This is a genomic window from Pseudooceanicola aestuarii (assembly GCF_010614805.1).
Lineage (GTDB): Bacteria > Pseudomonadota > Alphaproteobacteria > Rhodobacterales > Rhodobacteraceae > Pseudooceanicola > Pseudooceanicola aestuarii.
In genome coordinates this window covers 169,807-227,477 of sequence record NZ_JAAFZC010000002.1, presented here as the reverse complement: position 1 = coordinate 227,477, position 57,671 = coordinate 169,807, and the positions used below count along the sequence as shown (strand labels likewise).

The 57,671-nt window shown below is 67.8% G+C and carries 41 protein-coding genes (1 of these 41 running past the window's edge); 20 read left to right on the top strand and 21 right to left on the bottom strand.

Annotation, left to right across the window (positions count from 1 at the left end):
• The 3 genes from G5A46_RS14055 to G5A46_RS14045 form a co-directional block, all read right to left on the bottom strand.
• Positions 1–456, bottom strand: the 5' portion of a protein-coding gene (locus G5A46_RS14055) for a retropepsin-like aspartic protease family protein (RefSeq protein ID WP_163850333.1). It extends 126 nt beyond the left edge of the window; 456 of the gene's 582 nt are visible here — the first part of the coding sequence; its start codon is at positions 454–456; the stop codon falls past the left edge of the window.
• Between the two features lie 31 nt (positions 457–487).
• Positions 488–1,108, bottom strand: a complete 621-nt coding sequence (locus G5A46_RS14050; RefSeq protein WP_163850331.1) for a MarC family protein — start codon at positions 1,106–1,108, stop codon at positions 488–490.
• 244 nt (positions 1,109–1,352) lie between these two features.
• On the bottom strand, positions 1,353–3,215 hold the full coding sequence (locus G5A46_RS14045; RefSeq protein WP_163850329.1) for an ABC-F family ATP-binding cassette domain-containing protein: 1,863 nt from the start codon (positions 3,213–3,215) through the stop codon (positions 1,353–1,355).
• A gap of 198 nt (positions 3,216–3,413) precedes the next feature.
• Here G5A46_RS14045 and ndk point away from each other — a divergent pair, with 198 nt between their 5' ends.
• Together ndk and G5A46_RS14035 are read left to right on the top strand one after the other, a co-directional pair.
• The gene (gene ndk / locus G5A46_RS14040; RefSeq protein WP_163850327.1) at positions 3,414–3,836 is read left to right on the top strand and encodes a nucleoside-diphosphate kinase; all 423 of its coding nucleotides are present in this window, start codon (positions 3,414–3,416) and stop codon (positions 3,834–3,836) included.
• A gap of 86 nt (positions 3,837–3,922) precedes the next feature.
• Positions 3,923–4,438 carry a GNAT family N-acetyltransferase gene (locus G5A46_RS14035; RefSeq protein ID WP_163850325.1) on the top strand — a complete coding sequence of 172 codons (516 nt, stop codon included), beginning with the start codon at positions 3,923–3,925 and terminating at the stop codon, positions 4,436–4,438.
• Positions 4,439–4,495: 57 nt separating this feature from the next.
• Here the strand turns inward: G5A46_RS14035 and G5A46_RS19765 are convergent, their stop codons facing one another.
• The 4 genes from G5A46_RS19765 to G5A46_RS14015 form a co-directional block, all read right to left on the bottom strand.
• Complete coding sequence (locus G5A46_RS19765; protein ID WP_163850323.1) at positions 4,496–4,957, bottom strand: DUF4112 domain-containing protein; 462 nt, start codon at positions 4,955–4,957, stop codon at positions 4,496–4,498.
• A gap of 579 nt (positions 4,958–5,536) precedes the next feature.
• Positions 5,537–6,835: a glycosyltransferase gene (locus G5A46_RS14025; RefSeq protein ID WP_163850322.1), complete on the bottom strand. Its 1,299-nt coding sequence runs from the start codon at positions 6,833–6,835 to the stop codon at positions 5,537–5,539.
• Positions 6,832–7,881, bottom strand: a complete 1,050-nt coding sequence (locus G5A46_RS14020; protein ID WP_163850320.1) for a glycosyltransferase family 2 protein — start codon at positions 7,879–7,881, stop codon at positions 6,832–6,834. Before G5A46_RS14020 ends, G5A46_RS14025 begins: the two co-directional genes overlap by 4 nt.
• 9 nt (positions 7,882–7,890) lie before the next feature.
• Complete coding sequence (locus G5A46_RS14015) at positions 7,891–8,604, bottom strand: sugar transferase (protein WP_163850318.1); 714 nt, start codon at positions 8,602–8,604, stop codon at positions 7,891–7,893.
• 325 nt (positions 8,605–8,929) lie between these two features.
• Between G5A46_RS14015 and G5A46_RS14010 the strand changes: the two genes are divergently transcribed.
• The 4 genes from G5A46_RS14010 (at position 8,930) to G5A46_RS13995 (ending at position 25,016) form a co-directional block, all read left to right on the top strand.
• The gene (locus G5A46_RS14010; RefSeq protein ID WP_163850316.1) at positions 8,930–10,465 is read left to right on the top strand and encodes an oligosaccharide flippase family protein; all 1,536 of its coding nucleotides are present in this window, start codon (positions 8,930–8,932) and stop codon (positions 10,463–10,465) included.
• Entirely contained in the window at positions 10,462–11,244 is a 783-nt protein-coding gene (locus G5A46_RS14005; RefSeq protein WP_204318760.1) for a methyltransferase, TIGR04325 family, read from the top strand. Before G5A46_RS14010 ends, G5A46_RS14005 begins: the two co-directional genes overlap by 4 nt.
• Before the next feature lie 396 nt (positions 11,245–11,640).
• Positions 11,641–22,095: a non-ribosomal peptide synthetase/type I polyketide synthase gene (locus G5A46_RS14000; protein ID WP_163850314.1), complete on the top strand. Its 10,455-nt coding sequence runs from the start codon at positions 11,641–11,643 to the stop codon at positions 22,093–22,095.
• Positions 22,092–25,016, top strand: coding sequence for a condensation domain-containing protein (locus G5A46_RS13995; RefSeq protein ID WP_163850312.1), 2,925 nt, complete (start codon positions 22,092–22,094; stop codon positions 25,014–25,016). The genes G5A46_RS14000 and G5A46_RS13995 overlap by 4 nt, the downstream gene beginning before the upstream one ends.
• Here G5A46_RS13995 and G5A46_RS13990 read toward each other — a convergent pair.
• Positions 24,983–25,714 (bottom strand): 4'-phosphopantetheinyl transferase family protein, encoded by a 732-nt coding sequence (locus tag G5A46_RS13990; RefSeq protein WP_163850310.1) that lies wholly within the window; start codon positions 25,712–25,714, stop codon positions 24,983–24,985. The genes G5A46_RS13995 and G5A46_RS13990 overlap by 34 nt on opposite strands.
• Before the next feature lie 68 nt (positions 25,715–25,782).
• Here G5A46_RS13990 and G5A46_RS13985 point away from each other — a divergent pair, with 68 nt between their 5' ends.
• The 9 genes from G5A46_RS13985 (at position 25,783) to uvrA (ending at position 40,136) form a co-directional block, all read left to right on the top strand.
• A complete protein-coding gene (locus G5A46_RS13985; protein WP_163850308.1) occupies positions 25,783–27,576 on the top strand; it encodes a CocE/NonD family hydrolase in 1,794 nt (597 codons plus the stop codon).
• Between the two features lie 190 nt (positions 27,577–27,766).
• On the top strand, positions 27,767–28,849 hold the full coding sequence (locus G5A46_RS13980) for a LacI family DNA-binding transcriptional regulator (RefSeq protein ID WP_163850306.1): 1,083 nt from the start codon (positions 27,767–27,769) through the stop codon (positions 28,847–28,849).
• Positions 28,846–29,904 (top strand): sugar phosphate isomerase/epimerase family protein, encoded by a 1,059-nt coding sequence (locus G5A46_RS13975; RefSeq protein WP_163850304.1) that lies wholly within the window; start codon positions 28,846–28,848, stop codon positions 29,902–29,904. The genes G5A46_RS13980 and G5A46_RS13975 overlap by 4 nt, the downstream gene beginning before the upstream one ends.
• Positions 29,901–31,043, top strand: coding sequence for a Gfo/Idh/MocA family protein (locus tag G5A46_RS13970; RefSeq protein ID WP_163850302.1), 1,143 nt, complete (start codon positions 29,901–29,903; stop codon positions 31,041–31,043). The genes G5A46_RS13975 and G5A46_RS13970 overlap by 4 nt, the downstream gene beginning before the upstream one ends.
• On the top strand, positions 31,040–32,551 hold the full coding sequence (locus G5A46_RS13965) for a sugar ABC transporter ATP-binding protein (RefSeq protein WP_163850300.1): 1,512 nt from the start codon (positions 31,040–31,042) through the stop codon (positions 32,549–32,551). Before G5A46_RS13970 ends, G5A46_RS13965 begins: the two co-directional genes overlap by 4 nt.
• Positions 32,551–33,552 carry an ABC transporter permease gene (locus tag G5A46_RS13960; protein WP_163850298.1) on the top strand — a complete coding sequence of 334 codons (1,002 nt, stop codon included), beginning with the start codon at positions 32,551–32,553 and terminating at the stop codon, positions 33,550–33,552. Before G5A46_RS13965 ends, G5A46_RS13960 begins: the two co-directional genes overlap by 1 nt.
• Before the next feature lie 39 nt (positions 33,553–33,591).
• Entirely contained in the window at positions 33,592–34,533 is a 942-nt protein-coding gene (locus G5A46_RS13955; protein ID WP_163851146.1) for an ABC transporter substrate-binding protein, read from the top strand.
• 364 nt (positions 34,534–34,897) lie between these two features.
• Positions 34,898–37,108 (top strand): DEAD/DEAH box helicase, encoded by a 2,211-nt coding sequence (locus tag G5A46_RS13950; RefSeq protein ID WP_163850296.1) that lies wholly within the window; start codon positions 34,898–34,900, stop codon positions 37,106–37,108.
• A gap of 166 nt (positions 37,109–37,274) precedes the next feature.
• Positions 37,275–40,136 (top strand): excinuclease ABC subunit UvrA, encoded by a 2,862-nt coding sequence (gene uvrA, locus G5A46_RS13945; protein WP_163850294.1) that lies wholly within the window; start codon positions 37,275–37,277, stop codon positions 40,134–40,136.
• Positions 40,137–40,211: 75 nt separating this feature from the next.
• Here the strand turns inward: uvrA and G5A46_RS13940 are convergent, their stop codons facing one another.
• The 6 genes from G5A46_RS13940 to G5A46_RS13915 all read right to left on the bottom strand — a co-directional run bounded on the left by G5A46_RS13940 (position 40,212) and on the right by G5A46_RS13915 (position 46,202).
• Complete coding sequence (locus G5A46_RS13940; RefSeq protein ID WP_163850293.1) at positions 40,212–40,733, bottom strand: hypothetical protein; 522 nt, start codon at positions 40,731–40,733, stop codon at positions 40,212–40,214.
• Positions 40,734–40,798: 65 nt separating this feature from the next.
• The gene (locus G5A46_RS13935; protein ID WP_163850291.1) at positions 40,799–41,458 is read right to left on the bottom strand and encodes a cyclic nucleotide-binding domain-containing protein; all 660 of its coding nucleotides are present in this window, start codon (positions 41,456–41,458) and stop codon (positions 40,799–40,801) included.
• Between the two features lie 129 nt (positions 41,459–41,587).
• Entirely contained in the window at positions 41,588–42,466 is an 879-nt protein-coding gene (gene mmsB, locus G5A46_RS13930; protein ID WP_163850289.1) for a 3-hydroxyisobutyrate dehydrogenase, read from the bottom strand.
• Positions 42,463–43,506 carry an enoyl-CoA hydratase/isomerase family protein gene (locus tag G5A46_RS13925; protein ID WP_163850287.1) on the bottom strand — a complete coding sequence of 348 codons (1,044 nt, stop codon included), beginning with the start codon at positions 43,504–43,506 and terminating at the stop codon, positions 42,463–42,465. Before G5A46_RS13925 ends, mmsB begins: the two co-directional genes overlap by 4 nt.
• Positions 43,503–44,642: an acyl-CoA dehydrogenase family protein gene (locus G5A46_RS13920; RefSeq protein ID WP_163850284.1), complete on the bottom strand. Its 1,140-nt coding sequence runs from the start codon at positions 44,640–44,642 to the stop codon at positions 43,503–43,505. The genes G5A46_RS13925 and G5A46_RS13920 overlap by 4 nt, the downstream gene beginning before the upstream one ends.
• Positions 44,643–44,702: 60 nt before the next feature.
• Complete coding sequence (locus G5A46_RS13915) at positions 44,703–46,202, bottom strand: CoA-acylating methylmalonate-semialdehyde dehydrogenase (protein WP_163850282.1); 1,500 nt, start codon at positions 46,200–46,202, stop codon at positions 44,703–44,705.
• 91 nt (positions 46,203–46,293) lie between these two features.
• Here G5A46_RS13915 and G5A46_RS13910 point away from each other — a divergent pair, with 91 nt between their 5' ends.
• The 3 genes from G5A46_RS13910 (at position 46,294) to coaD (ending at position 48,366) form a co-directional block, all read left to right on the top strand.
• Positions 46,294–47,193 carry a LysR family transcriptional regulator gene (locus G5A46_RS13910; RefSeq protein WP_163850280.1) on the top strand — a complete coding sequence of 300 codons (900 nt, stop codon included), beginning with the start codon at positions 46,294–46,296 and terminating at the stop codon, positions 47,191–47,193.
• A 64-nt stretch (positions 47,194–47,257) separates the two neighbouring features.
• Positions 47,258–47,692 (top strand): CBS domain-containing protein, encoded by a 435-nt coding sequence (locus tag G5A46_RS13905; protein ID WP_163850277.1) that lies wholly within the window; start codon positions 47,258–47,260, stop codon positions 47,690–47,692.
• Positions 47,693–47,874: 182 nt separating this feature from the next.
• On the top strand, positions 47,875–48,366 hold the full coding sequence (coaD, locus tag G5A46_RS13900; protein ID WP_163850275.1) for a pantetheine-phosphate adenylyltransferase: 492 nt from the start codon (positions 47,875–47,877) through the stop codon (positions 48,364–48,366).
• Here coaD and G5A46_RS13895 read toward each other — a convergent pair.
• Complete coding sequence (locus G5A46_RS13895) at positions 48,335–49,321, bottom strand: alpha/beta fold hydrolase (protein ID WP_163850273.1); 987 nt, start codon at positions 49,319–49,321, stop codon at positions 48,335–48,337. The two genes, coaD and G5A46_RS13895, sit on opposite strands and share 32 nt — an antisense overlap.
• 75 nt (positions 49,322–49,396) lie before the next feature.
• A complete protein-coding gene (locus tag G5A46_RS19655; protein ID WP_204318759.1) occupies positions 49,397–49,540 on the bottom strand; it encodes a hypothetical protein in 144 nt (47 codons plus the stop codon).
• A 124-nt stretch (positions 49,541–49,664) separates the two neighbouring features.
• On the opposite strand from G5A46_RS19655, the gene G5A46_RS13890 reads away from it, so the two are divergent.
• Together G5A46_RS13890 and G5A46_RS13885 are read left to right on the top strand one after the other, a co-directional pair.
• Positions 49,665–50,108, top strand: a complete 444-nt coding sequence (locus tag G5A46_RS13890) for an RrF2 family transcriptional regulator (protein ID WP_163850271.1) — start codon at positions 49,665–49,667, stop codon at positions 50,106–50,108.
• Positions 50,109–50,132: 24 nt separating this feature from the next.
• Positions 50,133–51,023, top strand: coding sequence for an NAD(P)/FAD-dependent oxidoreductase (locus G5A46_RS13885; protein ID WP_163850269.1), 891 nt, complete (start codon positions 50,133–50,135; stop codon positions 51,021–51,023).
• Here G5A46_RS13885 and rsmA read toward each other — a convergent pair.
• Genes rsmA through lptF form a run of 5 tightly spaced genes read right to left on the bottom strand, consistent with a single transcriptional unit; the run spans position 51,020 to position 57,562 of the window.
• Entirely contained in the window at positions 51,020–51,874 is an 855-nt protein-coding gene (rsmA, locus tag G5A46_RS13880) for a 16S rRNA (adenine(1518)-N(6)/adenine(1519)-N(6))-dimethyltransferase RsmA (protein WP_163850267.1), read from the bottom strand. The two genes, G5A46_RS13885 and rsmA, sit on opposite strands and share 4 nt — an antisense overlap.
• Positions 51,875–51,877: 3 nt before the next feature.
• Positions 51,878–53,122 carry a peptidylprolyl isomerase gene (locus tag G5A46_RS13875; protein WP_163850265.1) on the bottom strand — a complete coding sequence of 415 codons (1,245 nt, stop codon included), beginning with the start codon at positions 53,120–53,122 and terminating at the stop codon, positions 51,878–51,880.
• A gap of 11 nt (positions 53,123–53,133) precedes the next feature.
• Positions 53,134–55,287, bottom strand: coding sequence for an LPS-assembly protein LptD (locus tag G5A46_RS13870; protein WP_163850263.1), 2,154 nt, complete (start codon positions 55,285–55,287; stop codon positions 53,134–53,136).
• Positions 55,287–56,387 carry an LPS export ABC transporter permease LptG gene (lptG, locus tag G5A46_RS13865; RefSeq protein WP_163850260.1) on the bottom strand — a complete coding sequence of 367 codons (1,101 nt, stop codon included), beginning with the start codon at positions 56,385–56,387 and terminating at the stop codon, positions 55,287–55,289. The genes G5A46_RS13870 and lptG overlap by 1 nt, the downstream gene beginning before the upstream one ends.
• Positions 56,384–57,562 carry an LPS export ABC transporter permease LptF gene (lptF, locus tag G5A46_RS13860; protein ID WP_163850258.1) on the bottom strand — a complete coding sequence of 393 codons (1,179 nt, stop codon included), beginning with the start codon at positions 57,560–57,562 and terminating at the stop codon, positions 56,384–56,386. Before lptF ends, lptG begins: the two co-directional genes overlap by 4 nt.
• Between the last annotated feature and the right edge of the window lie 109 nt (positions 57,563–57,671).

Here is a 57,671-nt window from a genome sequence, read left to right as displayed (position 1 = left end):
AACCGGGCCAAGGGACACATTGTCGAGCGTCACCGCCGCCGTGCGCACCGATCCGTTGGCCGTGGCCGCCGTGCCGGAAAACACCAGCCGGTCGGTATCGATCCCGGCGGCGCGGGCGGCGTCGCCGGTCAGCACCACGTCGGAGGCACCGGTATCCACCATGAAGGTGATGTCGGTGCCGTTCACGTTCAGCCGGGCGTAGTAATGGCCATCCGCCTGCCGGGGCAGTTCGATCACCGCGCCGCCCTGGATCACGCTTTGCTGCGGCATCAGGGTCTGGCGGATGTTGCCCCACATGCCCACCGCCGCCACCATGCCGACAAAGATCAGCGCCCACAGCACCGCGTGACGGGCCAGGCTGCCCAGTTGGCGCCGGTTCGAAACCAGAAAATAGGTCCCGACCACCACCAACAGCAGCACGAGATAGGCCAGCTGTCCGAAATCATTCCCGCTCATGATGAAGATATAGGCGCTGCCCGCCCCCCTGTCAGCCGCCCAGCCCGAAATTCCGCAGCCCGTCCAGCACGAATTGCACCGAAAGCGCCGCCAGCAACATGCCCAGGATCCGGGTGACCACGTTGATCCCGGTCTTGCCCAGGCCACGCTCCAGCCAGCCGGCGGTCAGGAACAGGGCAAAGACCAGCAACAGCACCGCCGCCGTGACGCCCAGCACCGCCAGCAAACCCGGCAGGCCGGATTGCTGTCCGGCCAACAGGATCACCGTCGCGATGGCACCCGGCCCGGCGATCAGCGGGATCGCCAGCGGGAAGGCCGAGGGGTCGGGCAGGGCCTCGGGGTCTTCGGACTTGTCCTCCCGCCGCTTGGCGCGGCGTTCGAACAGCATGTCCAGCGCGATCAGGAACAGCAGGATGCCACCCGCGATGCGGAAGGCGGGCATGGAAATTCCGATCAGGTTCAGCACCTGTTCGCCGAACAATGTGAACAGCGCCAGAACGCCAAAACCCAGACCGCAGGCCCGGATCGCCACACCGCGCCGGTGCCGCGCATCCGCACCCTGTGTCAGCGCGGCAAAAAGCGGGGTCAGCCCGATCGGGTCGATGATCACGAACAACGTGACGAAGGCGGGCAGTAGAAACGCGGTATCCATGCGGCATTAGGAACATGTCCCGCCCGCCGGGGAAAGCGTTTTCGCGTCCAAGCCGGGGCATGGGGGCAGCGGTCCTGTGGGGCCGCGCGGGACCGGGCAGGGGCGGGCAGCGGCGCCCGCGCCCGCCGGAGGGGACGGTGCGCGCGCTGGCCGGACGGGCCGCGCAAACCGCGCCCTTGTCCCGGACAGATTTGCAGGTGAGGCGCCGCCGGACGGGGCCGCGGCGACGGGCTGCCGGGGCCGGTCAGGCCTCGGCCGTCTCCAGCTTTTCCAACGCGGTCATCCACAGGGCTTCGGCCTTCTCCATGGCCTCGCGCAATTCGGCGTATTTGCGGTTCCAGACCTGCAATTCCCCCACCCGCGCATCTTCGTAAAGCGCCGGATCTGCCAGCTTGGACGACAGTCGGTCGCCCATTTCGGACAGTTTCTTGACCCGGTCCTCGCATTTTCGAACCTCCGAGCGCAGGGCAAGGATCTCGTCCCGTGAGGGGCGGCGGCGCGGCTTCTCGGCCTCTGCCCGGGCCTTCTGGTCCTTCTTTTCGGCGCGCGCCGGGGCCAGCAGGTGCTGGCGGTATTCCTCCAGGTCGCCCTCGAACGGCGCGACGCGCCCGTCCTTGACCAGCCACAGCCGGTCGGCGACGAGGCTCAGCAGGTGCATGTCGTGGCTGACAAGGATCACCGCGCCGGTATAATCGGTCAGCGCCTCCACCAGCGCCTCGCGGCTTTCGATGTCCAGGTGGTTGGTCGGTTCGTCCAGGATCAGCAGGTGCGGCGCGTCCAGAGTGGCCAGCATCAGCGACAGCCGCGCCTTCTGCCCGCCGGACAGCTGACCCACCAGCGTATCGGCCTGTTCCGCCCCGATGCCGAAGCCCCCCAGCCGGGCGCGCAGCCTGGCCGGGGCCTCCTCCGGGCGCAGGCGGCGCAGGTGGTCCAGGGGTGTTTCGTCGGTATGCAGCTCGTCCACCTGGTGCTGGGCGAAATACCCCACCCTCAGCCGCGATGACCGGGTGACCTTGCCCGAAAGTGGCGCCAGCCGGTCGGCCAGCAGCTTGGACAGGGTGGATTTTCCCTCGCCGTTGCGGCCCAGCAGGGCGATCCGGTCGTCCTGATCGATGCGCAGGTCCAGCCGGGTCAGCACCGGCTGCCCGTCATATCCGACCTGCCCGCCCTCGATCCGCAGGATGGGCGGGGACAGTTCTTCGGGTTCCGGGAAGGTAAAGCGGCGCAGCGCCGCCTCCTGCGGGCGGGTGATCGGTTTCAGCCGGGCGATTGCCTTCAGTCGCGATTGCGCCTGCCGGGCCTTGTCCGCCTTGTAGCGGAAGCGATCCACGTAGCTTTGCAGATGCGCACGCCGGGCGTCCTGCTTGCGCGCCTCCGCCTCCGCCACGGCCAGCCGGGCGGCGCGGGTTTCGGCGAAGGTGTCGTAATTGCCCTGGTACAGCGTCAGCTTGCGGTCCTCCAGGTGCAGGATCGCGCCCACCGCCCGGTTCAGCAGCCCCCGGTCGTGGGAGATCACCAGAACCGTGTGGGGATAGGAGGTCAGGTAGCTTTCCAGCCACAGCGCGCCCTCCAGGTCCAGATAGTTCGTAGGCTCGTCCAGCAGCAGCAGGTCGGGTGCGGCGAACAGGACAGCGGCCAGCGCCACGCGCATCCGCCACCCGCCGGAGAAGGCCGAACAGGGCATCCGCTGTTGTTCGTCGTCAAATCCCAGCCCCTTCAGGATGGTGCTGGCGCGGCCCTCCGCGGACCAGGCATCGATATCGGCCAGGCGGGTCTGCACCTCGGCGATGCGGGTGGGATCTTCTGTCGTCTCCGCCTCGGCCAGCAGCTCGGCACGTTCGGTATCGGCGGCCAGCACGGTATCGATCAAGGAGACCTCGTTACCCGGCACCTCCTGCGCGACACCGCCGATGCGGGCGCGCGACGGCAGGGAGATGGCGCCGCCTTCCAGCGCCAGCTCCCCCCGGATCAGGCGGAACAACGTGGTCTTGCCGGTGCCGTTGCGGCCGACGATGCCGACCTTGTGGCCGGTGGGAATGGTGGCGGAGGCCTGTTCCAGCAGGGGGCGGCCGGCCACGGAATAGGAGATGTCTTCGATCCTGAGCATATGCGCCACCTAACAGAGCCTTCACCGGGGCGGAAGTAGTCATCGCGCCGGTGTCGCGCGGGCGGCCGGCCAATGTCGCGCGCGCGTCCCCACAGGGCCAAGCAGGCTTTTCAAACCCGGCGTCCCATGCTAGGCGGGCGCCGATTTCATTGGCCCCGGAGACGGTTCCGGGCGCCGCCGCAAAAGAAAGTTGGACCCATGGCCACCGAACGCACGCTCTCCATCATCAAACCCGACGCGACCAAGCGGAACCTGACCGGCAAGATCAACGCCAAGTTCGAGGACGCCGGCCTGCGCATCATCGCGCAAAAGCGCATCCAGCTGACCCCGGAACAAGCCGGCGTCTTCTACGAAGTGCACAAGGAGCGCCCCTTCTTCGGTGAACTGCGTGACTTCATGGCATCCGGCCCGGTCGTCGTTCAGGTCCTCGAAGGCGAAGGCGCCATCGCGAAGAACCGCGAAGTCATGGGCGCGACCAACCCCGCCGATGCGGATGCCGGTACGATCCGTGCCGAATTCGCCGAGAGCGTGGGCGAAAACTCCGTCCACGGCTCCGACGCACCGGAAACCGCGGCTGTGGAGATCGCGTATTTCTTCTCCGGTCTGGAACTGGTCGGCTAAGCCATCCGGTTCGCGAAAGTGGAAAGGGCCGTCCTGTAGGGGCGGCCCTTTTGCGTTGCGGCGGCGCACCCGGCACGGAGGGGCACATGCATTTACCTGCGATCACCACGCCACGTCTGAACATGCGCGACTGGGCGCCGGTGCTGGCCGATCCCGCCCGCCGCGCCTGGCTGGTGGCGGCGCTGACACCCCTCCTGACACCGCAGGTGCTGGCGCCGCTGCCACCGTCGCTGGCATTGCAGGGGGTGGATGTCTCCGGCTGGATCGCCGCGCGGGCGGAGGAATGCCGGGTGATGCTGGTACTGTGCCGGGACTCGGCGCGGGACGATGCTCTGGCCGGGCTGGTTCTGTTGGCCGGGGACCGGGCAAGGGGGCTGCACCTGGGCTATCTGCTGGGGCAGCGCCATTGGGGGCAGGGCCTGGCCACGGAGCTGGTCAGCGGGTTGGTGAGCGGCCTTTCGGAGGCGGGGCCGGTGACGCTGCGCGCCGGTGTCGGGCGGGACAATCCCGCCTCTGCCCGGGTGCTGCAAAAGGCCGGATTCCAGCGCGTGGCCGAGCGGTCCGACATCTGGACCGATCATTTCATCCGGCGGATCGGTTAGGCCCCGGTTCCGTCGCGGGCCGTTCACCGGCCCGCACCGGCGCTGAACGGCGCAGCCTCATTCGGCGGGATGGGTGAAATGGGCGCGGACCAAGGCGGCGTTGCGGCGATTGGCCTTGAACCCGACGTCGAACAGATCGCCGATCAGCGGGATGGAACCCACGGCCCAATCCAGCCCGACATTGGCCGCTATCCGCAGCAGGCTGCGGCGCGGCAGGCCCAGACGATGCGCTTCAAGCAGGATCCAGCCGGCGGGCGCCAGGGTCAACGTGTCGCCGATGCCGGGCACCAGGCCCAGCACGGAATCCCAGCCAAAACGGATGCGGGTCAGCGGCAGCCGAAACGCCCCGTCCATACGCCGTGCGATGCGGTCCAGCCGATCCAGTCGCTGGCCGATCCGGGCCGCGTCGGCACGGGCATCGGGGCTGATCGCGGGGCTGGCGGAGGTTGACCTGACGCGGCGTCCTGTCAGGGCGGGGCGTCCGGTATGGGGGGCAGGGGGCGAGGCGATGTCTGTCATGCAGATGCAACGCCGCTGTGGCCCGCTGGTTCCCGCAGGTGCCGGATCGCTATACACGGCGGCGGCGCAGGTGGTCAGATTGAGGCGAAGTCGCTGTAGCTGACAGGTTTGCGCGGTGTGTCCCGCATCAGGGGCGGCTTGTGCTTCTCGCAGGGGGTCATGTAACGCGGCTTCGGTCGATTGCCCGGGGGGTGGTGCGGATGGGCCTGATTGCAGGGCGCATCGGGGCGCTCGGAGGCGGATGGGCGGGATTGACACTGCTGGTTCTGTTGGGTCATTGGCGTGGCCTTTTCGTTCGCGTTCACTCTCTGTTGCAGCACCAACAGGGTGGCGCCGGGGGATGTTCCGGTGATGGCGCGATCCGGGCTTTTACAGGGTTTTACGGTGCCGGAAAGATCCAATTTGGTGCCAGTTGACCACGGTTGGCGGAAATTCGCGCCGGTCCGGAACCGCGTTCCGCAGGCAAGGGCAGGCCGGTCACGCAGCGTGTCGCGGGCATTTCGAGCGCCGCCTGGATACATGCCCCGAGGGCGCGCCCGCGCGGGCGCTCCCACGCCCGTAGATCGGCGCACGTCCGGCTCAGGCGGGGACGGCGGCGCCCTGCATCAGCAATGTCCGGCGGTAGTGGTTCAACATGGCGTCGATCCACGCGCCTTCGGGCTGGGCCAGGGGGGCGCTCCGGTCATATCCGCGCAGGCTTATCGCCCGGACCTGGGCGGCGGGCATCCGGACCATCCGGCGCAGGCTGCGCGCGAGCGCGTCGGGATCGGTGGCATCGGCCCGCAGGCCCAGGCCCGCGCTCTCGACCTCGCCGGCCAGCATGGCGGTGTCCGAGACGATGACCGGCAGTCCCGACAGTGAAGCCTCCGCCGCGACCAGCCCGAAGGGTTCGGTGAACCGCGATGGCATCACCAGGGCGCGGACGTCCTGAAGGTGATCGCCGATATTGTCAGGCTCCACCCAGCCGGTGAATCGGACCTCGGGGTAGGCGCGGACCAGTTCGGGCCGGGCGCCGGGATCGCCGATGACCTTCAACGGCACACCGGCGCGGCGGGCCGCCTCGCACAGCATGGCGACCCCCTTGCCGGGGATGTTCTGGCCGATATAGCAGCAGGTGCCATTGTCTTCGGCCCGGATGCGCAGGTCGGTATAGGGGGCGGCGGGGTTGCGCGCCTCTCGCAGCAATTCGGCGGGGATGCCGGCACGGGTCAGCCCCTCTGCCATCGCGGGATGCACCATCATCACCCCGGCCCAGTCGGGGCCGTCCGCCGCCGCCGGGGCAAACGCGCGGCGCAGGCTGGCCTGCCGCAACAGCCGCCAGCCTTTCTGCGCCATGTTCCGCTTGTCGCAGCGGGCTGCCATGCAGGCGCCGGACAGCGGTGTGCGGGTGCAGACCTTGTTCCGGCCATAATCGAAATAGACCCCATTCGGGCAGGCGAGAAAGAAATCATGCGCATGCAGAAAGCTGCGCCGCGCCACCGGCCGCAACGCATCGAAAACCGAGGGCGACAGGATCCGCGACCAGCCATGCAGATGATACAACGTGCGCGGCGTGTCGTTCATCGCGATAAAGGCCCGCAGCCGCCGCGCGGCGGCGTGGTTGTACAGCCCGTTCCGCATCGCGCGCATCCGGTTGTCGTCCAGCAGCAGCGCCCCCCCCAGCGACAGGGTGGCCACGCCATGCGCTGTCAGGTCGGGATCGCATTGGCTGTCGCCGCTGATGAAGGTCACGTCATGTCCGCGCGCCCGCATCAGCCGGGCTTGCCGCAAGGCCAACCCGGTGGCGCCGCCGCGCGCGGTGCCGCTGTCGTTCAGGATCACGATCTTCAGCCGCACGGCGGGTTCGGCATCTTCAAAGGTACGGGGAACAAGGGTCACAGTGTCAGGATCCGATCCGGGGAAAGTCGCCCGCGCAGCAGGTCGCGCAGGGCCATGGAATTGCCCGCCACCCGTCCGCGCCGATCCACCAGCGGATCGCGCAGCGGCAGGTGCAGCAGGTTGCCCATGCAATTGCGCAGCAGCATCCGTAGCGCCCGGCGCCGCGTCAACGTGCCCTTGCGCAGCAGGTAGATCGGATTGGCAACCTGCGAATAGCCCAGCAGGTCGCCGCGCGAGCGCCCGGACTTGGTCCCCAGGTGCACGCCCCGCATCTCGGGATTGCGCATGATCCGGCCATGGCCGGCCAGGCGCCGAGAGAAATCCACATCCTCCAGCCAGCCGTAGCGCGGCAGCGCCTCGTCAAAGCGGATTCCGGCGCGGCGGGCAGTGATGGCGCGCAGCGCCATGTTGCAGCCGTAGCCATTGTAGACCTCGCTCAGCGGGTCCAGCACCGGGTCGGCATTGGCCAGCAGGCGTGCGCCGGTGTCATGGTCGAACCCGGGGCCCAGAATGCCGTCGGCGACCACATGGCCAGTGACCAGCGCGATGTCGGAATGCCGGGCGAACAGCCGGCGCAGCGCCGGGATATAGGTGTCGCCGATGAGGAAATCATCGTCGAGAAACAGAAGCAGGGCGTCCTCGGGCGCCACGTCCAGCAGCGCGTTGCGCTGACTGCACGATCCCTTGGCGGTGATCCGCAGGTCCAGCGGAAAGGGCCAGCCCTCCGTGGGGATGCCGGCCAGGTCAGCGGCGCTGGCCACCGCGGTCAGGACAAGGTCGGGCAGATTGGGCCGCGCGGCCAGGTGATCCAGCGTGCGCCGCAACACCGGCGCCCGCCCGGTGGAGGCGATGGCGATCACCACCGGCGCGGCCGGCAGACGTTCCAGCACGGCGGCGGACAGGGGGCGCGGGTCGCCGATCATGGCACGGGGGTGGTTCGCAGACCCGGCCCGACCATCTGCGCCATCGGCGACGCGGCCATGCTCCGGCGCGCGGGGGGCCGCCGCCGCATCCGCGCCCAGCGGGGAGAGGGGGTGATGCAACATCGCGCCCGCCTACCGTGCACCGATCATGCCGGCCACGGCCCGCACGGTGCGCAGGATGATCACCAGATCGCCCATAAAGGTATAGCCGCGCACGTATTTCACATCCATCGCCACCCGCGCCGCATAGCTGGTATCGCTGCGCCCTCCGATCTGCCACGCCCCCGTCAGCCCCGGACGAACCGAGGTGTAATCGGTGACGTAGAGCCCGTAATAGGCCAGTTCCGAGCGGGTGATCGGGCGCGGCCCGACCATCGCCATGTCACCGCGCAGCACGTTCCAGAACTGCGGCAGCTCGTCCAGGCTGGTGCGCCGCAGCAGGGCACCGACGGCGTTCAGGCGGGGGTCGTTGGTCAACTTGCGCCGGGCTTCCCATTCGGCGCGCATCTCGGGGCTGGAGGCCAGGGCCTCCTCCAGCCGGGCATCGGCATCGACGACCATGGTCCGGAATTTCCAGCAGACAAAAGACGTGCCATCCCGCCCGATGCGCCGGTGCCCATAGACCAGCGGCCGGCCATCGGTGACCAGCAGCACCGCCGCCACCGCCGCCATGATCGGCAGTGCCAGGATCAGTGCCACGGCGGCAAAGGCCCGATCGAACAGCGCCTTGGCCCAGGGGCCATGCGCCCGGTCGCGAGATGCGCGTTCCGCCGGGGTGGAGAAGTCTGCAAGACGCAACCCGCCGGAGAATTGACCCGCCAGGTTGGTCGTCGATATTTGTGTCATACACTGCCAGAGCCGCAAAGGCTCCGTCCCTGGTCAGTGCCGAATCATGCCTGTCCTCTTTGTAACGGCTTCGCGGCACTTCCGTGGGTCAGGCTGTGGAACACAGCGTTCGCGATCCGGAAACGGCGGACTGGCATCGCCAGGCGGGGCAGGGGCGTGGGAGGGTGGCCGGAAACACAGTGTTTCGAATTGCGAAACATGACCGGAATTATGGCCCCATATTGCCGGAATTGCGCCATCTTCAGGTCGCCAAACCGACCGATTGCCGCAATAGAGGCCCTGCCCAACGTCAGGAAGATCCCGCCCATGATCCGCCCGCAGTCCAATGGCTGACCTCCCTTCTCCCGTCTCCCCCCCAGATCCGGGACTCGCCGCGCCGCCAGCGGTTGGCACGACGCGCAAGACGCTGGGCGACGGCGCGGTGACGATGGCGGAACGGATCGGCGCGCAGGTCAGTCAGTTCACCATTTTCGTTGTCGCCGCGCGCCTGCTGGGGCCAGAGGAGTTCGGCATCTTCGCCCTGGTCTCCGCCTGTGCGATCCTGCTGCTGCGTGCCGCCGAAGTCGGCTGGGCGCCCTATATCATGTCGTGGAACGGCGATGCCCTCGTGCCGCGCCAGGTGGTCTTTGTCGCCATCCTGTCCGGGCTGATCTTCGCGTTGGCCGGGCTGGCGGGGGCGCAGCTCGCCGGGCTGTTCGGCCTGACCGGCGACACGGTTTTGCTGATGTCGTTGTTCGCTTTGTGGGTCTGGCTTGCCACGGTCTGTGCCGCGCAGAAGGGGGTGATGACCTGGCTCGACCGGCTCAAATCCTCCGCCCTGTGCGAGATCGGAGCCGAGGCGGCGGGCCTGGTCGTCGCCCTTGGAACCCTGTTGCAGGGGCACGGGGTGTTCTCGCTGGTTTACGGGCGGCTGGCGGCGCAGGTGGTGCAACTGGTCCTCAGCTTCCGGGTGACGCGAATGGCGCCGATGCCGGGCATGGCGCTGGCGCAGTTCAAAGACCTGTGGGCGTTCTCCATCCGCATCTTCGCCAGTCGGATGCTGATATTCACCCGCCTTTATGCGGCGGTGTTCATCGTGGGCGCCTTCCTTGGACCGGCGGCGGTGGGCTATTTCCGCGCCGCCGAACGGCTGGTCAGCGCGGTGGCCGAGGTCATCATGGTGCCCGGTCAGCTGCTCGCCTGGACCCGCCTGCGCCAGGCCCGCGACGGCGCCGGCGCTCAGGTCGCCACACCCGAGGAGGGGCAGGCGCGCATGACCGGAGCGCTGGCCCGCTACATGCAAATGCTGTTTGCGGTGGCGGGGCCGATGCTGGTCTGGCTGATCGTGGCCGCCGAGGACCTGGTGGGCGGGCTGCTCAGCGCCGAATGGTTGCCGGCGGCGCCGCTGGTCGCGATCCTGGCGATCGCGCGGATCCTGACCGTGCCCGGCCTGGTGACCGAACCGCTGATGTCGCTGTCGGGCAAGGCCGGACAGCTGGCGCGCTTCACCGCCGTGGTCTTCGTGATTTCCACCGGGCTGACGCTGGTGTCGGCGCAATTCGGGCTGCGGGCGGTGGCCTGGGGGCAGGTGGCGATTTCGGCGGCGATCCTGGCGGCGACGATCCGGTTGCACATGCGCCACGCCGGGGCGGATTGGCCGGCGATCTGGCGCGCCGCGCGGCGGCCGCTGGGGCCGCTGGTGATCGCAGCGGGGATCTACCCGGCACTGCACTGGATCTGTGCGCCGTTGGAGCTGCCGCCCTTGCTGCGGGCCTTCGGCTTCGGGATCGTGGCGTTGTCAGGGTATCTGGGGCTGCTGGTGCTGCTGGACCGCCGGTTCCTGCGCGGGCTTCTCGCCAGTTGGAGGGCGGAGACACCATGAGCTTTCCGCGTTCGCCGCTGCGCCTGGCCCGGATGCTGGCCGGGGTCGGGCTGGTCCACCTGCGGGCTGCCGCCGGGCGTCACTCCCGGTTTCGCGGCGCCTGGCCGGACCGTGCCGCCGCCCTGGCCGCGCTGCCGGCGGATCACCGCGCGGGCTATGACAGCGCCGGCATCGCCGATGTCTCCTTTGCGGAGATGTGCCAGCGCGCGCCCTGGGATTACCCGGTACTGTTCTGGCTGGACCGGCTGCTGCCGCGCGATGGCAGGCTGATCGACGCAGGCGGGCACCTGGGGACCAAGTACATTGCCTTTGCCGACCTGCTGGATCTGGGCGGCGTGCGCTGGACGGTGCAGGATCTGCCCGCCATCGTCGCCCATGCCCGGCGGATGCAGGCGGCGGGCGCGCTTCCTGCGGCGCTGGAATTCTGCACCGATCCGGCGCAGGCAGGGAGAGCGGATGTGCTGTTGGCCTCCGGGCTGCTGCAATATCTCGACCGGCCCCTGCCGGAGCTGCTGGGCCAGCTGACGGCGCCACCGCGTCACCTGATCCTGAACAAGGTCGCCCTGCGCGACGGGCCCACGCTGGTCACGCTGGAGCGGATCGGGACACAGCGCGTGCCCTACCGGATTCGCGGCGCCCGCGACTGGCAGGCGGAGCTGGCGGCGACCGGCTACCGGCTGGCCGATCAATGGGATATCCCCGAGCTGGGGCACGTCATCCCCACCCATCCCTGGACCGGGCGCAGCTACAGCCGGGGCTATCTGCTGCACCGCGACTGAAAGCCCGCGCGAATCACGCGCGATCCCCATCCGGCCCGGCAGCCGTTTCGAACACCCGCTTGGCGTGTGGCACGATCCAATCCCGGAAAACCGGGCGGGCTGTTCGTGAATGCGCGACAATCGCGGCCCGTTCCGGTGGCTGTGTCCTCTCGAAGATTTCCATAAAGTTTTGGTTGGTCAGATGGTTAGGTGGATCTCGCCCGCCTCGCCCTGCCGCGGGCTTTGACCCTGCCTGCGGTTTACAGACATGTCTTCACCGGGGGCGCGATCGCAGCGTCGGCAACCAGAGGATCAGGGGTGGTCCGGTTGCGGGGACCGATGTCCCATCCGCAGGACCGGCCGCAGGCGGCCCGCATCTGCGATTCGACGGCGCGCAGTTCAGGGAGGGCACCGGCCATGCAGGCACGGGCGCAAAAGGACGCAGCAGCGATGCCGGAGGGCGTGTTCGCCCGGCTGGCCACGCATGTCGCGGCCGCGCCTCGGGCACCTGCGTTGCTGTGCGCGGCGCAGGTGATCGACTACGCCAGCCTCGCCACCCGCGCCGAAGCCGAGGCCTTCGCCTTGCACCGCGCCGGGATCGGGCGCGGCGCGCGTGTGGCGATCCTGGCCGGGCGCGGGGTCGAAGCGATCGTCGCCATGCTGGCCTGCTTGCGGCTGGGTGCGGCCTATGTCCCGCTGGACCCCGGTTTCGCACCCGAGCATCTGCATGACATCACCGACGACGTCAACCCCGCCGCCCTTCTGGCCACACCGGAGCTGGCGCCGCAGGCGGGCGTCCTGACCGGCTGGCAAGAGCCGGCGCAGGGGCCGGTACAGGTGCTGGGACAGGCGGCGCCAGCCCCCGATGGCGCCTATTGGCCGCATGTACAGGCGGGCGATGCCGCCTGTATCCTCTATACCTCCGGCACGTCGGGACGGCCCAAGGGGGTGGTGCTGCCGCAGCGCGCCCTGACCGCCATGGCCGGGCAGCCGCAGATCGCGATGACGCCCGGGGATGTGGCGCTTCATGCGGCGACGATCGCCTGTGACGGGTCGCTCTATGACATCATGGTGCCGCTGCTGTCCGGCGCTGCGGTGGCGGTGGTACCGCAGGCCCTGCCTGGTCTGGACGACGTGGCGCGTGTCATGACCGGGCACCGGGTGACGGTGGCCAGCTGGTATGCCGGGTTGCACCACCTGATGATCGACCACCAGATCGACGCCTTTGCCAGCCTGCGCCTGTCGCTGGCGGGGGGGGATGTGATGTCGGTACCCCATGCCCGCAGGCTGCTGGCCCGATACCCGGATCTGCGATTGCTGAACGTCTACGGCCCCACGGAAACCTGCGCGCAAAGCCTTTGGCACCAGGTCACCCCCGACGATCTGGCCACCGGGGACATTCCCATCGGCCAGCCCCTGCCGGGGGAAGAGGCGGTGCTGCTGGGCGACGACCTGGCCCCCGTGCCGGATGGGCAGGGCGGGCAGATCGCCATCGGCGGCAGCGGCCTTGCGCAGGGTTATTTCGGCCGTGACGACCTGACGGCGGCGGCCTTCATCGCCGATCCCCGGCCGGGCCGGACGGGGGAGGGGGCGCGGCGGCTGTACCTGACCGGAGATCTTGCCGTGCCGGGGCCGGACGGTGCGCTTCTGTTCCGGGGGCGGTCGGATCGGCAGGTGAAACTTGCAGGTCGGCGGGTGGAGCTGGACGGGGTGGAGGCGACCTTGCGCAATCTGCCCGGCATCGCCGATGCGGCGGTAGAGGTCGAGGGAGCCGGCACGGCCCGGCGCCTTGCCGCCTTTGTCGTGGTGCACACCGCCGCCGAAGACATGCCGGCGGAGGCCCGCATCGCCGATCTGCGCGCCGCCGCCGCCGGGCGGATCTCGGAGGCTGTGATGCCGCGCCGGATCGAACTGTTGCCCAGCCTTCCGCTGACCCGCGCGGGCAAGGTCGACCGCAAGGCCCTGCGCGCCCGGCTGGCGCAGGGCGCGACAATGGCGGATGGCACAGCCGGACCGGACAGCTCCGATGCCGAGGTGCCCGGCAGGGCAGGCCGCGCCGTTGCGCGCGCCGCTGCGGGGAGTGCCGAACCCCGGAGCCCAGGTGACGCGGGTACCGAAACCCGGATTGGCCAGACAGAAACTGCCGCGACAGAGAGCATCCTGGCAGAGAGCATCGCCCCTGAGCCTGCCCGCGCCGAACACGCGGCGACCCGGACAGAGACCGCCCGCGACCTGATCCCCACCATCGCCGCGATCTGGCAGAGCGTGCTGGGCGGCGCACCGCCCGCGCCGGGGCAGACGTTCTTTGACCTTGGCGGTACCTCGCTGCAATTGATTGAGGTCCACGCCCTGATGGAGCGTGACCTGGCTCGGCGCTTCGACATCGCCACCCTGTTCGACACGCCGCGCCTCGGCGATCTGGCCGGCGTGCTGGCGCGCCTTCCGACCGCGGCCGCCGCCCCCCCCGCAGAGGCGCCAGTGCCCGCCGTCACCAGCGCCGACCGGTCCCATCCCCCTGCCAGCGGCGCCATTGCCATTGTCGGCATGGCCGCGCGACTGCCCGGGGTGGCGGACCTGACCCAGCTTTGGGATGTCTTGCAGGAGGGGCGCAGCGTGATCACCCGCTTTGACCCGGCCGAGGCCGAGGACAGCGCCGATCCCGCCACCCGTGCCCGGCCCGATTACGTGCCGGCCCGGTCGATCCTGCCCGATGTCGATCAGTTCGACGCGCCGTTCTTTGGGATGCGCCCGCGTGAGGCGGCACAGACGGATCCCCAGGGCCGGATCTTCCTGGAGATCGCGCAGCATGCACTGGACGATGCCGGGCTGGACCCACAGCGTTTCGCCGGCGCGGTGGGGGTCTATGCCGGGGCCTCCATGTCGACTTACCTGCTGGAGAACCTGCTGCCCGACCGGGCGGCCCTGCGCGCCTTCACCAGCGGTTTCCAGCTGGATTACACGCTGCTTTCCGGCAATGACAGCGACGGTATCGCCACCCGCACCGCCTATCGTCTGGGGCTGACCGGGGCGGCGGTGTCGGTGAATACGGCCTGCTCGACCTCGCTTGTGGCGATTGCACAGGCGGTGATGGCGCTGCGGGCAGGTGCGGTGGACGCCGCGCTGGCCGGGGGCGTGTCGATCACCTTTCCGCAAAAGCGCGGTTATCTTCACCAGGCGGGGGGCATGGCTTCGCCCGATGGGCTGTGCCGACCGTTCGACGCGCAGGCCGGCGGCACGGTCTTTGGTCACGGCGCCGGGATCGTGGTGTTGAAACGGCTGGAGGACGCGCAGGCGGCGGGTGACCGCATCCACGCGGTGATCCGGGGCGCCGGGCTGAACAACGACGGCGCGGACAAGATGTCCTATACCGCGCCCTCCGGTGCCGGGCAGGCGGCGGCGATCCGCCGCGCGCTGGCCGATGCCGGGGTGGCGCCGTCGCAGATCGGCCATGTCGAATGCCACGGCACCGCCACCCCGCTGGGAGACCCGGTGGAGATCGCGGGGCTGCGTGCGGCCTTTGACGGCGCCACCACCCCCTGCGCCCTGGGATCGGTCAAGGGCAACCTGGGTCATCTGGATGCCGCCGCCGGTGTGGTCGGCGTGATCAAGACGGCGCTGGTCTTGCAGCGCGGCATCGTGCCGCCGGTGCCGCATTTCACCGCGCTGAACCCCCGGATCACGCTGGAGGGCACCGGGTTCCGTGTGCCGCAGGCACCTGAGGGCTGGCCGCAGACGGGGCTGCGGCGGGCGGGCGTGTCCTCTTTCGGGGTGGGCGGCACCAATGCGCATCTGGTGATGGAGCAGGCGGGCCCCGCTCCGGAATTGGGCCCCGTCGTGCAGGAGGGCCGCGCCGCGATGGTGGAGCCGCAGGGGGACGCACCGCAGATCCTGCCCCTGTCCGCCGCCACTCCCGAGGCGCTACACGCGATGGCGCAGCGCCTGGCTGATCAGCTGGACGATCCGCCGCGACCGGGGCCGGAGGTTTCACCGCCAGTGCCGGATGCCAGGCAGCCTGATCCCAAGCCCATGCCCAAGCCCGAGCCCATGCCCCTGCCGATGTCCGACCCCGCGCCGCTGGTCGATGTCGCGCGCACCCTGCAACGGGGGCGGCGCCAGTTCGGCTGGCGCGCCGCCGTGGTCGCCCGCACCCGGGCGGAGGCCGCCGCCGCCCTGCGCGCCCAGACGGCCCCCCCGCGCAGGACGACGGACGCGCCTGAGGTGATCTTTCTCTTTCCCGGCCAGGGCGCGCAATATCCCGGCATGGGCGCCGGGCTATATGACAGCGCGCCGGAATACCGCCACTGGATCGACAAGGGCGCCGCCCTGCTGGAACCGACATTGGGCGAGGATCTGCGCCCGCTGCTGCTGGGCCGGGGCCTGGGTGATGCCGATGCGGCGCGCGCCCTGACCCGGACGCGGCTGACGCAACCGGCCTTGTTCCTGACCGAATATGCCCTGGCCCGGCTGTGGGAGGCGCGCGGGGTGCGCCCCGATGTCATGATCGGCCATTCGGTGGGCGAATTCACCGCCGCCGCGCTGGCCAATGTCCTGCGCTTCGAGGATGCGCTGACCCTGATCGCCGCGCGCGGGCAGCTGATGATGGATCAGCCCGCCGGAGCGATGCTTTCGGTTCGCGCCAGCGAAGACACCCTGGCCCCGCATCTGGACGGGCTGGAGATCGCCGCGCGAAACGCGCCTGAATTACAGGTCGTCGCCGGCCCCGAGGGGCCGATCGCGGCACTGGCCGCGCGGCTGGCGGGGGCGGGGATCGCGACGCAGCCGTTGCAGACCTCGCATGCGTTCCATTCCGCGATGATGGATCCGGTGATCGATCCGCTGCGCGCGTTGGCGGCGGGGATGACGCTGCGCGCCCCCGACCGGCGGATCATCTCTACCGTCACGGGCGCCGTTCTGACGGCGGAACAGGCGCAATCCCCCGATTATTGGGCGCGGCAGGCAAGGGCCTGTGTGAATTTCCGGGCTGCCTTGACGGCGGCCTGTCCGAACTCCCCCGATGGCGCCGAGCGCGCCGAGGGAAGCGAAACAAGATCGCCGGTGCTGGTGGAGGCGGGTCCGGGACGGATCCTGACCACCCTGGCCGGGCAGATCTTGCGCCGTGGCAGTCATCGAGGACTTTTTCATTCGTTGCCGGATCATGCCCGATCGGTTTCCGATGACATCTCGATGGCTGTCGCGGCATCTGACCTCTGGTCTGCGGGTCTGCCGCTGGACTGGGACCAATGGGGCGCCGCGCAGGGGCGGGTGACGACGCTGCCGGCCTATCCGTTCCAGCGGCGGCGGCACTGGGTCGATCCACCCGAGGGCGGGGCCGCCCCGCCCGCCGATATCGCACCGCCGCCCGCCATCCCGACACAGGAGCGCCCCGCCATGATCAACCCGGCCGAGACCTCGCAAGGCTCCGCGCAGGCTGTTTCGCAGACCGCCCCGCCAGCAGCGACAGACCTGCCGCGCAAGGATCGCCTGATCCCGGTGCTGGCCACCTGCCTTGCCGATCTGTCGGGAGAGGAGATTTCCGCGCAAGAGGCCGATGTGCCGTTCCTGGAACTGGGGTTCGACAGCCTGTTCATGGGGCAGGTCAGCCAAGCCCTGGCGCGCGATTTCGGCGTGACGATCGGGTTCCGGCGGCTGTTGTCGGACCTGTCCAGCCTGCGCACGCTGGCCGCGCATCTCGATGCGGAAATGCCAGCGGAGCCGGAGGCCAGTCCGGCCGCGCCGGCGACCCCGACCGCCGCGCCAACCGCCATGCCGCCCGCCGCTCCGGCCGTGGCGGCACAGCCCGCCGCGCCGGCGCCCGTTTCGCCACAGACGCCTGCGGGCCAATCCACACCCATGGCCATGGCGGAGGCTACGGCAATGGCCGGGTTGCCCGGTGCCGCTGGCGTGATGCAGGCGCAATTGCAGACCATGCAGGCGGTGTTTGCCCAGCAATTGCAGGCGTTGGGCCAACCCCGGTCCGGTGCCGGCGCGATCGCGTCAGCAACCTTGCCGGACGCCCCGGCTGGGACTGTGCCGCAGCCATCCGCCCCGGCAGAGGCCGCCACAGACGCCCCCGCCGCCGGCCCTGCGCCCCTGGCAGAAGCGCCCGCGTCCGAGGCGCCCGTGGCCGAACCCACCGCCTTTCGCACCGGTCGCGGCCCCTCGGTCACCGGCGGAACCCTGACTGCGGCGCAGCGCGCATTCGCCCGCGACCTGGCGGCACGCTACAGCGCGAAGCACCCGGCCTCCAAGGCCGCGACCGCGCGGCACCGCGCCACCCTGGCCGATCCGCGCACCGCCGCCGGGTTCCGCGCGGACTGGAAGGAGCTGACCTTTCCCATCGTCGCCGAACGCGCTCATGGTGCCTGGCTGCACGATCCTGACGGCAATGATTTCGTCGATCTGGTAAACGGCTTTGGCCAGACGGCTTTTGGCCATTCGCCGGATTTCGTGACCGAAGCGGTGACCCGCCAGATGGCGCGCGGCTTTCCCATCGGCCCGCAATCGGATCTGGCCGGGCCGGTGGCCGAGAAATTCGCCCGCGCCACGGGCCACCAGCGCGTCACCTTCTGCAACACCGGCTCGGAGGCGGTGATGGCCGCCATGCGCCTGGCCCGCACCGTGACCGGCCGGGAGAAGATCGTGGTGTTCGACCGGGATTATCACGGCCAGTTTGACGAAGTTCTGGTCAAGGGGCGCGCCCGTGGCGACGCCCCCGATGCGCTGCCCATCGCGCCGGGGATCCCGCGTTCGGGGCTGACCAACATGGTGGTGCTGCGCTACGGCAGTGACGACGCGCTGGCGTGGATGCGCGCCCATGCGGCGGAGGTCGCAGGCGTCATCGTCGAACCGGTCCAAAGCCGCCATCCCGCCCACCGGCCAGAGGAATTCGTGCGGACCCTGCGCCAGATCACCCGCGAGGCCGGCGCCGCCCTGATCATGGACGAAGTCGTCACCGGGTTTCGCACCGGTCCGCGTGGCATGCAGGGGATCTGGGATATCCAGGGCGACATGGCCACCTATGGCAAGGTCGTGGGCGGCGGCATGCCCATCGGCGTACTGGCCGGCGATGCGCGCTGGATGGATGCGCTGGACGGGGGCGACTGGTCCTTTGGTGATGACAGCCGGCCAGAGGCGGTGCCGACCTTCTTTGCCGGCACATTCGTGCGCCATCCCCTGGTTCTGGCCGCCGTGGACGCAACGCTGGATCATATGGAGGCCCATGGCGACGCGCTGTGGCAGGGGGCGGCGGCGCGCTGTGCTTCGCTGGCGGCGCGGCTGGGCGGGATCATGACCACACGCGGCCTGCCGGACCTGATCGAGAGCTATTCCAGCTGGTTCGTCATCAATGTCACCGATCACGACCCCCGCGCCTCCCTGCTGTTTCCGTTGATGCGGATGCAGGGGGTACATGTGATGGACGGGTTCTGCGCCTTTCTGACCACGCGGCACGGGACCGCCGAATGCGACCGCGTGGCTGCGGCCTTCGAGACGGCGCTGGACCAGTTGCTGTCGGTGGGGATCCTGAACGATCTGCGTCTGAACGACCCCGAAACAGGCACCGCGAACGAGGTCACGCGCGGGTCCGCCTCTGCCTTCACCGACCCAATCCCCCTGACGCCCGGCCAGCGCGAGATCTGGATGGCGCATCAGATGGGCGGGCTGTCGGCGGCGGCCTTCAACGAAAGCGGTACGCTGTGGCTGGACGGGTCTCTGGACACCGCCGCGCTGACAACGGCGCTGCATGGGCTGGTGGCGCGGCACGAGGCGCTGCGCCTGCGATTTGCCCGCAGCGGCGAATATTTCACCGTGGAAGAGCCGGATTGCCCGCTGAACCGGCTGGACCTGTCCGACGCGGAAGACCCCGCCGCCGCGCTGGCGGCGTTGATCGCACAGGACGGTGCCGTGCCCTTCGACCTGACGGCGGCGCCGCCGCTGCGGTTGCAGCTGGTCGCGCTGGCGCCCGAACGGCATGCGCTGGTTCTGACCGCGCATCACATCGCGGTGGATGGCTGGTCCTTCGGGGTGCTGCTGGACGATCTTGCCGCGCTTTATGCGGCGGCGGTGGCGGGGCAGGCGGTGGATCTGCTGCCGGCACCCTCCTTTGCCGCCCATGCCCGGAGCCTTGCGCCGACGCAGGCGGCAGGAACCGGAGGGCAGGCGGCGCAGGCGCTGGACCATTGGGTCGCGCTGCACCGCGACCCCGCGCCGCTGCCCGATCTGCCGACCGACCGGCCGCGCCCCGATCCGCGCCGGTTCGAGGGCGGCACCGTCTTTCACGAGATCCCGGCCGAGCTGTCGCGCGCGGTCAAACGTGCGGGCGGCGCGCAGGGCTGTACCCTGTTCGCCACGACCTTTGCCGCGATGCAGATGCTGGTGCACCGCCTGACCGGCGCGCGGGACATCGTGCTGGGCGTGCCCACGGCAGCCCAGCAGCAGATGGAGCGCCCCGATCTGGTCGGTCATTGCGTGAATTTCCTGCCGATCCGCGCGCCGCTGGCGGCCAAGGCCCGCGTCGCCAGCCACCTGGCCACGGCGCGCGAGGCGCTGATGCAGGCCTTCGATCACCAGGACACGACCTTTGGCACCATCGTGGAGGCCTTGCGCCTGCCGCGCCGGATGGATCGCCTGCCGCTGACGGAAATCGAGTTCAACCTTGAGAAGGACGGCGCCGTCACCGGCATGCCGGGCGTGCAGGCCGAATTCCGGCCCAATGCGAAACAGGCGGTGAATTTCGACCTGTTCTTCAATCTGTGTGAAACCGCGCAGGGTCTGCGGATCGACGCGCATTACAATGCCGCGCTGCTGGATGGCGCAACGGTCGAGGGCTGGTGCCGGGCCTATGAGACCATCCTGGCAGAGATCGCGCGCCAGCCCGATCAGCCGGTTGCGACCCTGCCGCTGCTGCCGGCAAAGGCGCTGGACCGCGCCATGCTGTGCGCCACGCCCACGGACTACGACCGCAGCGCCACGCTGCCCGACCTGGTGGCGCGTGGGGCCGCGCTGGCGCCCGATGCGCTGGCGGTATCGGCGGTGGACGACGATCTAACCCATGCCGAGCTGGCGGCGCGCAGCGACGCGCTGGCGGCGCTGATCCAGCGCAGCGTGCCGGATCAGGGCCAGCGCGTCGCGGTCTGCCTGCCGCGCGGTGCGGGGATGCTGGTGGGGCTGCTGGCGGTGCTCAAGGCGGGGCAGGCCTATGTGCCGCTGGACCCGCGCCAGCCGCAGGCCCGGCTGCGAATGATCTGCGATACCGCGCAGGTCGCCGCGATCCTGACCGACACGCCCGCGACGGCGCCCTTTGCCGGGGAGACCCCGGTGATCCTGGCGGGGGATGCCGCGCCGGGCGACAGCCCCGCGCCGATCACCACCACGCCGCGGGACACGGCCTATGTCATCTTCACCTCCGGCTCCACCGGCACGCCCAAGGGGGTCGCGGTGCCACATGGCGCGGTGGTGAATTTCCTGACCTCCATGGCCGGGACGCCCGGCATGGGCCCGCAGGACCGGCTGCTGGCGGTGACCACGGCGATGTTCGACATCGCGGTGCTGGAGCTGTTTCTGCCGCTGATCACCGGCGCCGGGCTGGTCATCGCCCCGACGGAGGATGTCGTGGATGCCTTTCGCCTGGCGGACAGGCTGGGGCAGGGCGACATCACCATGATGCAGGCCACGCCGACCCTGTGGGACATGGTGCTGACCGCGGGCTTCACACCGCGTGCCGGACTGCGGATGCTCTGCGGGGGGGAACCGCTGGCGCGTGACCTGGCCGATCGGCTGACCCGGCAGGGGGCCGAGTTGTGGAACATGTACGGCCCGACAGAAACGACGATCTGGTCCGCCCTGCGCCGGATCGAACCGGGGGCGGAGATCACCGTGGGCGGGCCGATTGCCAATACCGATCTGCTGATCCTCGACCCTGTCGGCCAGCCCGTCCTGCCCGGCCAGACCGGAGAGCTGAACATCGGCGGTGCAGGCTTGGCACAGGGTTATTTCAACCGGCCCGACCTGACCGACCGGGCGTTTCGCGAGGTGACGATCGGCGGGGTGGCCCGCCGCCTTTATGCGACGGGCGACCTGGCGCGCCTGACCCCGGCAGGAGAGATCACGGTGCTGGGTCGCATCGACACCCAGGTCAAGCTGCGCGGCTTTCGCATCGAGCTGGGAGAGATCGAAACCCGCCTGCGCGCCCAGCCCGGCATTGCCCAGGCGGCGGTGGACCTGCGCCGTCTGGGCACGGGGGATGCACGGCTGACGGCCTGGCTGGTGACCGAGCCGGGGCAGGTGGCGGACCCCGCCGCGCTGGCCCGTGATCTGGCGACCGACCTGCCCGATTACATGATCCCGCGCAGTTGGGTCACGCTGGAGGCACTGCCACAGACCGGCAACGGAAAGCTGGACCGCAAGGCGTTGCCCGACCCTGAGGAAAGCCGCCCCGCCGCCCCGCAGCCTGCCGCCCCGGCCAGGGGCGGAGGCGTGGAGGGCCGGACCGCCACACCCGGTGACGCCGCCGCTCCGCAGGGAACCGCCATCCTGCCGGCCACACCGACCGAACAGCGCATCGCCGCGCATTGGGCCGCCGGGCTGGACCTGCCAGAGGTCAGCGTGACCACGCCGCTGTTCGCCCTGGGCGCCGACAGCCTGGCGATCTTTCGCATCGCCGCCCGCATGTTGCAGGACGGGCTGGACCTGGATGCGCGCGACATGCTGACCCATTCCGACGTGCGCAGTCTGGCCGTCTTTCACGACGCCCGCAGGACGCAGCCCACGTCCGGGGCCGGGCCACAGATCCGGACGCGGCCCGCGCTGGCGGAGTATCGCCATGGCGCACGGCGCCCGCCCCTGGGCAGCATCGGCAGGAGGGCCGTATCATGACCGGAGATCCCCGCCACTCCGCCCCCGACCCCGAAGCCCGCGCTCGCGTCACGGCAGAGGTGCCCCTGTCGGCCAACCAGCGCCGCTTCTGGTTCCTGGACCGGGTCGCGCCCGGTGATCCCTCTCTCAACGTCGCGGTGCGGTGGGAACTGCGCGGCGCGCTGTCCTGCGCGGCGCTGGAAAACGCCATCACCCATGTCATCGACCGCCACGAGGTGCTGCGCAGCCGCTACCTGGAACGCGGGGAGACGCCGCTGGCACAGGTGCTTGAACACGCGCCGTTCCGGCTGGACGTCGTCGACCTGCGCGCCGTGCCCGCACCCGGCCATGCCGCCCGGATCGAGGACATCGCCCGGCAGGTCGCGGCCCGGCCCTTTGACCTGGGACAGGCGGGGCACCTGCGGGCGACGTTGATCCGGCTGTCGGGCGACCGCGCGATCCTTGTGCTGGTGGCGCATCATATCTGTTTCGACGGCTGGTCGATCCGGGTGCTGGGCGCGGAGGTCGGCGCCGCCTTTGCCGCGCTCAGCCAGGGTGCCACGCCCGAGCTGCCGCCGCTGGCGCTGCATTACGGCGATTTCGCCCTGTGGCAGGCCGAGCTTCTGGCCACCGACACCGCGCAAGAGGATATCGCCTATTGGCGGGCGCAGCTGGGCCGGGGCACCCCCTACGAGCTGCGCCCCGATCTGCCCCGCCCGGCGCGACGGCAGACCGGGGTGGCGCAGGTGTCGCTGGACCTGCCGCAGGATTTTGGCCCCCGGCTGAAGGCCACGGCACGGGCCATGGGTGTGTCGCGGTTCACCCTGGGCGTGGCGCTGTTTGCCGCCTGCCTGCACCGACTTCAGGGTGGGGCGGAGGCACGCATCACCACGCAGGTCGCCGGCCGTACCGAACTGGAGCTGGAGCCGCTCATCGGGGTGTTCATCAACACGCTGGTCCTGCGCCTGCCCACCACGGACGAGGCCACGCTGGCCGATCACGTCAGCACCGCCGCTGAAGTCGTCGAAGGCGCGCTGATCCATCAGGATCTGCCCTTTGACCGGATCGTCGGCGCGGTGAACCCGCCGCGTGATCCCGCGCGGCTGCCGCTGGCGGGGGTGAATTTCAACCTTCAGGACGTGTTCATGCAGGGCGGTACCTTCGGCGGCGTCGAATTCGTCTCCTCGCCGTCGCATACGCCGGGGGCGATCCACGATCTGGACCTGGCGGTGATGGGGCGCCCCTCGGGGTGGCAGGTGACCGTGGAATATGCCACCGCCCTCTACCGGCCAGAAACGGCGGAGGCGCTGATCGGCATGATGGCGCAGGCCTTCGAACTGCTGTTCCGCGACCCGAAGGCGCGACTGTCGGAGCTGCCGCTGCCGCCCGTCCTGGCCCGGAGGGACGCGGCCGAAGACGCGCGCATCGGCGCGGCCGAACAGGCGCTGATGTCCTGTGCGCTGGTCGGGCAGGCGGTGGTGGTGCCGGCAGGGACGGGGCTGTTCGGCTTCGTCGTGCCGGGGGCGACGGGCGCCGTGCCGCTGGAGGATCTGCCGCGCCGCATCACCGCCGCGCTGGCCGGCCACCCCGCGCTGACGGAACTGACGGGCCTGTCCCTGCTGGGCGCCCTACCGCTGGGCAACGATGGCCTGCCGGATCGCGCGTTGCTGCTCCCGCCGCCGCAGGAGGGACTTGCAGCAGCGCCGGGCCGGGGCGCCGAGGTGCTGCGGGGGGGCGAGGCGGGAGGAAGCGTCGATACCGGACAGGGAGCGCTGGCGGCACCAGCCCCCGATGCGGTGATGCAGGCGCTTGCCGCCGACTGGGCAGAGATCCTGAACCATCCCGCACCGCAACCGGGGGACAATTTCTTTGACCTCGGCGGGCATTCGGTGCTGGTGCTGCGCCAGCTGGCCCGGTTGCGTGCGCGTTGGTCGATCACGCTGGACGTGACGCAATTCTATGAACACGCCACGCTGGCCGCGCTGGCCGATCTGGTAAGACGCACCCGCGCGGCGCTGGAGACGGGGGCAGAGGACGGCCCGGACTGGCGCCTGATGACCCTGCGCGAGGACGGCACCGGCCAGCCGCTGATCGCGGTGAACAACTTTGCCACCGCTTTGGCGCTGTCGAATGCCGGCGGGGTGCGGCGTCCGGCGCGCTGCATCCGCATCTTCGACCGGGATCGGGGCATCGACCTGACGGCCAAGCGGTTCGAGGACGTCGCCGCCGATTGCGCCGCCCTGATCCGCAAGGCGCAGCCCGACGGGCCTTATCTGCTGTACGGCAATTGCGTGCATGGCAACCTCGCGCTGGAGGCGGCGCGCCTGCTTCATGCCCAGGGGGCGGAGATCCGCGCCGTGGTTATGAAGGACGTGTGGGAACCCGCCTATACCGACGGTCTGCGCGGCACCTTCCTGACCCGCTGGGGCGATCGGGTGCAGGCCCTGCGCAACGCTCTGCGCGCCCTGCGCCGCGGCGAGATGAGCCTGACCGCCTTTCTCGGCCGGTTCCGCATGATCCGCGCCACCGGTCTGCCCTGGGCGCTGGCCCGGCTGGGGCTGCTGGATGCCGTGCGAAAGACCGACATGGAGCGTGACGAGGAACTCTTTGTCTCCGCGATTTCGCGGCTGCGCGACGTCTATCGTCCCGGTCCGGTGGATTTTCCGGTGCTGCATGTTGTCACCGACATCACGCCGCAGGGACGCAACTATGCGCCCTCCATCGGCTGGGATAGGCTGCTGTCGCCGGAATTGTTGCAGACGGTGCACCTGCCGCGCGTGTCGGTCCATGGCGGGCGCCGCGACGGGGTCGAGGATATGGCCCGTCACATGGCTGAATTCCTGGGCGAGGGGGCGATGCCACCCCAATTCGCCCCCCCGCGAACCGCACAGCCCCGCCCCGCCCGGGGTCAGTCCGATCCGCGCCCGCCTGTCGCGGAATGATCGGGCAGCTCCGGCAGCAGCCCGGGCGGCGCCTCCTTCAGGCGCAGAGGGGGCAGGACGGGCGCGCGCAGGGCCAGCGCGGCGGGAATGTCCGGCGCCAGGGCAAATGCCGCCAGTTGCCAGGCCTGCGCCGGACCGTCTGTGGTGTCCATTCGTGTCAGGCGCGCCGGGGTGCCGGGGGCGAGGGTCACGTCAAAGGCCTCCAGCCGCATCGACAGCCCGGCGCCCGTTGCCTTGACCACAGCTTCCTTGCGGGTCCAGCCATTGAAGAACCCGGCCATCCATTGCGCGGCGGGCAGGGCGTCCAGCGCCGCCCGTTCCGTGGCGGAGAACGCCCGTTCCGCGACGCCACGCTCGACGGGGCGGTGCTGTTCGATGTCCAGGCCCAGTTCCAGGTCGCGATGGATGGCAAGGCAGGCAAGATCGCCCGAATGCGACAGGTTGAAGAAGGGACCGCCCGGCAGCGCCGGCTTTCCGCTGGGGCCGATGTCAAAGCGCAGGGTGGCGGGCGCCTGTCCCATCCATTCCGCCAGCCGCAACCGCAGCCCGCCGCGCGCGATACGGTGGGCCCGGGCATGTTGCGGTCGCACGAAGCGGGCGGCACGGGCGATTTCCTGCGCCTCCAGATGGGCAGACAGGGCCACGTCCGCCGCGGGATCGCTCAGGCGCCAGATGTGCAGGTCGATGGCGGGGTGCATGGTTGTCCTTCCCTGTGGCGAAAGTCTAGCCGAGACGGCCCACCGGGGTCGAGAGGGGGAGGCGCCGCATGGGTCGGGCGTTGATGGTCGTGCTGGGGGGTGCGATGCTGCTGGCGGGCGCGGCGGGATGGTGGCAGCGCGCGGCGCTGAAAGACATCGCCCGCACCGGCAAGGCCGCGTGGGAGCATCGCCGGTTCGTTGCCGACCTGCCCGGGCTGGACACCCGGCAGCAGGTCATGATCGCGGCCCGTGACGGCACGCCGCTGGCCACGGATCTCTATCTGCCCGTTCGCGGAGGGCCAGTGCCCACGATCCTGATCCGGCTGCCCTATGGCAAGCGCGGCTACGGCGAGGTCCGGCGCTGGATCCGGCTGTTCCTGCCGGAGGGCTACGGGGTGGCTGTGCAGGACATGCGCGGCCGTCATGCCAGCGGCGGCACCTTTGCCCCCTGGCCCCATGCCCAGGACGACGGCGCGGCCACGCTGGACTGGATCGCGGCGCAGGGCTGGTCCGACGGTCAAGTCGGAACCATCGGATGTTCGGCCCTGGGGGAAAGCCAGCTGATGCTGGCCCGCGCCCGCCATCCGGCGCATCGCGCGATGATCCCCATGGGGGCGGGTGGCGCGATCGGATCGCTGGGCGGCAACCACGGCTATTTCGGCGCCTACGAGGGCGGGATCTTTGCCCTGTCCACCGGCTTTGGCTGGTTCGCGCAATTCGGCGGCAAGGACGGGCAACACATGGCCGCGCCGCCGCTGGACCTGCCGCAGGGCCTGGCGCATCTGCCGCTGCGCGACGCGGTGGCCAGCCAGCGCCCCGATCCCACCGATTTCGAGGCCTTCACCACCCGGTTCGAGGATCGGCAATTCTGGGCGCGGATGGGCTATGTCACGGACGAGGACCGCTTTGCCACGCCCTTCGTGCTGCATGACAATTGGTATGACGGCGCACGGGAGACGTTGGCCCTGGCGGCGCATATGCGGGCCACCGGCGCGCCGGGGCAGGTGATCATTGGCCCGGGCCTGCATTGCGAGACCTCCGAACCCTTCGCGCGCGGTGCCGTGGGCGACACGGCCCTGGATCCGGCGCAGGACCGGGACATGGACGCGATTTTCCTCGCGGTGATGGAGCACAGGCTGCGGGGCGGCCCGGTGCCGGATCTGCCGCCGGTGCTTTACTACCTGCTGGGGGCCGACCGCTGGCGCGCGGCCGAAACCTGGCCGCCTGCCGCCACCCGCGAGGCGGTGCTGTTTCTCGGTCACCGGGGGTTGGTCCAACAGCCGCCCGAAACGCGGGGGGAGCAGCGCTTTGCCGCCGACCCTGCCGATCCGGTCCCCAGCTTGGGCGGGGCCATCTGTTGTACCGGCGATCCGCAAATGCGCGCCGGGCCGCTGGACCAGCGTGCGATCGAGGGGCGCGAGGATCTGCTGATTTTCGATAGCGCCCCGCTGCGCGCGCCGCTGACCCTGGCCGGGCCGATCCACGCCGATCTGCGCGTCAGCGTCACGGCCCCCGATGCCGACCTGGTACTGCGCCTGACGGATGTGGATGCCCAGGGCCGGTCGATCACCATCCAGGAGGGCGCGTTGCGCCTGCGCTACCGCGACGGGCCGGTGCCCGCGCTGCTGACGCCGGGCCGACCGGTGACGGCCCGCGTGGCGCTGCGGGACATCGCCTATCGCGTTCCGGCCGGGCACCGGCTGCGGTTGCACGTGGCGGCCAGCTCCTTTCCCCGGTTGGCGCGCAACCTGCAAGGCGGTGGCGATCCGGCGCTGGAAACCCGTCCGCAGGTGGCGGAAATCGCCATCGCGACCGGGCCGCAGGGGTCACGGCTGGTGCTGACCCACCTGCCGGAAGGATAGGTCACACCGCCCGGCCTGAGGGCGCTGATCCGTCCGTGCGGCGCGTGGATCAGCATGGCGCGTTCTTCGGGAAAATCGACGCGGCGCGGACTTGCGTATGGGGCAGGCGGATTGAAATGATAGACGTCGATCAAGAAATGATTGACGTCTATCAGGACTGCGGACTAGGTTGCTCGGCGGGAGGAGATTCATGGACAAGCGGATGCCGACGCTGTCCGACGTGGCACGCCACGCCGGGGTAAGCTATGCCACCGCCGACCGCGTGGTGAACAACCGCGGCGGCGTGGCGGAGAAATCCGCCGCCCGTGTGCGCGCGGCGGTCGATACGCTGGGCTACCTGCGCAATGTCGCCGCCGCCAACCTGTCGCAGCAGCGCACTTACCGCTTTGTCGCGATCATCCCCGGTGGCACCAACGCCTTCTTCCGCCGGGTGCGCGAGTTGCTTGCCCGCGAACGGGAGCGCCTGACCGCCGACCGCGTGGCCCTGCGCCTCGAAACGGTGGAGGCCTTCGACCCCGAGGCGCTGACCGATTGCCTGGCCCGGCTGGGCGAGGAAAAGCCCGACGGCATCGTCATGGTCGGCAGCGAAGACAGCCGCGTTACCGCCGCCAGCCAGGCCCTGCGTGACAGCGGCGTCGCTGTGGTCACCCTGGTCTCGGACCTGGGCCATGCGGCGCGTGACGCCTATGTCGGCATCGACAACCAAGTCGCCGGGCGCACCGCCGGACGGGTCATCGGGCTGACCCATGGCGGCCGGGCCGGGCGCATCCTGCCGATCATCGGGGCGCTGACCGCGCGCGACCATGCCGAACGGCTGGAAGGGCTGAAAGCCGCGATGGCGGAACTGTATCCCGAGATCGCCGTGGCGCCCGAATTGCAGGGCCGCGACCGGCCCGACCTGGTGGAGCCGATGCTGATCGACGTGCTGGCCCGCGATCCCGCGATCACCGCGATCTACAGCGTGGGGGGCGGCAACAGCGGTCTGTTCCGCGTGCTGGAGGACCCGCCGCAGGGCCGTCGCCGCCCGATCGTGGTGCTGCACGAAGCGGTCGAACATACCCGCCGCGCGGCGCGGCGCGGGCTGGTGGATGTCATCATCGACCAGCGCCCGGACGAGGAAATCGCCCTGGCCCTGGCGCATCTGCGCCAGTTCGCCGACCGCCTGCCACCGCTGACCCCGGCACCGATCGTGCCGGCCATCTACGTTGCCGAAAACCTTCCCCCCGAGGACGAGACCGCCGGGGCGGAAGCGACCAGAGGGAGAGGATCATGAAGACCATCAAGGGCCCCGGCCTGTTCCTGGCGCAATTCGCCGGGGATACCGCGCCGTTCGACAGCTGGGACGGGATCACCAAATGGGCCGCCGATTGCGGCTACCTGGGCGTGCAGGTGCCGGTCTGGGAAAGCCGGCTGGTGGATCTGGACCAGCTGGCCAGTTCCAAAACCTATGCGCAGGATTGGGCCGGTCAGGCCCGCGAGAACGGCGTGGAGGTCACCGACCTGTCCACCCATATCCTGGGCCAGCTGATCGCCGTTCACCCGGCCCATGACGCCTGGGTCGACGGCTTTGCCGCGCCCGAGGTGCAGGGCAAGCCCGAGGCGCGTACCGCCTGGGCGGTGGAGCAGGTGACCAAGGCGATCACCGCCACCCGCAACCTGGGCCTGAACCAGCATGTGACCTTTTCCGGCAGCCTGGCCTGGCCCTTCATCTACCCCTTCCCGCAGCGTCCCGAAGGCATGGTGGACATGGCGTTCGAGGAGTTGGCCCGCCGTTGGCGCCCGATCCTGGACCATGCGGAGGAAATGGGCGTTGACGTCTGCTACGAGATCCACCCGATGGAGGATCTGCACGATGGCATCAGCTTCGAGATGTTCCTGGACAAGCTGGACGGGCATGCACGTTGCAACATGCTGTATGACCCCAGTCACTATGTTCTGCAATGCCTTGATTACCTTGAGAATATCGACATCTACAAGGACCGGATCAAGATGTTCCACGTCAAGGATGCAGAATTCAACCCGACGGGTCGGCAGGGCGTCTACGGCGGCTACCAATCCTGGGTGAACCGCGCCGGGCGCTTCCGGTCGCTTGGCGATGGCCAGGTCGATTTCAAGGCGATCTTTGCCAAGATGGCGGCTAATGATTTCGACGGCTGGGCCGTGGTGGAATGGGAATGCGCCCTGAAACACCCCGAGGACGGCGCCCGCGAAGGCGCGCAATTCGTCAAGGATCACATCATCCGCGTCACCCCCCATGCCTTTGACGATTTCGCCGATGGCGGGGCGGATGACGCGGCCAACCGCAAGATGCTGGGGATCGCGCAATGAGCAGGATCAGATTGGGCATGATCGGCGGCGGCAACGACGCCTTCATCGGCGGGGTGCATCGCATCGCCAGCCGCATCGACGACCGCTATGAGCTGGTGGCGGGGGCGCTGTCCTCCACTGCCGAGAAATCCCGCGCCAGCGGCGCCGCCCTGGGGCTGGATCCGGCGCGCTGCTACGGCGATTTCGCCGAGATGGCGGCGGCAGAGGCCGCCCGCCCCGACGGGGTGGAGGCGGTCAGCATCGTCACCCCCAACCACGTGCATTACCCCGCCGCCAAGGCGTTTCTGGACCACGGCATTCACGTGATCTGCGACAAGCCGCTGACCGCCACGGCAGAGGATGCGCAGGCGATGGAACAGGCGGTGGCCAGCTCGGACGCATTGTTCATCCTGACCCATAATTACACCGGCTACCCGATGATGCGGCAGGCCCGCGCGATGATCGCAGCCGGAGAGATCGGGCAGGTCCGGCTGGTGCAGGCGGAATATCCGCAGGACTGGCTGACCGACACGCTTGAGAACGAGGGCGTGAAACAGGCCGAATGGCGCACGGATCCGGCCCGGTCGGGCGCAGGTGGGTCGGTGGGTGACATCGGCACCCATGCCTATAACCTGGCCTGCTTCGTCTCGGGCCTGCGGGGGGCCGAACTGGCCGCCGATCTGCACAGCTTTGGTGCCGGGCGGACGCTGGATGACAATGCTCATGTGATGCTGCGGTTCGACGGCGGCGCGCGCGGGATGCTGTGGTGTTCGCAAGTGGCGCCGGGCAACGAGAACGGGCTGAAGCTGCGCATCTACGGTGAAAAGGGTGGTCTGGAGTGGAAGCAGGAGGATCCCAATTACCTGTGGTTCACGCCGCATGGCGAACCGCCGCGCCTGATCCGCCGCATGGGTGCGGGTGCCACCGATCCCGCCAATGCCGTCAGCCGCATACCCGGCGGCCATCCCGAAGGATATCTTGAGGGCTTTGCCAATATCTATACCGAGGCGGCAGATGCGATCCGCGCCGTGCAATCGGGCACGGCACGAGACGACGCCATGGGGGTGCTGCCGGGCATCACCGAGGGGGTGGCCGGCATGGCCTTCATCCGGGCCTGCGTCGCCTCTTCGCAGCAGAACGCCGCATGGGTGGCCCTATGACCGGAGCGCCCGTTCTGGCCCTGCGCGATGTGCGCAAGAGTTTCGGCCCGATCGAGGTGCTGCACGGTGTGGATATCGAATTGCACGCCGGGCAGGTGCTGGCCCTGATCGGAGAGAACGGGGCCGGCAAGTCGACCACGATGAAGATCCTCGCCGGGTATCAGGTCGCCAGCGGCGGGCGCATCCTGCTGGACGGGGAGGAGGTCACCTTTGGCGCGCTGGAGGAGGGGGAGGCCGCCGGGATCGTCATGATCCATCAGGAATTCAACCTCGCCGAACAGTTGACGGTAGAACAGAACATCTTCCTCGGGCGGGAGCTGCGGCGCGGGTTCCTGCTGGACAAGACAGAGATGCGGCGGCGCACGCGGGAATATCTGGGATGGGTCAAATGTACGGCCCATCCCGATACACCCGTCTCTCGCCTGTCGAATTCGGACAAGCAGATGGTGGAAATCGCCAAGGCCCTGTCGCGCAACGCGCGGGTGCTGGTGATGGACGAACCCACCGCCGTTCTGACGAACGAGGAAACGCGCATCCTGTTCGAACAGGTGCAGAAATTGAAAGAGGCCGGGACCGCCGTTCTGTTTACCTCGCACAAGCTGGGAGAGGTGGCCGCGATTGCCGACCGCGTGACCGTCATGCGCGATGGCGCGGTGGTCCATGACGGGCCGGCCGATGCCATCAGCGAGGATCAGATGGCCACCGCCATGGTGGGGCGCGACGTCTCGGACCTGTATCCTGACAAACCGGCGCCGGTGGGCGCGGATGTGATGCTGCGGGTGCAGGGGCTGGACGTGCCGGGATATGCCGAAGGGATCAGTTTCGATCTTCACCGTGGGGAGATCCTGGGCCTGGCCGGTCTGATCGGCGCCGGACGGACGGAAACGATGGAGGGGCTGTGCGGCCTGCGCCCGGCCAGCGCCACCGCCGTGGAGATCGCGGGCCAGCCCGTCACCATCCGCCGCCCCGGTGACGCCCTGCGACACGGGCTGTGCTACCTTACGGAGGACCGGAAGCTGCGCGGCCTGCTGCTGGACAAGGGAATGCGGGTCAACCTGACCCTGCAAAGCCTGCAACGCTATGGCTTTTTCATCGACCGGGCGGCCGAGGATCGCGCGCTGGACGCGGCAATCGGGGAATTCGACATCCGCGCCGGACGCCGCGACGTGCAGGTCGGCAACCTGTCGGGCGGCAATCAGCAGAAGTTGCTGCTGGCCAAGGTGATGGAATCCGAACCGAAGCTGCTGATCGTGGATGAACCGACACGCGGCATCGACATCGGCACGAAACAACAGATTTACGCGTTTCTCCGCAATCTCGCGGATCAGGGCCACGCGATCATCGTCATCTCTTCGGAGATGCAGGAGGTGATCGGCCTGGCGGACCGGGTGATGGTCATGCGGCTGGGCCGTGTGGCGGGCATCCTGTCGGGGGACGAGGTCAACGAAGACGCCATCGTGCGTCTGGCCATGGGCGTGGGCGCAGACAACAACGAAAGGGTGGCCTGATGGCAAGCGACACCGCAATCACCGACAAGACAGGGTTTCGCATCCCCTCTATGAGCGTCATCGGCCCCATTCTGGCGCTGGCGATCCTGATCCTGATCGGGGCGCTGCTGAACCCCAATTTCCTGGGTGCGGGCAATATCACCAACGTGCTGGCGCGATCCGCCTTCATCGGCATCATTGCCGTGGGCATGACCTTTGTCATCACGGCCGGCGGGCTGGATCTGTCCGTCGGCTCCATGGCGGCCTTCATCGCCGGGCTGATGATCCTGGTGATGAACGCGGCGCTGCCGACGCTGGGCGTGGGCGTGCCGATCATCCTGCTGGGGATGCTGACCGCGCTGGTGGCGGGGGTGCTCGCCGGGCTGCTGAACGGGTTTCTGATCACCACGCTGGGGATCGAGGCCTTCATCGTCACGCTGGGCACCATGGGGATCTATCGCAGCCTTGTCACCTGGCTGGCCGATGGCGGGACGCTCAGCCTCGATTTCGGGCTGCGGACGTTCTATCGCCCGGTCTATTTCGACGGCATCCTGGGGATCTCCTGGCCGATCATCGTCTTTGCGCTGGTGGTGATCATCGGTGAAATCTTCATGAGCCGCTCGCGGTTCGGCCGCCATTGCGCGGCGACCGGATCCAACGAACATGTGGCGCATTATTCCAACGTGAACGTGAACCGCACCCGTCTGCTGACCTATGCGATGCTGGGCGTCCTGGTTGGTGTGGCGACGATCATGTACGTGCCGCGCCTTGGCTCTGCCTCCGCCTCCACCGGCGTGCTGTGGGAGCTGGAGGCGATCGCCGCGGTGATCATCGGCGGCACGGTGTTGCAGGGCGGGTTCGGCCGCGTCTGGGGCACGGTGATCGGTGTACTGATCCTGTCATTGATCGACAATATCCTGAATTTGACCGATCTCGTCTCCCCCTATCTGAACGGGGCGATTCAGGGGGTCATCATCATTCTCGCTGTCATCTTGCAGCGCGAAGCAAAGGCGAAGGGCTGAGGCCCCGCCGCAATACTGGGAGGAACGAAAATGTCATACATGAAAACCCTGCTCGCCGGGTCCGTGGCCCTGACCCTGGGCGCCACCGCGTCCTTTGCACAGGATACCAAGGTGATCGGCGTGTCGATCCCGGCCGCGACCCATGGCTGGGCCGGGGGGATGAACTACCACGCGCAGGAAACCGTGAAGCGGCTGGAAGAGGTCTATCCGAACCTCGACTTCGTGCTGGCCACCGCGTCCGACGCGGGCAAGCAGGTCAACGACATCGAGGACATGGTGGCCACGCGCAATATCGACGCGCTGGTGGTGCTGCCGTTCGAATCCGATCCGCTGACCCCGCCGGTGCAGGCCGTTGCCGAAGGCGGCGCCTGGGTCACCGTGGTGGATCGCGGCCTGTCGGTGGAAGGGATCGAGGATCTCTATGTCGCCGGCGACAATTCGGGCTTTGGCCGGGTGTCGGGCGAATACATGGCCGAGATGATGCCCGATGGCGGCAAGATCGTCGTGCTGCGCGGCATCCCCACCACCATCGACAACATGCGGGTCGAAGGGTTCGAAGCCGCGATCGAGGGTTCGGGCATCGAAGTCATCGGCATGGAGCATGGCAACTGGAACCGCGATGACAGCTTCAACGTGATGCAGGATTTCCTGTCCAAGCACGAGCAGATCGACGCGGTCTGGGCCTCGGATGACGACATGGCCGTGGGCGTTCTGGCCGCCATCGACGCGGCGGGTCGGGACGACGTGCAATTCGTGCTTGGCGGTGCTGGCATGAAGGAGATGATCAAGCGGGTCATGGATGGCGACAAGATGATCCCCGCCGACGTGACCTATCCCCCCGCGATGATCGCCACCGCGATCGAGATGACCGCCGTGGGCATGACGTCGAACGCGCCTGTTTCGGGCACCTTCACCATCGGTTCGGTGCTGATCACGCCCGAGAATGCCGAGGACTACTACTACCCCGACAGCCCGTTCTGATAGGGTACCGCAATCCCGTCGAACCGGGGCCCCGCTGTTGAGGGGGGGCGGAAGCCGGGCCTGGCAGGGCCCGGCTTTTTTCGTGGGCGGGGGCAGGGGCCAGTGGGCAGGGGCAGGTAAGGCGCACGCCGGGTGCGGGGCGTCGCACCCGCGACCGCCACGCCCTCCTTGGTGCGCCCTGACCCGTCACCGGACATGTGCGTCCCGCGCCAACCCGGCGGTCAGCGAATGTCAGCCATGTCGCAAATGGCGGTATACTTTGCCTGCGACCTGCGGTACTGCACCGTTTTCCCCACCGGCGGCTCCGCCCCCTGCGCAGATGCGCGGGCGTGACGCGCCGGTCACAGCCCAGAACGGTCCCCCCATGATCCAGACCCTGTCCGATGCCCTTGCAGCGCGTGGTTACGAGACGCTGACCCCCGTGCAGGAGGCCGTCACCGATCCCGAACTGGCCCAGTCCGATCTTCTTGTCTCGGCGCAGACCGGATCGGGCAAGACCGTCGGCTTTGGCCTGGCCATCGGCCCCACGCTGCTGGACGAGGCCGGCAGGCTGGGCCGCGCCGCCGCGCCGCTGGCGCTGATCGTGGCACCGACGCGGGAACTGGCGTTTCAGGTCACGCGGGAACTGGAATGGCTCTATGCCGGGGCAGGGGCGCGCGTCGCCTCCTGCGTGGGTGGCATGGATGCGCGCGACGAACGCCGCGCCCTTGAACGGGGCGCACATATTGTCGTCGGCACGCCGGGCCGTCTGCGTGACCACATCACCCGAGGATCGCTGGAAATGGGCGATCTGCGCGCCGTCGTGCTGGACGAGGCCGACGAGATGCTGGACCTGGGCTTTCGCGAAGACCTGGAATTCATGCTGGACGCGGCCCCCGAAACCCGCCGCACGCTGCTGTTCTCCGCCACCGTGCCGCCGATGATCGCCAAGCTGGCGCAGCAATTCCAGCGGGATGCCGTGCGCGTCAGTACCGTAAGCGAACGCAGCCAGCACGCCGACATCACCTATCAGGCGCTGCGCGTTGCCCAGCAGGATGCCGAGAACGCGATCATCAACGTCCTGCGCTATCACGAAGCGCAGAATGCCATCGTCTTTGCCAACACCCGCGCCGCCGTGAACCGGCTGACCGCGCGCTTTGCCAATCGCGGTTTTTCGGTCGTCTGCCTGTCCGGGGAACTCAGCCAGCAGGAGCGGACCCATGCGCTTCAGGCGATGCGGGACGGGCGGGCACGGGTCTGCGTGGCCACCGATGTGGCAGCGCGCGGCATCGACCTGCCGAACCTGGAACTGGTGATCCATGCCGAACTGCCCTCCAACCCGGAGGGGCTGCTGCACCGCTCCGGCCGGACCGGGCGCGCCGGGCGCAAGGGGATCTCGGCGCTGATCGTGCCGCCCAAGGTGACCAAACGTGCGGAACGGCTGCTGAAATTCGCCAAGATCCAGGCGGAATGGACCACCGCGCCCAATGCCGATGAAATTCTGCGCCGGGACGAGGAACGCCTGTTGTCCGATCCCGTCTGGTCCGAGGAAATCACCGAGGCGGAGGCCGATTTCGCCGCCCGCCTGGTGGACCTGCACAAACCCGACGTGATCGCCGCCGCTTATCTGCGTCTGTTCCGTGCGCGCCATTCCGCCCCCGAGGAACTGGCCGATCCCGACACCCGTGCACCGGTCCGCGAACGCGCGCCCTTTGGCCCGGCGCGCTGGATCTCGTTGTCCGTCGGCCATGACGACCGGGCAGAAGCGCGCTGGCTGCTGCCGCTGCTGTGCCGCGCCGGCGGTCTGGAGAAGGATTCCATCGGTGCCATCCGCGTGCGTCAATCAGAAACCTTTGTGGAGCTGACCGAAGCGTCTTTGCCCGGTTTCCTCTCCGCCCTCGGCGGCGGCGGAGAGCTGGAGGACGGCGTGACCGCCACCGCGCTGGACAGTGCTCCTGATCTGGGGCCCGCAGGCCCGCGCGGGCGTGGCGGTCCGGGTGGCAAGCCCGGCGGCAAACCGCAGGGCCCGCGCCCCGGCCGGGTGCCGCGCGCCGATCTTGATCCCGATGCGCCCGCCGAAGACCGCCCCGCACCTCGCGCCAAACCCGCCCCACGCCCGGCAGGCGAGGGCGCCAAGCCTGTCTGGAAGGACAAACCCCGGCCCGCCGTCCGCGAGGACGACGACCGCCGTGGCACCAAGCCGGTGTGGAAGAAGGGTGGTGATGACCGCAAGGGTGCCAAGCCCGCCTGGAAGAAGGATGGTGACGACCGCAAGGGCGCAAAGCCAGCGTGGAAAAGGGATGGCGACGATCGCAAGGGCGCAAAGCCCGCGTGGAAAAAGGACGGAGATGACCGCAAGGGCGGCAAGCCCGCGTGGAAAAAGGATGGCGACGATCGCAAGGGCGGCAAGCCCGCGTGGAAGAAGGACGGAGATGACCGCAAGGGCGGCAAGCCGGGCGGAAAGTTCGCGGGTAAACCGGGTGGCAAACCGGGCGGCAAGCCCCGCGCCGATGCCACCGACACCTCCAAGCGGTTCAAGGCGCCGACCAAGCGCGCCGGCGGGGCCGAACCGCCGAAACGCAAACCGCGCAGCTGATACGATCACCGGGCCGTCCTTTGGGGCGGCCCTTGCACATCCGGCCATCGCCCCTATCTGGGGCAGACACCGGGGTTCGGGCAAAAGTTCACTATCCGTTCTCACTTTTGGATTGGATCGACGGGCACCATCCATTATCTGTTAACCAGCACATCCGGGGGGCGTCATGGCCGAGCTGAAACATATCGAGGTGCGCGGCGCGCGCGAGCATAACCTCAAATCCATCGACGTGGACATTCCCCGCGACCAGCTGGTGGTGATCACCGGGCTGTCCGGTTCGGGCAAATCCTCCCTCGCCTTCGACACGATCTATGCCGAGGGGCAGCGCCGCTATGTCGAAAGCCTGTCGGCCTATGCGCGGCAATTCCTCGACATGATGGAAAAGCCCGATGTCGATCACATCTCCGGCCTGTCGCCCGCCATTTCGATCGAACAGAAGACCACGTCAAAGAACCCCCGTTCCACCGTCGGGACGGTGACGGAAATCTATGACTACATGCGTCTGCTCTATGCCCGCGCCGGTACGCCGTTCAGCCCCGCCACCGGCCTGCCGATCGAGGCGCAGCAGGTGCAGGACATGGTGGATCGTGTCATGGCGCTGGAGGAGGGCACCCGCGCCTACCTGCTGGCCCCCATCGTGCGCGACCGCAAGGGCGAGTACCGCAAGGAATTCGTCGAGTTGCGCAAGCAGGGCTTTCAACGGGTCAAGGTCAACGGCGAATTCCACGAGCTGGACGACGCGCCGAAGCTGGACAAGAAGTTCCGCCATGACATCGACGTGGTGGTCGACCGCATTGTGGTGCGCGACGGCATGGAAACGCGGCTGGCGGACAGTTTCCGCACCGCATTGGATCTGGCCGATGGCATCGCCGTCCTGGAAACCGCCCCGCGTGAGGGGGAAGAGCCGGAGCGGATCACCTTTTCGGAGAATTTCGCCTGTCCCGTCAGCGGCTTCACCATTCCGGAGATCGAGCCGCGCCTGTTCTCCTTCAACGCGCCTTTCGGCGCCTGCCCGCATTGCGACGGGCTGGGGGTGGAATTGTTCTTCGACGAACGGCTGGTTGTGCCGGACGCGGCGCTGAAGGTCGCGGACGGTGCCATCGCGCCCTGGCGCAAGGGGAAATCGCCCTACTTCCTGCAAACGATCGAGGCGATTGCCAGGCATTACGGCTTTGACGCCGCGACCCCCTGGCGGGATCTGCCGGCCGAAGTGCAAAAGGTCTTTCTGCGCGGGTCGGGCAAGACGGAGATCAAGTTCCGCTATGATGAGGGCGGGCGGGTCTACGAGGTCACGCGCCCCTTCGAGGGGGTGATCCCCAACATGGAGCGCCGCTACCGCGAGACCGACAGCGCCTGGGTGCGGGAGGAATTCGAACGCTACCAGAACAACCGGCCCTGCGGTCATTGCGGCGGCTACCGCCTGCGCGAAGAGGCCCTGGCCGTCAAGATTGCGGGGCAGCATGTCGGGCAGGTGGTCCAGATGTCGATCCGCGAGGCGCATGAATGGTGCGCCAACGTGCCGGAGCATCTGACCGCGCAGAAGAACGAGATCGCCCGCGCCATCCTCAAGGAGATCCGGGAGCGTCTGGGTTTCCTGAATAACGTGGGATTGGAATACCTTACGCTGTCACGTTCAAGTGGAACATTAAGTGGCGGCGAAAGCCAGCGGATCCGCCTTGCCTCGCAGATCGGCAGTGGGTTGACGGGCGTTCTTTATGTTCTGGATGAACCCTCCATCGGGCTGCACCAGCGCGATAACGGACGCCTTCTGACCACGCTGAAGAATCTGCGCGATCAGGGCAATACGGTCATCGTGGTCGAACATGACGAAGAGGCGATCCGGGAGGCCGATTACGTCTTCGACATCGGCCCCGGCGCCGGGGTGCATGGCGGTCAGGTCGTAGCCAAGGGCACGCCGGCCGAAATCGCCGCCGATCCGGTGTCCGTCACCGGCCAATACCTGTCCGGCACGCGGGAGATCGCGGTGCCCGCCACGCGGCGGGAGGGTAACGGCAAGGCCGTGAGCGTGGTCAAAGCCACGGGCAACAACCTGAAGGACGTCACCGCAGACTTCCCGCTGGGAAAGTTCCTCTGCGTGACCGGCGTGTCGGGCGGGGGCAAATCCACCCTGACGATCGAGACCTTGTTCAAGACCGCCTCCATGCGGCTGAACGGTGCGCGCCAGACCCCGGCCCCCTGCGAGACGATCAAGGGGCTGGAACATCTGGACAAGGTGATCGACATCGACCAGCGCCCCATCGGGCGTACGCCCCGATCCAACCCGGCCACCTATACCGGCGCCTTCACCCCGATCCGCGACTGGTTTGCCGGCCTGCCGGAGGCCAAGGCCCGCGGGTACAAGCCCGGGCGCTTTTCCTTCAACGTCAAGGGTGGGCGCTGCGAGGCCTGCCAGGGCGATGGCGTCATCAAGATCGAGATGCATTTCCTCCCCGACGTCTACGTCACTTGCGAGACCTGCAACGGCGCCCGCTACAACCGGGAGACGCTGGAGATCAAGTTCAAGGGCAAGTCGATCGCCGACGTGCTGGACATGACTGTGGAGGACGCTCAGGAGTTCTTTGCCGCCGTGCCCAGCATCCGGGAAAAGATGGATGCGCTGATGCGCGTGGGGCTGGGCTATATCAAGGTCGGACAGCAGGCCACCACCCTGTCGGGCGGGGAGGCGCAGCGCGTCAAGCTGTCCAAGGAGCTGGCCAAACGCTCCACCGGGCGGACGCTATACGTTCTGGATGAACCGACGACGGGCCTGCATTTCGAGGATGTGAAGAAGCTGCTGGACGTGCTGCACGAATTGGTGGAACAGGGCAATTCCGTGGTGGTGATCGAACACAACCTGGATGTGATCAAGACCGCCGACTGGATCATCGACATCGGCCCCGAGGGCGGCGATGGCGGCGGTCGGATCGTGGCCGAAGGTACGCCGGAAACCGTCGCGGAGAGCGGCGAAAGCCACACCGGACGCTACCTGAAAGAAATCCTGGAAGCGCGCCGTATGGCGGCAGAATAAGAAGACTTGTCAAACGATTGCGCGACACTCTTCATGTGCCGCGCAAAGGTCTTTGCCAGGTCAGCAGCGGACAGGTCAGCGCCGGACGTAGCGGCCAACCACGGCCAGGATATTGCCGCTGCGCAGATCGACCTTTACCACCTGTTCGCCAGTGCGGAAGTAGCCCTGATGCCGGGGCAGCGGCGGCAGTTTGCGCGCCTGATTGCGGGTCAGCGGGATCAGCCGGATATCCCCGCCATCGCGATGGGCACGGGGATAGCGGTTGTCATAAGGCGGGCGGTCGAAAATGCCCATGTCCCACCGCCCGTTGTCGTACCGCCGGTCGCGACGGTCATGCCAGTCCCGGTTGCGGTCATGGCGCTGGTCTGCGCGGTCATCACGATCGCGAGCATGGTCACGATCACGGTCCGCATGGGGCCGGTCGATGGCGCCTTTGCCCAGTTCGATCGACGGGCGGTTGATCCCGTCGGGGCCGGTGCGGTTTTCCAGAAGCTGGCCACAGCGTTCACCGGGGCCGCAATGCGCGGATTGGGCATATGCGAATTGCGGGACGCATAACAGGGCCAGGCAGGCCAATCTCAGGGGGGTGCGGGACATGTAAGATCCTCCTCAACTCCCCAAGATCATAGGCCGGTTCGACAGCGGAATCGCCGGTCCCGGCGTCACGATTGCGTGTGTGTTCCGCCATCCGGCGGCGGTAGGCGGCGTTCACTGTCGCGTGGCATATAGGCGTCGGGGCGGGTGGCCATGCCGTCCAGCAGGCGGCTGGCGACCAGCCGGGTGATATGCACGCCAAAGCTGGGATCCTGCGAATGGATCGCCAGGAACGCGGCCTCGTCCACCGCGATGACGTTGCATTCGGTGGCGCAGCGCGCCGTCAGCGTGCGGGCATGGGCCGAGGTGAAAAAGCCGATTTCGCCGAAGATCTCGCCCTTGCGGATGATGGCGCCGATTTCCACGATCTCGACGGAACCACTGACCAGCAGGTACAGCTTGTCCGCCGGGTCGCCCTTGCGGAACACCACGTCGCCCTTGGGCAGGGTTTTCCACACGCCCAGACCCCGCAGCCAATCCTTGTCCGCCGTGCCCGACCGCGCGCGCGCAAACCGGCGGCGGATGCCGATCACCTGCCACAGGCGGAACAGGTTCAGTGGCAGCACCAGCGCATAGAGCGCCCAAAGCGGTTCGATCGAGGCCAGCAAGCCATAGGCCAGAAATGCCGTGCTGGCCGCCACGGCGGCGATCCGCAACGGCAGCATCAGCCGTACCGCAAAGGTCAGAAGCGTCAGCGCCGCCGCCAGCCATCCCAGAAATTCGATCATGGTGTCCCATCCGTTTTCGAACCCTCAGGCATATTGCGATGCAACGGGGGCCAGTCAACCGGAACGGGCACGGCGGGAGAATTCCGTACCGGACCGGGGCATTTCCGCCGCGATCCAGCCTGTTTCGCGTCACCCCGCGTCACGGCCCCGCGCGGCGAACCGGGGCAGCATGGCGCTGAAATCGCGCCCGGCGCCGTCCTCGTCCTCCACGAAAGTGGCATAAAGCGCGGCGGCGGCAGCGCCCAGCGGCGTGTCGGCATCGGCACTGTCGGCGGCCTGTTGCGACAGGCGCAGATCCTTCAGCATCAGGTCGGCGGCGAAACCGGGGGTATAGCCATTGTCGGCCGGCGAGGTCGGCCCGACGCCCGGTGCGGGGCAATAGGTGTTCATCGACCAGGACGACCCGGAGGAGGTGGACACCACGTCGAACATCGCCTGCCGGTCCAGTCCCAGCTTGTCCGCCAGCGCGAAGGCCTCGCAGGTGGCGATCATGGTGACGCCGAGGATCATGTTGTTGCAGATCTTCGCCGCCTGGCCGTTGCCGGAGGCACCACAATGCACGGCCTTCTGGCCCATGATGTCAAACAGCGGCCGGGCCTTGTCAAAGGCGGCGGCATCCCCGCCCACCATGAAGGTCAATGTGCCGCCCTGCGCCCCGCCCACGCCGCCGGATACCGGCGCGTCCAGTGGAAGGATGCCTAGGTTTTCAGCGGCTTGCGCCACTTCCTTCGCGCTGTCCACATCCACGGTAGAGCAATCGAGAAACACGGTGCCTGCCGCCATGCCGGGCAGGATCTGATCGGCCACGGCGCGCAGGATGGCACCGTTGGGCAGCATGGTGATCACCACGTCGCGGTCGCGCGCGGCGCTTTCCGCGTCGGGGGCGTCGGTCACGCCCTCTACGGCCACCTGGGCAGTATCGAAACCGATGACGTCATGGCCGGCGCGGACCAGGTTGGCGGCCATGGGGCCACCCATGTTGCCCAATCCGATGAAACCGATCTTCATCTTGTGTCCTCCTCAAATGTCAGGTCCGGGTCCAGCGGGGCCAGCATGGCGGCGACCTTGGTGTCGCTGACGTCGTGCAGCCCGTGGGACCAGCGTGGGGCGCGGTCGCGGTCGATGATCGCGGCGCGGATGCCTTCGATGAAATCGCCGTCCGCCATGGCGCGGGAGGTAAAGCGGTATTCCAGCGCCAGCGCATCGCTGATCGTGACCTCCGCGCCGCGCAGGCGGGGCAGCATGGCCAATGTGCAGGCCATGGACAACGGGCAATTGCGCGACAGCAGTGTCAGCGCCTTGTCCGCGAATTCCGTGCCCTCCGCCTGCAAGGCCGTGACGATGCCGGGCAGGTCAGCGGCGGCGAACAGGCGGTCAATCTCGGGACCGCGCGCCGCAAGCGCGGCATCGGGGGGCGGTTTCGCGGCGGCGACCAGTTCATCCATTGCGCCAGCTTCGCAAACCAAATTCTTGATATCGTTCCATTTGTCCTGAGGCACATAAAAATCGGCAAAGCCCGCATGGATCGCATCCCCAGGCCCCATGCGCCCTGCGGTCAGGCCCAGGTATTCGCCCAGGCGCCCCGGCGCCCGCGCCAGCAGCAGAGATCCGCCCACATCCGGGACCAGGCCGATCCCGACCTCGGGCATGGCGATGCGGGTGCTGTCCTCCACCACGCGGTGACTGGCATGGCAGCCGATACCGACGCCGCCGCCCATGACAAACCCGTTGAGAAAGCTTGCCACCGGCTTGCCATAGCCGGCGATCAGCGCGTTCAGCCGGTATTCGTCACGCCAGAATTCCCGGCCATAGGAGAGATCTCCGGCGCGCCCGGTTTCGTAAAGCCGCTGGATATCGCCGCCGGCGCAGAAGGCGCGATCGCCCTGCGCGTCGATCAGCACCAGCGCCACCGCCGGGTCACCGGCCCAATCGTTCAGCGCCGTTTCGATCTGCAAGGCCATGTCATGGGTCAGCGCGTTCAGAGCGGAGGGGCGGGTCAGGGTGATCCGCCCGGCGCGGCCCTGGATGCGGATGGTCAGCTCGCTCATTGGGTCAGCAGGCTCCTTGCGGTGATCATGCGCATGATTTCGTTCGTGCCCTCCAGGATCTCGTGCACGCGCAGGTCGCGCACCAGTTTCTCGATCCCGTAATCGGCCAGGTAGCCGTAGCCGCCATGCAGTTGCAGACATTGGTTGACGATGCGGCTGCCGGCTTCGGTCACGAATTTCTTGGCCATGCCGCAATGGGCGGTGGCGTCGGGCGCGCCGCTGTCCAGTTTCCACGCCGCCTGGCGCAGGAAGACGCGGGCGGCCTGCAACTCGATCTCCATGTCGGCAAGGCGGAATTGCAGGGCCTGGAACTGGTCGATGCTTTGGCCAAAGGCCTTGCGCTCGGACATGTAGGCCAGGGTGCGGGTCAGTGCCGCCTGCGCGGCGCCCAGCGAACAGGCCGAGATGTTCAACCGGCCGCCATCCAACCCGATCATCGCGTAAGTGAAACCTTTCCCCTCTTCGCCTACCAGATTTGCAGCAGGAATTTCGCAATTGTCGAACTGCACCTGGCGCGTCGGCTGGCTTTGCCAGCCCATTTTCTGCTCCAGCCCGCCAAAGGACAGGCCCTTGGTCCCGTCCTCGACATAGACGGTGGAGATCCCGCGCGGGCCGGCGTCGCCGGTGCGCACCATGGTGACATAGGCGTCCGAATATCCACCGCCGGAGATGAACGCCTTGGTCCCGTTCAGGCGGTAGCCATCGTTGGTTCGGTCCGCGCGGGTCTTCAATGCGGCGGCGTCCGATCCGCTGCCCGGTTCGGTCAGGCAATAGGACAGGACCGTCTCCATCGAGACGATGCCGGGCAGGACGCGGTCCTTCAGCTCCGGCGCGCCGAAAGTGTCGATCATCTTGGCGCACATGTTGTGGATCGACAGGAAGGCCGCGACCGAAGGGCAGGACATCGACAGCGCCTCGAAGACCAGGGTTGCGTCCAACCGGGTCAGGCCGGCGCCGCCGCTTTCCTCCGATACGTAAAGCCCGCCGAACCCCAACTCTCCGATCCGCGGCCACAGATCCTTGGGGATCGTGCCGGCCGCTTCCCAATCGCGGGCATGGGGGGCGATCTGGTCCTGGCCAAATGCGCGGGCCATGTCGAAAATGGCCTGCTGTTCCTCGTTCAATGCAAAATCCATGGGCGCCTCCCTGCCGCTGTCTGAAAAAGGGGCGCGTCCTCCCGCGCCCCTTTTCGGATGTCAGTCCATCGCCTTGAAATGGAACTCGCCGCCGTCCTTCAGGCCCGAAGGCCAGCGGGAGGTGACGGTTTTGGTCCGGGTGTAGAACTTGAACGCGTCAGGGCCGTGCTGGTTCAGGTCGCCAAACGCGGATTTCTTCCAGCCGCCGAAGGTGTGGTAGGCCAGCGGCACGGGGATCGGCACGTTCACCCCGATCATGCCGACGTTGACGCGGTTGGCGAAATCGCGCGCCGTGTCGCCGTCGCGGGTGAAGATCGCGGTGCCGTTGCCCATCTCGTGATCCATGGCAAGGCCAAGCGCCTCCTCGTAGCTGCCCGCGCGGACGGTGGACAGGACGGGGCCGAAAATCTCCTGTTTGTAGATGTCCATCTCGGGGGTGACGCGGTCGAACAGATGCGCCCCGACGAAGAACCCGTCCTCGTAACCCTGCAACGCGAAGTTGCGGCCATCGACGACCAGTTCGGCGCCCTGATCGACACCCGATTGCACAAGGCCGAGGATTTTCTCCTTGGCGGCGGCGGTGACGACGGGGCCGTAATCCACATCGTTTCCAGCGGTGTAGGGGCCGACCTTCAACTTCTCGATCCGGGGGACCAGCTTCTCGATCAGGCGGTCGGCAGTCTCATCGCCCACGGGAACGGCGACAGAGATCGCCATGCAGCGTTCGCCGGCCGCGCCGTAGCCCGCGCCGATCAGCGCATCGGCGGCCTGGTCCATATCCGCGTCGGGCATGATGATCATGTGGTTCTTGGCGCCGCCGAAACATTGCACCCGCTTCCCGTTGGAGCAGCCGCGGCCATAGATGTATTCCGCGATCGGGGTGGAGCCGACAAAGCCCACCGACTGGATCACCGGATGATCCAGGATGGCGTCCACGGCCTCCTTGTCACCGTTGACGACCTGCAGGATCCCCTTGGGCAGACCGGCCTCTTCCAGCAGTTCGGCCAGCATCAGCGGGACCGACGGATCGCGTTCGGAGGGTTTCAGGATGAAGGCATTGCCGCAGGCGATGGCGGGTGCGAACATCCACATCGGGATCATGGCGGGGAAGTTGAACGGGGTGATCCCCGCCGTCACGCCCAGGGCCTGACGCATGGAATACATGTCGATGCCCGGCCCGGCGCTGTCGGTGAATTCGCCCTTCAGCAACTGCGGTGCGCCGATGCAATATTCCACGACCTCCAGCCCGCGCTGCACATCCCCGGCGGCATCGGGCAGGGTCTTGCCGTGTTCGCGGCTGAGCGCTTCGGCCAGCTTGTCCATGTCGCGGTTCAGCAGGTCCACGAACTTCATCAGCACGCGGGCGCGGCGCTGCGGGTTCACGGCGGCCCAGGCCGGCTGAGCCTCCTGCGCGATCTGCACGGCGCGGTCCATTTCCTCGGTCCCGGCCAGGGGGACGCGGGCCTGGACTTCGCCGGTGGCGGGGTTGAAGACATCGGCAAAACGGCCCGACGTGCCTTTGACATGGGCGCCGCCGATATAGTGGGTCAATTCCTGCATGGGATCCTCCTGAAGGTTTGGCGCAGCATAGGCTTGCAAATTTGATGGCGAAAGGTGAAGTTTTCCAAAAGGGTTTTGCAGGAATACACGTATGCAATGGGATGACCTGCGGATCTTCCTGTCTGTCGGGCGGCTGGAGGGGCTGACCGCCGCCGCCCGCGCACTGAAAATCGACCCCGCCACCGTGGGACGCCGCATCGCCCGGCTGGAGGACGATCTGGGCAGCGCGCTTTTCGCCAAGAGCCCCCAGGGCTATGCCCTGACGGAGGCCGGTCAGCGCCTGATGGACCATGCGGTTCAGGCCGAACAAGCGGTGCTGGCGGCGCGGGAGGATCTGTCGGGCCTGGCCAGCGGGCTGTCCGGGCAGATCCGGCTGGGCGCGCCGGACGGGGTGGCCAATTTCCTGTTGCCGCAGGTCTGCGCCCGCATCGCCGATGCCAATCCCGAACTGGAAGTGCAGATCGTTGCCTTGCCCCGCCTGTTCAACCTGTCCCGCCGGGAGGCCGACATGGCCATCACCGTCAGCCCGCCCGACGCCGGGCGGTTGCTGGTGCAAAAGATATCCGACTACCGGTTGCACCTGGTCGCGGCGGGCACCTACCTGGACCGAAACCCGCCGATCACCCAACTGGAAGATCTGCGCGGCCACCGCGTGATCGGCTATATCCCCGACATGATCTTCGACAAGGAGCTGGACTACCTGGCGGAGCTGGGGCTGGCACGTGTGCCTCTGGCCTCCAATTCCGTGTCGGTGCAATTCAACTGGATCCGGCAGGGCAGCGGTTTGGGTATCGTGCACGATTTTTCCCTCGCCGCGGCGCCGGGTCTGCGCAAGGTGCTGGCCGACCGGATCAGCCTGACGCGCAGCTTCTACCTGGTACGCCATGCCGGCGATGCGCGGCTGGAACGGATGACCCGCTTTGCCCAGGCGCTGGTGGAGGGGGTGAAGCAGGAAATCGCGTTTCAGGAGGGGCGCGCCGCGCGGGCTTGACAGAATGTCGCATGTCCCGGACGCTGACAGGTACCGATTGCGCAGCGCCAAGGAGGACAAGACCATGCTGGTTCAGCAGATCCTGAAGATGAAGGACACCGCGGGCGTGTTTACCGTAACCCCGGACAGGTCGGTGCGGGACGTGGCGCAGGTGCTGGCCGAAAAACGGATCGGCGGCGTGGTGATCAGCAGTGACGGCGCGCGCCCCGAGGGCATCCTGTCGGAACGCGACATCGTGCGAACCCTCGCGCAGCGCGGCCCCGGTTGCCTGGACGACCAGGCGCAGGCGATGATGACCCGCGACCCGATCTGCTGCGGCATGGACGACACGGCCGACCAGGTTTTGACCCGCATGACCCAGGGCCGTTTTCGGCACATGCCCGTAGTGGTTGATGGCAATCTGGTGGGGATCGTGACCATCGGCGACGTGGTCAAGGCCCGGCTCAGCCAGTTGTCGGCGGAGCGTGACGCCCTCGAAGGGATGATCATGGGTCATTGACATCGCCATGACGCATCATTCAGTCCGGGGCAGGGCGGTCGCCTGCGGGCGCGCCCCGACAGGGGTGCCCGCGCTGTGAACGCTATCAATGATGTGCATTTGCAGAAATTTCGCCGCTGCTATTGCATTCCCCGGCGCAATATTGTTGCGTTCGGGAAATTTTCGCAGCGACAGGATCTGCCATGCGTATCGGCCTTTACCCCGGCACTTTCGACCCGATCACCCTGGGTCATATCGACATTATCCGCAGGGCCGCCGTGCTGGTGGATCGACTGGTCATCGGCGTTGCGATCAACCGTGACAAAGGTCCGCTTTTCCGTCTGGAAGAGCGCGTCGCCATGATCGAGGCGGAATGCGCCAAACTGTCCGAAGAGACCGGAACAGAGATCGTGGCGCACCCGTTCGAAAACCTGCTGATCCATTGCGCCCATGACGTCGGCGCCCAGATCATCGTGCGCGGTCTGCGTGCGGTGGCAGATTTCGAGTATGAATTCCAGATGGTTGGCATGAACCGCGCGCTGGACACCCAGATCGAGACCGTGTTCCTGATGGCCGATGCCCAGCATCAGGCGATCGCGTCCAAGCTGGTCAAGGAAATCTGCCGGCTTCAGGGGGATGTGTCGAAATTCGTCACTCCCGCGGTCAACGATAGACTTCTGGAGAAGCTCGCCTGACGTTCAGTCCTCCCTGCATCTTCTGCGACGCGGTGCGGATGTAGTCGGAGGTCAGGCGGGGTTGGGTGATGGGCAGCATATGGCCGCCATCCACCAGCTTCAGCCCCATCTGCGGATAGCGTCCGACCAGGGCGGAGCCGTGATAGGCGGCATCCAGGATCCGGTCCTGGGTGCCGAACAGAATGCGCACCGGCAGGGTCAGCCCGGCATAGCCGCGCATGATGTCGTTCATCCCTTCGTCCGCGGCCATGAGATCGCGGGAGGCGGTGAAAAAGCTGGACGGACGCAGGGACAGCAGCGCGCCGCCGTTGATCGTGTAGCTGGGGGGGATCTCCTCGGGGCCGAAGATATCCTGTTCCACCGCTTCCGGGTTGCGGATCGCGGTGGGGGTGGCCAGGGTCCAGGCGACGATACGGCGCAGCAGGTCGGACCGCATCTGAAGGCCTTCGAAGACCTCTTGGACTTCGTCCATCGGCAGGGTCAGCGGTGCCAGCAGCACCAGCCCGCGCAGGCGGTCGCTGTTTTCCACCGCCATGGCCAGCGCCACGGCGCCGCCCAGCGAATGGCCTACGATCAAGGGGGTGTCGATCTCCAGCTTGTCCATGATCTCGAACACCAGCCGGGCCTGGTCGCGGGGGCTGGCAGGGGTGTCGTCGGGGCGGTCTGAATAGCCGCAGCCGGGCCGATCGATGGCGATGACGCGGTGATCGCGGGCCAGGTCGTCGATGACGCCGCAATCGAAATGGCCCAGGTTGCCGCCCAGCCCGTGAATCAGCACCACAGCCGGACCCGAGCCGCAATCGACGTAATGCACACGGCCAGTGGAGATGGTCACGAAGGCGCCGCGCGGTGGCACCAGGCGTTCCGCCTTGCGTTTCCAGTGATAGCTGTAGCCCAGCAGCCCAAGGACTACCAGAAGGGCCAGCCCGACCAGGGGCAATAGCACGTATTCCATCGAAAGCTCGTTCCTATGCAGACCGCAGCCAAACCGCCCGGGGTCTCCTCGGGCTGCTGGGCGAACCCTTTTGTCCTACCGCCAGAAAGCGACCCATTCCAGAAGATCGGAGAACTTTTTCAAGGCAAACAGCGTTCCCGCGCTGCCCGAGAGGACAAAATCGGCGGCAAGCAGCCCGCCGACCAGGATGGCGATGGCGATGGCGATGGAATTGGTCATGTTTCCGCTCCCCGCTTGGTCCGGTCCGCGTGGTATCCTGCGGCTATGCCCCAGCCCCGCGCGCCGATCAAGGGCACTGGTGGGGACTTGTCTTCGGCCGACGAATCGTAATATTGATAGTTACATGAAAAGAGACAGCAGATTGTCCACGGTGCTGCACGGGTTGCTGCATATGGCCCAGGCCGACATGGCGATGACATCCGACGTTCTGGCGGCCTGCATGGGCACCAACCCGGTGGTCGTGCGGCGCAACATGGGCCTGTTGCGGAAGGCCGGGATCGTCAGTTCGACCAAGGGGCATTCCGGCGGCTGGCGCATCGTCGCAGACCTGGACACTATCACCCTGCGCGATCTGCATGACGCGTTGGGCGAACCGGCGGTTTTTGCCATCGGGATCCGCAATGCGCAGACCGAATGCCTGGTCGAACAGGCGGTGAATGCCGCGCTGGACGAGACGCTGACCGAGGCGGAAGCGCTACTTTTGCGTCGGTTCGAGACCATCACCCTGGGCCAGCTGGCGGAGGATTTCTCAACCCGCTTCGCGGGCCGCCACCCTCCGGGCAGGTAACGCCCGGATCTGAAAGGAAATGACATGTCCCATGACGTGATCGTCATCGGGGGCAGCTACGCCGGCATGGCAGCTGCCCTCCAGCTTCTGCGCGCCCGGCGCGACGTGCTGATCCTGGATGCCGGGCAACGGCGCAATCGCGCGGCCGGGACGGCTCATGGCTTTCTGTCGCGCGATGGCGAAGATCCCGCCGCCATCGCGGCCAGCGCCCGGGTGCAGCTCTCTGCCTATCCCACCCTGACCTGGGTCGAAGGGGCGGCAGTGCAGGTCGAGGGCACCCGAGACGATTTCACCGTCACCACGGCTGCGGGCACCGCACACCGCGGGCGCCGGGTGGTGCTGGCCCTGGGGGTATCGGATCAATTGCCGGACCTGCCGGGGCTGGCAGATCGCTGGGGCACAACCGTATTCCACTGCCCCTATTGCCACGGGTACGAGCTGGATCGCGGGCGCATCGGAGTGATCGGCACGCGCGACAGCTCGATCCATCAGGCGATGATGCTGCCGGAATGGGGGGAGGTAACCTATGTGCTGAACGGCCAGTCCGATCCCACCCCGCAGGAACAGGCGGATCTGCGGGCCCGTGGCGTCACATTGGACCGGCGCCGTATCGCGGCGGTGGAGGGCAAGGCCGATCTTCGGATGCAGGACGGCGCCTTGCTGCGTTTTGACGGATTGTTCGCCGCGCCGTTGAACGCACCGGCGACGCCGCTGGCCACCGCGATGGCACTGGACTTGGCTGAAACGCCCTTTGGCACCCAGATCGCCCGCAACGGCATGAAGGAAACGCAGACGCCCGGCGTCTTTGCCTGCGGCGACGTGGCGATGGTGCCGCATTCGGTGTCTCTGGCGGTGGGCGACGGGGCGATGGCGGGGGCGATGGTGCATCGCTCCCTCCTGTTCCCGGAGGCCTAGCCGGCGGCGCGGGCGGTACTGAGCTGCCGGGCCAGCGCGCAGAATTGCGACAGCTCCAGCGTTTCGGCCCGCGCGGTCGGATCGATATCCACGGCCCGCAGGTGATCCTCGATCCCCGGTGCCATGCCTTTCAGCGCGGCGCGCAGCATCTTGCGCCGCTGCTGAAAGGCCGTCGCCGTCAACCGTGACAGCATGGCCGGATCGGCGGGATAGCGCGGTTCGGCCAGCGCCGTCAGATGCACCACCGCCGAGGAAACCTTGGGTGCGGGGGTAAAGGCCTCAGGCGGGAGGGACAGCACGATCCGCGCATCGGCGCGCCATTGCGACAGGATGGCCAGACGGCCATAGGCCTTGGAGCCGGGCAGGGCAGTGATCCGTTCCGCGACCTCGCGCTGGAACATCAGCGTCAGGCTTTGCCAGACCGGCGGCCATTGCGGCGGGGTCAGCCAGCGCACCAGCAATTCGGTGCCCACGTTATAGGGCAGATTGGCAGCGATGCGGATCGGCGGGGTCAGGTGGGCCAACGGGTCGATCTTCAGCGCGTCGCCCTCGATCACCTCAAGACGGCCGGGATAGGCCCGCGCGATCTCTTCCAGCGCGGGCAGGCAGCGGGCGTCCTTCTCCACCGCCAGCACCCGGCGCGCGCCTTCGGCCAGCAGGCCACGGGTCAGGCCGCCGGGGCCGGGGCCGATCTCCAGCACGTCGCATTGCGACAGATCACCGGCCTGTCGCGCGATCTTGGCGGTCAGGTTCAGATCCAGCAGGAAGTTCTGGCCCAGACTTTTCCTGGCAGCCAATCCGTGGGTGGTGATGACCTCCCGCAGGGGTGGCAGCCCGTCGATGGCGGCCATGGGTCAGCCGCCGACCTCGATGATGCGCGCCTCGGCCCGCAGCTGCGCCAGGTAGGTGTCGGCATAAGAGGAGAGGTAGCCGTTCTTCAGTTGCAGCGCGATCTCGTCGGCGGGGATGTCGCCCGCGCCCTGCGGCAGACGGTTGCACAGCATCAGGAAGACCAGAGTCTCACCGCCGTTGCGGGTCAGCGCGGTGGAGACTTCGCCGGCGTCCAGCTTGGCCAGTTCCAGGCCGATGTCGGCGGGAATTTCGGCCGGCTTTGCGCTGACGCGCTCCAGCACGGTTTCCGGCTGACCCTTGGCCACGCCGTAAAGGTCGTCACAGGTGTCGATCTGCGCGTCCAGCCTGGCGGCGGCGGACAGGGCCGGGGCGCTGCGGCCGCCGGCGATATAATACATGGCGTAGTCGATCTCGTCATATGCGCGCTGCTGGGACGCGGCCTCCTGAATGGCGCGCAGTTGGAACAGCGCCAGCGCGCCTTCGACCGGGATCGGCTGCGAAACTTCGCCGACGCCCAGGCCCAGGATCACAGGCCGCAGTTGCGGCGGAAGCTGGGCAAGGGGGATCCAGTTGACCTTGCCGCCGCGCTGGCCCGTGGGGGCGGCGGAATAGCGGCGGGCATAGCTGGCGAAGGCCTCGATCGAGGATGCGCCCGAGATTTCGGCGGCCAGAGCCTGCGCCCGGTCGGCGCCCATGCTCAGCGGCACGAAAATCTCCGAGATCAGAACCCGCACGTTGCCGTCACCGGTCAGCCCGGCGCGCGCGCGGTCCACATCGGCCGGGCTGGGGGTGTAGCTGTTGCCGAACCGCGCCCGGACAAAGGCCCGCCAGGCCACGCCGGAGCGGATGAAATCGCGCAGGGTCTGTTCCTCGACACCGCCCTGGGCCAGGGCCGCGATGAACTGGTCCGGCTCCATGTCCGCGCGGCCGGCGAATTCGCGGATGCCGCCCTGGATGTCCTCTTCGGAAGGCTCGACGTCGGCGCGGGCGGCGGCGGCGATCTGGATGCGGTCGCTGATCAGCTGTTCACGGGCCAGGTCGGGAATGTTGCCGGGGGCGCGCAGCAGGGTCAGGAACCGGATCCGCTGATCCAGTTCATAGCCGGTGATGACGCTGTCGTTGACCTTGATCACCGGGCCGAACATGCCCTGTGCCAGGGTCTGTGGTGCCGTCATCAGCAGGGCCAGCGCCATCAGCGGAAGGATCGCGAGGCGGTGGAGAATCGAATTGTGCGCGGTTCTGGTCATCTTGGCCTGTCTCAGTTCCTGCATGTCCGGGCGATTTTGCTGTCTGCGGTCTGGGCGGAGAAGCCGCGCAAACCGACGAGAAAGGCAAAATCCGTTGATGGCGTCACGATAGTGGAAGAGGTGAAGTTGCGCGAGAGCGAAAGCGACACGTCGAGGCATTCGTTCTGGTAGGCGAGGCCCAGCCCGGCCGATACCGCGTCGTTGGAGGCGACGTCATAGCGGAAATTCACGCTGCCCGACCAATGGCGGACAATCGGAAAGCTGCCGTCCAGCGTCCATTCCGACACCACCGCGGCGCGGTCTTCATCCGCATCGGCATCCAGCCAGACATAGGAGGCGCCAAAGGCGGCGTTGCGCCAGTTGAAATTGGCGCGGGCCTCGGCCTTTGTGGCCTCCATCCGGTTGTCGAACAGGCCCCGCGCGGTCAGCACAAGCCCCTGCGCGGTGCGCAGCTGCCCGGCGATCAACAGGTCCGATGTCGTGCCCCGCAGCCCGGAGGAGACGGTGAAATCGTCATCCGCATCGTCGCGCAGCACGGTGCCCAGCACCAGCCGGCTGGACCAGCCTTCGGGATCGAACCGTGACCAGGACAGACCGAAGGCGCCGCGCAACCCGCGTTCCACCCGGTCATCGGCGGTAAAGCGCGACAGCGACAGCAGGTTGCCCTCGTCGAAATCGATGCGGGTGCTTTCGTCATTGGCCACATCCAGATCATCGCCGCCGGTCCAGGCGACCTGGGCCACCGGTTCGATCACGTGGCGCGCCCCGGCGCCCGCGCGCACCCAGGGCCAACGCAGGGTGACGGCAGCGGTGGGGCTGATCCCGGCCTCCGATACCGGCAGCGCCAGATCCTGCGCGGTGCGAAAGGCCGTGGCCTCCACCCCGGTGAACAGCTCGGCCCGCAGGCCGGCGGGCAGGGTAAAGCTGCGGCGCCAGTCGGCGTTGAAGGTCAGCCGGGTGACATCCCGCCCGTCGGTGACGCTGTCGCTGTCGGTGCTGTCATAGGCCAGATCGGAATAGCGGTAGTGGCTGTGCACATCCGCGCCCAGCCTGACTTCGCCGCCCAGCTTTGCCGGAAAAAACCGCCGTTCGTAGTCGAAATCCCCGATCAGGGAGGGGATGGTGGCGTTGTCCTCGGTGGTGCGCAGGGTGTGGAAATAGGTGACGCTGCCGGCGATGTATTCGTCCCGCGCGACCCGGAAGACGCGGGCCTCGCTGTCCAGCCGGTCCTTGTCGGAATAGCCGTAATTGGACAGGTAGGCATCGTCGCCCACCAGTTCGACATCGAAAGCCAGGATGAAGTCGCGGGGCAGGGCAAAGCGGCCGACCGCCTCAAGGTATCCACGCGGATCGCCGGGGCGCAGCGTATCACTGGAGACGGCACCGGCAATCGCCAGGCGCCCGGTGGCAAAGGCGTGCCGGTACGTGAATTCCAGTGTCTTGGTGTTCTGCGCCACATAGGGCGTCAGGGTCAGGTCGCGCTGTGGGTCGATGGCGATGAAATAGGGCAGTTTCACCCCGGTCCCGAGCAGCGAGTTCCGCTTGATCGCCGGCATCAGGAAACCGGTGGCGCGGTCCTGGCTGGGATCGGGCATCCGCAGGCGCGGAAGATAGAGGATCGGCAGGCCCATGACCTCGAACCGGGCGTCGTCCAGGTATAGCTGGCGGGCCTCCTCGTCATGGACGATGCGGCGGGCGCGGAACTGCCATAGCGGCGGGCCATTGCCGCAGACCTTGCAGCTGGAAACGGTGGCCTTGTAGAATTGCGAGGTGTCGCCGTTGACGCGGTTCAGCTGGTAGGCGGCCAGTTGCAACTGCTGGTTCAGCACGGCGCGGGCACCGATCAGCAGGCCGTTGCGCAGCTCGGCGTCGATCTCGCCGCTGTCGGCCAGGATCACCTGGTCCGGGCCTTCGATCAGGGTGATCGGCCCCTCGATGGTCAGCAGGTCGCGGTTCTGGTCGTAGATGATGCGCGTGGCGGTCAGACGGGTGCCGTCCTGAAGCGCCTCCACCGCGCCTTCGGCCACGACGCGGTCGCGCCCTTCCAGGAACACGCGATCGGCGATCAGCATCGCGGGCACCGTTTCGGCACCGGAGGCGGCCTGCTGCGCCCGGGCCAGGCCGGGCAGCAGCGCCGCGAGAATCACCAGAAGAAGACCGCGCATCACCCGTCCTCCATATGCAAAACCAGCCCCAGGGCCAGCAAAAACGAGGCGCCGGGCGGGGCCCAGGCGGCCAGCATGATGGGGATCTGGCCGTTCTCCCCCAGGATCTGCGCGAAATTGCGGATATAATAGAGCGTAAAGCCCAGAAGCACCGCAGCCAAGACCGAAATCCCGGTCTTGCCGAACCGGACATGGCGCATGGTGAAGGCGGCAGAGATCAGCATCACCGCCATCAGGAACAGCGGCCGGGCCAGTTCCATGTTCAGCCAGACGATATGGCGGCGCGCGGAAAAGCCCGATTGCTCCAGCTGGGCGATATAGGCCGGCAATTGCCAGATCGGGATTACCGAAGGGGCGCCGAAACTGTCGCGAATTCGCTCCTGCGTCAGGGAAGAGGGCAGGGAGAACGTGTCATGCCGTTCCGCGTCGGCCTCCGGGTTCAGCCCCTGCGCCAGCGGCCACAATTTGACCCCCGTCAGATCCCAGGCGCCGTCGGTCAGCCGGGCGCGCCGGGCCTCGATCCGGCGGATCGGGCCGGGCTGTTCCGGGCCGTAGGTCAGCATGGTAACGTCATAGAGTTCGGTCCCGGTGGCATTGGCACGGGCGGCGCGGATCACGGTCTGGCCGTTCTCGTCGCCCTGCCGCAGCCACAGCCCTTCGGCGGAGACGGAGAACGTGTCGCTCCCGCCGGAGCGGTATTGCTCAAGCAGGGTGTCAAAGCGTTTCGACGTCGCGGCCACCAGCGGGTTCATAACCGCCACGGCGGCGACGCCGATCAGACCCGCCACCACCAGCGGCGACAGCAATTGCCGCAACGCCGACCGCCCGGAGGCCCGCACCACCACCAGTTCCGACGACCGCGCCAGCGCCAGGAACAGCCAGACAGTGGCCAGGATCATGATCAGCGGCAGGATGTCGTAGATCCCCTTCGGCACATTCAGGGCCGTCAACTCGATGATCTGGCCCAGCCGCACGTCGGACGACGCCAGCCGCCGCATCTGCTCCACCAGGTCGATGGTGGCGGTGAGAAGGGCAAAGACCAGCGCCAGCGACAGGAAGGCGCGCAGGAAGCGGCGCGCGAAATAGAGGTTCAGGATCATGCCGGCGCCTCCGCAGCCGGATCGGGCGCGCCGCCGCGGCGCACCCGCCGGGGCCGGCCCGCGATCCACAGCAGCAGCGCCGTGATCGCCATGCCGACCAGCGTCGGCACGTAGATCAGCGGCCACATCGCCGCGTTCTGGCGCACCGGGTCGGTCACGATGCCCTCGACGAACTTGATCACTACCAGGATCAGCACCGCCATGATGATCTGCCGCCAGACCCCGAAGCGCGAGAATCCGCCGACGATGAGCGCGGCAAAGCCGACCAGTGCCGCCACGAGGCACAGCAGCGCCTGCTGGAACCGGCCATGCGCCTCCTGCGCGATCAGCCCGCGCGAGCTTCCGGTCAGATCCTGCGCCCGCTGCGGATTGAACAGCAACATCCGTGTCGACAGGTTGCGCACCGCCTCCGCGCCCATCGAATCGCGCCGTACCATGGCCGTGATGTCATAGGAGAATTCCGCGAAATGCGTGGTAAACAATCGCTCGGTCGTGGCATCCAGAGTCTGCGCCAGCCCGTCCAGCATCACCAGCTTGATCTGGCCCTGGGCCTCGCCGCCTGCCACGTCATCGGAATCGTCCTCCGCCGCGACGATATAGGCGCGGGTGGCGGTATAGCTGCGCGGTTCCGCCGGATCGCGCCGGTCGGACAGGAAGATGTCCAGCAGCGCGCCATCGGCGGTGATCTCGCGGATGAAGAACGTCACCCCGTCGGAAGGGTGCAGAAAACTGCCCTCCGTCAGCAGGCGGGCGGTCAGGTTGTTGGCGATCTCTCGGTTGCGCAGGGTCATCTGGGCCTGGGCCTGCGGCGCCAGGTAATGGGTCATCAGCGACATGACCGCGCCGATGATCAACCCGAAATACAGCACCGGCCGCGCCAGCCGCCACGGGGAAAACCCGGTGGCCTGCATCACCACCAGTTCACTTTCGCTGGACAGGCGGTTGGTGACGTAGACAGCAGCGGCAAAGGCCGACATCGGTAGCGTGATGCGGATCACGTTCGGCAGGGTCAGGGCGGAGAATTCCAGGAACACCGCCGCAGTCTGGCCGTCGGCGATCAGCCGGTCGAACAGGCGCACCGCATTGTTGATCCAGTAGATCGCCACCAGGACCAGGGCAAAGAACCCGAACAGGATCAGAAGCTGCGACAGCAGATATCTGTCGAATCGCGCCACATGTCCCCCTGTCGCCGTGCCGGTCGTTACATCATATAGCCCGTCAGCCGGGGCTGGGCGCAAGTTAGCGGATTAACCCGGTCGGGAAAACTGCAATCTGGTCAAATCC

What these genes read in the sequence shown, in the direction of transcription:
- G5A46_RS14050 (WP_163850331.1), bottom strand. Translation starts at nt 1,108, where the DNA reads ATGGATACCGCGTTTCTACTGCCCGCCTTCGTCACGTTGTTCGTGATC.
- G5A46_RS14045 (WP_163850329.1), bottom strand. Translation starts at nt 3,215, where the DNA reads ATGCTCAGGATCGAAGACATCTCCTATTCCGTGGCCGGCCGCCCCCTG.
- ndk (WP_163850327.1), top strand. Translation starts at nt 3,414, where the DNA reads ATGGCCACCGAACGCACGCTCTCCATCATCAAACCCGACGCGACCAAG.
- G5A46_RS14035 (WP_163850325.1), top strand. Translation starts at nt 3,923, where the DNA reads ATGCATTTACCTGCGATCACCACGCCACGTCTGAACATGCGCGACTGG.
- G5A46_RS19765 (WP_163850323.1), bottom strand. Translation starts at nt 4,957, where the DNA reads ATGACAGACATCGCCTCGCCCCCTGCCCCCCATACCGGACGCCCCGCC.
- G5A46_RS14020 (WP_163850320.1), bottom strand. Translation starts at nt 7,881, where the DNA reads ATGTTGCATCACCCCCTCTCCCCGCTGGGCGCGGATGCGGCGGCGGCC.
- G5A46_RS14015 (WP_163850318.1), bottom strand. Translation starts at nt 8,604, where the DNA reads ATGACACAAATATCGACGACCAACCTGGCGGGTCAATTCTCCGGCGGG.
- G5A46_RS14010 (WP_163850316.1), top strand. Translation starts at nt 8,930, where the DNA reads ATGGCTGACCTCCCTTCTCCCGTCTCCCCCCCAGATCCGGGACTCGCC.
- G5A46_RS14005 (WP_204318760.1), top strand. Translation starts at nt 10,462, where the DNA reads ATGAGCTTTCCGCGTTCGCCGCTGCGCCTGGCCCGGATGCTGGCCGGG.
- G5A46_RS14000 (WP_163850314.1), top strand. Translation starts at nt 11,641, where the DNA reads ATGCAGGCACGGGCGCAAAAGGACGCAGCAGCGATGCCGGAGGGCGTG.
- G5A46_RS13995 (WP_163850312.1), top strand. Translation starts at nt 22,092, where the DNA reads ATGACCGGAGATCCCCGCCACTCCGCCCCCGACCCCGAAGCCCGCGCT.
- G5A46_RS13990 (WP_163850310.1), bottom strand. Translation starts at nt 25,714, where the DNA reads ATGCACCCCGCCATCGACCTGCACATCTGGCGCCTGAGCGATCCCGCG.
- G5A46_RS13985 (WP_163850308.1), top strand. Translation starts at nt 25,783, where the DNA reads ATGGGTCGGGCGTTGATGGTCGTGCTGGGGGGTGCGATGCTGCTGGCG.
- G5A46_RS13980 (WP_163850306.1), top strand. Translation starts at nt 27,767, where the DNA reads ATGGACAAGCGGATGCCGACGCTGTCCGACGTGGCACGCCACGCCGGG.
- G5A46_RS13975 (WP_163850304.1), top strand. Translation starts at nt 28,846, where the DNA reads ATGAAGACCATCAAGGGCCCCGGCCTGTTCCTGGCGCAATTCGCCGGG.
- G5A46_RS13970 (WP_163850302.1), top strand. Translation starts at nt 29,901, where the DNA reads ATGAGCAGGATCAGATTGGGCATGATCGGCGGCGGCAACGACGCCTTC.
- G5A46_RS13965 (WP_163850300.1), top strand. Translation starts at nt 31,040, where the DNA reads ATGACCGGAGCGCCCGTTCTGGCCCTGCGCGATGTGCGCAAGAGTTTC.
- G5A46_RS13960 (WP_163850298.1), top strand. Translation starts at nt 32,551, where the DNA reads ATGGCAAGCGACACCGCAATCACCGACAAGACAGGGTTTCGCATCCCC.
- G5A46_RS13955 (WP_163851146.1), top strand. Translation starts at nt 33,592, where the DNA reads ATGAAAACCCTGCTCGCCGGGTCCGTGGCCCTGACCCTGGGCGCCACC.
- G5A46_RS13950 (WP_163850296.1), top strand. Translation starts at nt 34,898, where the DNA reads ATGATCCAGACCCTGTCCGATGCCCTTGCAGCGCGTGGTTACGAGACG.
- uvrA (WP_163850294.1), top strand. Translation starts at nt 37,275, where the DNA reads ATGGCCGAGCTGAAACATATCGAGGTGCGCGGCGCGCGCGAGCATAAC.
- G5A46_RS13940 (WP_163850293.1), bottom strand. Translation starts at nt 40,733, where the DNA reads ATGTCCCGCACCCCCCTGAGATTGGCCTGCCTGGCCCTGTTATGCGTC.
- G5A46_RS13935 (WP_163850291.1), bottom strand. Translation starts at nt 41,458, where the DNA reads ATGATCGAATTTCTGGGATGGCTGGCGGCGGCGCTGACGCTTCTGACC.
- mmsB (WP_163850289.1), bottom strand. Translation starts at nt 42,466, where the DNA reads ATGAAGATCGGTTTCATCGGATTGGGCAACATGGGTGGCCCCATGGCC.
- G5A46_RS13925 (WP_163850287.1), bottom strand. Translation starts at nt 43,506, where the DNA reads ATGAGCGAGCTGACCATCCGCATCCAGGGCCGCGCCGGGCGGATCACC.
- G5A46_RS13920 (WP_163850284.1), bottom strand. Translation starts at nt 44,642, where the DNA reads ATGGATTTTGCATTGAACGAGGAACAGCAGGCCATTTTCGACATGGCC.
- G5A46_RS13915 (WP_163850282.1), bottom strand. Translation starts at nt 46,202, where the DNA reads ATGCAGGAATTGACCCACTATATCGGCGGCGCCCATGTCAAAGGCACG.
- G5A46_RS13910 (WP_163850280.1), top strand. Translation starts at nt 46,294, where the DNA reads ATGCAATGGGATGACCTGCGGATCTTCCTGTCTGTCGGGCGGCTGGAG.
- G5A46_RS13905 (WP_163850277.1), top strand. Translation starts at nt 47,258, where the DNA reads ATGCTGGTTCAGCAGATCCTGAAGATGAAGGACACCGCGGGCGTGTTT.
- coaD (WP_163850275.1), top strand. Translation starts at nt 47,875, where the DNA reads ATGCGTATCGGCCTTTACCCCGGCACTTTCGACCCGATCACCCTGGGT.
- G5A46_RS13895 (WP_163850273.1), bottom strand. Translation starts at nt 49,321, where the DNA reads ATGGAATACGTGCTATTGCCCCTGGTCGGGCTGGCCCTTCTGGTAGTC.
- G5A46_RS19655 (WP_204318759.1), bottom strand. Translation starts at nt 49,540, where the DNA reads ATGACCAATTCCATCGCCATCGCCATCGCCATCCTGGTCGGCGGGCTG.
- G5A46_RS13890 (WP_163850271.1), top strand. Translation starts at nt 49,665, where the DNA reads ATGAAAAGAGACAGCAGATTGTCCACGGTGCTGCACGGGTTGCTGCAT.
- G5A46_RS13885 (WP_163850269.1), top strand. Translation starts at nt 50,133, where the DNA reads ATGTCCCATGACGTGATCGTCATCGGGGGCAGCTACGCCGGCATGGCA.
- rsmA (WP_163850267.1), bottom strand. Translation starts at nt 51,874, where the DNA reads ATGGCCGCCATCGACGGGCTGCCACCCCTGCGGGAGGTCATCACCACC.
- G5A46_RS13875 (WP_163850265.1), bottom strand. Translation starts at nt 53,122, where the DNA reads ATGACCAGAACCGCGCACAATTCGATTCTCCACCGCCTCGCGATCCTT.
- G5A46_RS13870 (WP_163850263.1), bottom strand. Translation starts at nt 55,287, where the DNA reads ATGCGCGGTCTTCTTCTGGTGATTCTCGCGGCGCTGCTGCCCGGCCTG.
- lptG (WP_163850260.1), bottom strand. Translation starts at nt 56,387, where the DNA reads ATGATCCTGAACCTCTATTTCGCGCGCCGCTTCCTGCGCGCCTTCCTG.